The 57,083-nt window shown below is 67.8% G+C and carries 48 protein-coding genes (2 of these 48 cut by a window edge); 22 read left to right on the top strand and 26 right to left on the bottom strand.

All coding sequences use genetic code 11. The features are described from left to right. On the top strand, positions 1-2,764 hold the 3' portion of the coding sequence (locus AC1DJ5_RS04055) for a TonB-dependent receptor domain-containing protein (protein WP_441455893.1). 281 nt of this gene lie to the left of the window's left edge; only the last 2,764 of its 3,045 coding nucleotides appear in the window; its start codon lies off the left edge, out of view; it ends in the stop codon at positions 2,762-2,764. A 145-nt stretch (positions 2,765-2,909) separates the two neighbouring features. Next, a complete protein-coding gene (locus AC1DJ5_RS04050) occupies positions 2,910-3,491 on the top strand; it encodes a hypothetical protein (protein WP_441455891.1) in 582 nt (193 codons plus the stop codon). A gap of 4 nt (positions 3,492-3,495) precedes the next feature. Here AC1DJ5_RS04050 and metH read toward each other — a convergent pair whose 3' ends face one another. The 9 genes from metH to AC1DJ5_RS04005 form a co-directional block, all read right to left on the bottom strand. Beyond that, on the bottom strand, positions 3,496-6,162 hold the full coding sequence (gene metH, locus AC1DJ5_RS04045; RefSeq protein ID WP_477019770.1) for a methionine synthase: 2,667 nt from the start codon (positions 6,160-6,162) through the stop codon (positions 3,496-3,498). A 127-nt stretch (positions 6,163-6,289) separates the two neighbouring features. Then, positions 6,290-7,384: a homocysteine S-methyltransferase family protein gene (locus AC1DJ5_RS04040; RefSeq protein WP_477019769.1), complete on the bottom strand. Its 1,095-nt coding sequence runs from the start codon at positions 7,382-7,384 to the stop codon at positions 6,290-6,292. After that, the gene (metF, locus tag AC1DJ5_RS04035) at positions 7,384-8,340 is read right to left on the bottom strand and encodes a methylenetetrahydrofolate reductase [NAD(P)H] (RefSeq protein ID WP_477019768.1); all 957 of its coding nucleotides are present in this window, start codon (positions 8,338-8,340) and stop codon (positions 7,384-7,386) included. The genes AC1DJ5_RS04040 and metF overlap by 1 nt, the downstream gene beginning before the upstream one ends. Then, positions 8,340-9,299 (bottom strand): ArsR/SmtB family transcription factor, encoded by a 960-nt coding sequence (locus AC1DJ5_RS04030; protein ID WP_477019767.1) that lies wholly within the window; start codon positions 9,297-9,299, stop codon positions 8,340-8,342. The genes metF and AC1DJ5_RS04030 overlap by 1 nt, the downstream gene beginning before the upstream one ends. Positions 9,300-9,554: 255 nt before the next feature. After that, the gene (locus AC1DJ5_RS04025; protein ID WP_477019766.1) at positions 9,555-10,484 is read right to left on the bottom strand and encodes a 2-hydroxyacid dehydrogenase; all 930 of its coding nucleotides are present in this window, start codon (positions 10,482-10,484) and stop codon (positions 9,555-9,557) included. A gap of 234 nt (positions 10,485-10,718) precedes the next feature. Continuing rightward, positions 10,719-12,386, bottom strand: a complete 1,668-nt coding sequence (gene ettA / locus AC1DJ5_RS04020; RefSeq protein WP_441455882.1) for an energy-dependent translational throttle protein EttA — start codon at positions 12,384-12,386, stop codon at positions 10,719-10,721. 157 nt (positions 12,387-12,543) lie between these two features. After that, positions 12,544-13,449 carry an alpha/beta hydrolase gene (locus AC1DJ5_RS04015; RefSeq protein WP_441455880.1) on the bottom strand — a complete coding sequence of 302 codons (906 nt, stop codon included), beginning with the start codon at positions 13,447-13,449 and terminating at the stop codon, positions 12,544-12,546. Between the two features lie 71 nt (positions 13,450-13,520). Further along, complete coding sequence (locus AC1DJ5_RS04010; protein WP_477019765.1) at positions 13,521-14,132, bottom strand: TIGR02466 family protein; 612 nt, start codon at positions 14,130-14,132, stop codon at positions 13,521-13,523. A 146-nt stretch (positions 14,133-14,278) separates the two neighbouring features. Continuing rightward, complete coding sequence (locus AC1DJ5_RS04005) at positions 14,279-15,049, bottom strand: tRNA1(Val) (adenine(37)-N6)-methyltransferase (RefSeq protein ID WP_441456064.1); 771 nt, start codon at positions 15,047-15,049, stop codon at positions 14,279-14,281. A 142-nt stretch (positions 15,050-15,191) separates the two neighbouring features. Here AC1DJ5_RS04005 and AC1DJ5_RS04000 point away from each other — a divergent pair, with 142 nt between their 5' ends. Both AC1DJ5_RS04000 and AC1DJ5_RS03995 read left to right on the top strand, forming a co-directional pair. Beyond that, a complete protein-coding gene (locus AC1DJ5_RS04000) occupies positions 15,192-16,166 on the top strand; it encodes a polyprenyl synthetase family protein (protein ID WP_441456063.1) in 975 nt (324 codons plus the stop codon). Further along, positions 16,166-16,573, top strand: a complete 408-nt coding sequence (locus AC1DJ5_RS03995) for a hypothetical protein (RefSeq protein WP_441455877.1) — start codon at positions 16,166-16,168, stop codon at positions 16,571-16,573. Before AC1DJ5_RS04000 ends, AC1DJ5_RS03995 begins: the two co-directional genes overlap by 1 nt. 7 nt (positions 16,574-16,580) lie before the next feature. On the opposite strand, the gene AC1DJ5_RS03990 is transcribed toward AC1DJ5_RS03995, so the two are convergent. Continuing rightward, positions 16,581-17,786, bottom strand: a complete 1,206-nt coding sequence (locus AC1DJ5_RS03990; protein WP_441455875.1) for a pyridoxal phosphate-dependent aminotransferase — start codon at positions 17,784-17,786, stop codon at positions 16,581-16,583. 122 nt (positions 17,787-17,908) lie between these two features. Here AC1DJ5_RS03990 and AC1DJ5_RS03985 point away from each other — a divergent pair, with 122 nt between their 5' ends. From AC1DJ5_RS03985 to AC1DJ5_RS03950, 8 genes are all read left to right on the top strand, one after another. Further along, entirely contained in the window at positions 17,909-18,622 is a 714-nt protein-coding gene (locus tag AC1DJ5_RS03985) for a TVP38/TMEM64 family protein (RefSeq protein WP_441455873.1), read from the top strand. A gap of 22 nt (positions 18,623-18,644) precedes the next feature. After that, positions 18,645-19,262 (top strand): glutathione S-transferase family protein, encoded by a 618-nt coding sequence (locus AC1DJ5_RS03980; protein ID WP_477019764.1) that lies wholly within the window; start codon positions 18,645-18,647, stop codon positions 19,260-19,262. A gap of 252 nt (positions 19,263-19,514) precedes the next feature. Further along, the gene (locus AC1DJ5_RS03975; RefSeq protein ID WP_441455871.1) at positions 19,515-20,555 is read left to right on the top strand and encodes a rod shape-determining protein; all 1,041 of its coding nucleotides are present in this window, start codon (positions 19,515-19,517) and stop codon (positions 20,553-20,555) included. 115 nt (positions 20,556-20,670) lie between these two features. Beyond that, on the top strand, positions 20,671-21,849 hold the full coding sequence (gene mreC / locus AC1DJ5_RS03970) for a rod shape-determining protein MreC (protein ID WP_477019763.1): 1,179 nt from the start codon (positions 20,671-20,673) through the stop codon (positions 21,847-21,849). After that, positions 21,846-22,364, top strand: a complete 519-nt coding sequence (locus tag AC1DJ5_RS03965; protein WP_477019762.1) for a hypothetical protein — start codon at positions 21,846-21,848, stop codon at positions 22,362-22,364. Before mreC ends, AC1DJ5_RS03965 begins: the two co-directional genes overlap by 4 nt. Beyond that, on the top strand, positions 22,361-24,409 hold the full coding sequence (gene mrdA, locus AC1DJ5_RS03960; RefSeq protein WP_441452927.1) for a penicillin-binding protein 2: 2,049 nt from the start codon (positions 22,361-22,363) through the stop codon (positions 24,407-24,409). The genes AC1DJ5_RS03965 and mrdA overlap by 4 nt, the downstream gene beginning before the upstream one ends. After that, positions 24,406-25,557 (top strand): rod shape-determining protein RodA, encoded by a 1,152-nt coding sequence (rodA, locus tag AC1DJ5_RS03955; RefSeq protein WP_441452929.1) that lies wholly within the window; start codon positions 24,406-24,408, stop codon positions 25,555-25,557. Before mrdA ends, rodA begins: the two co-directional genes overlap by 4 nt. A gap of 28 nt (positions 25,558-25,585) precedes the next feature. Continuing rightward, positions 25,586-26,074, top strand: coding sequence for a DUF6173 family protein (locus AC1DJ5_RS03950; RefSeq protein ID WP_441452931.1), 489 nt, complete (start codon positions 25,586-25,588; stop codon positions 26,072-26,074). A 429-nt stretch (positions 26,075-26,503) separates the two neighbouring features. On the opposite strand, the gene pip is transcribed toward AC1DJ5_RS03950, so the two are convergent. Both pip and AC1DJ5_RS03940 read right to left on the bottom strand, forming a co-directional pair. After that, positions 26,504-27,478 carry a prolyl aminopeptidase gene (gene pip, locus AC1DJ5_RS03945; RefSeq protein WP_441452933.1) on the bottom strand — a complete coding sequence of 325 codons (975 nt, stop codon included), beginning with the start codon at positions 27,476-27,478 and terminating at the stop codon, positions 26,504-26,506. A gap of 31 nt (positions 27,479-27,509) precedes the next feature. Then, positions 27,510-27,881: a DUF423 domain-containing protein gene (locus AC1DJ5_RS03940; RefSeq protein WP_441452935.1), complete on the bottom strand. Its 372-nt coding sequence runs from the start codon at positions 27,879-27,881 to the stop codon at positions 27,510-27,512. Positions 27,882-27,930: 49 nt separating this feature from the next. Here AC1DJ5_RS03940 and AC1DJ5_RS03935 point away from each other — a divergent pair, with 49 nt between their 5' ends. Continuing rightward, a complete protein-coding gene (locus AC1DJ5_RS03935) occupies positions 27,931-29,091 on the top strand; it encodes an MFS transporter (RefSeq protein WP_477019761.1) in 1,161 nt (386 codons plus the stop codon). Between the two features lie 22 nt (positions 29,092-29,113). Here the strand turns inward: AC1DJ5_RS03935 and AC1DJ5_RS03930 are convergent, their stop codons facing one another. The 3 genes from AC1DJ5_RS03930 to AC1DJ5_RS03920 all read right to left on the bottom strand — a co-directional run bounded on the left by AC1DJ5_RS03930 (position 29,114) and on the right by AC1DJ5_RS03920 (position 32,736). Then, positions 29,114-29,707: a hypothetical protein gene (locus AC1DJ5_RS03930; RefSeq protein ID WP_441452939.1), complete on the bottom strand. Its 594-nt coding sequence runs from the start codon at positions 29,705-29,707 to the stop codon at positions 29,114-29,116. A gap of 117 nt (positions 29,708-29,824) precedes the next feature. Next, entirely contained in the window at positions 29,825-32,410 is a 2,586-nt protein-coding gene (locus AC1DJ5_RS03925; protein ID WP_477019760.1) for a tipN, read from the bottom strand. A 146-nt stretch (positions 32,411-32,556) separates the two neighbouring features. Continuing rightward, on the bottom strand, positions 32,557-32,736 hold the full coding sequence (locus AC1DJ5_RS03920) for a hypothetical protein (RefSeq protein ID WP_441452942.1): 180 nt from the start codon (positions 32,734-32,736) through the stop codon (positions 32,557-32,559). 151 nt (positions 32,737-32,887) lie between these two features. Between AC1DJ5_RS03920 and AC1DJ5_RS03915 the strand changes: the two genes are divergently transcribed. Further along, positions 32,888-34,372 (top strand): phospholipase D-like domain-containing protein, encoded by a 1,485-nt coding sequence (locus AC1DJ5_RS03915; protein ID WP_441452943.1) that lies wholly within the window; start codon positions 32,888-32,890, stop codon positions 34,370-34,372. Here the strand turns inward: AC1DJ5_RS03915 and AC1DJ5_RS03910 are convergent. From AC1DJ5_RS03910 to folD, 5 genes are all read right to left on the bottom strand, one after another. Then, complete coding sequence (locus AC1DJ5_RS03910; protein ID WP_477019759.1) at positions 34,357-35,097, bottom strand: endonuclease/exonuclease/phosphatase family protein; 741 nt, start codon at positions 35,095-35,097, stop codon at positions 34,357-34,359. The two genes, AC1DJ5_RS03915 and AC1DJ5_RS03910, sit on opposite strands and share 16 nt — an antisense overlap. Before the next feature lie 74 nt (positions 35,098-35,171). Then, positions 35,172-35,858: a TPM domain-containing protein gene (locus AC1DJ5_RS03905; protein ID WP_441452947.1), complete on the bottom strand. Its 687-nt coding sequence runs from the start codon at positions 35,856-35,858 to the stop codon at positions 35,172-35,174. Continuing rightward, positions 35,858-36,700 (bottom strand): TPM domain-containing protein, encoded by an 843-nt coding sequence (locus AC1DJ5_RS03900; protein ID WP_441452949.1) that lies wholly within the window; start codon positions 36,698-36,700, stop codon positions 35,858-35,860. Before AC1DJ5_RS03900 ends, AC1DJ5_RS03905 begins: the two co-directional genes overlap by 1 nt. A gap of 6 nt (positions 36,701-36,706) precedes the next feature. Beyond that, positions 36,707-37,405, bottom strand: a complete 699-nt coding sequence (locus AC1DJ5_RS03895) for a LemA family protein (protein WP_441452951.1) — start codon at positions 37,403-37,405, stop codon at positions 36,707-36,709. 140 nt (positions 37,406-37,545) lie between these two features. Next, a complete protein-coding gene (folD, locus tag AC1DJ5_RS03890; RefSeq protein ID WP_477019758.1) occupies positions 37,546-38,469 on the bottom strand; it encodes a bifunctional methylenetetrahydrofolate dehydrogenase/methenyltetrahydrofolate cyclohydrolase FolD in 924 nt (307 codons plus the stop codon). Positions 38,470-38,572: 103 nt separating this feature from the next. Between folD and AC1DJ5_RS03885 the strand changes: the two genes are divergently transcribed. The 3 genes from AC1DJ5_RS03885 to AC1DJ5_RS03875 are packed head-to-tail and all read left to right on the top strand — an operon-like array spanning position 38,573 to position 42,280. Then, positions 38,573-40,420 (top strand): PPC domain-containing protein, encoded by a 1,848-nt coding sequence (locus AC1DJ5_RS03885; protein ID WP_477019757.1) that lies wholly within the window; start codon positions 38,573-38,575, stop codon positions 40,418-40,420. Positions 40,421-40,428: 8 nt separating this feature from the next. Continuing rightward, on the top strand, positions 40,429-41,460 hold the full coding sequence (gene fni, locus AC1DJ5_RS03880; protein WP_441452956.1) for a type 2 isopentenyl-diphosphate Delta-isomerase: 1,032 nt from the start codon (positions 40,429-40,431) through the stop codon (positions 41,458-41,460). Between the two features lie 58 nt (positions 41,461-41,518). After that, entirely contained in the window at positions 41,519-42,280 is a 762-nt protein-coding gene (locus tag AC1DJ5_RS03875) for a peptidase (protein ID WP_441452958.1), read from the top strand. Between the two features lie 22 nt (positions 42,281-42,302). On the opposite strand, the gene AC1DJ5_RS03870 is transcribed toward AC1DJ5_RS03875, so the two are convergent. The 3 genes from AC1DJ5_RS03870 to hutU form a co-directional block, all read right to left on the bottom strand. After that, a complete protein-coding gene (locus tag AC1DJ5_RS03870) occupies positions 42,303-42,809 on the bottom strand; it encodes a hypothetical protein (protein ID WP_477019756.1) in 507 nt (168 codons plus the stop codon). 67 nt (positions 42,810-42,876) lie between these two features. Further along, positions 42,877-44,406 (bottom strand): histidine ammonia-lyase, encoded by a 1,530-nt coding sequence (hutH, locus tag AC1DJ5_RS03865; RefSeq protein ID WP_477019755.1) that lies wholly within the window; start codon positions 44,404-44,406, stop codon positions 42,877-42,879. Positions 44,407-44,584: 178 nt separating this feature from the next. Next, a complete protein-coding gene (hutU, locus tag AC1DJ5_RS03860; RefSeq protein ID WP_477019754.1) occupies positions 44,585-46,249 on the bottom strand; it encodes a urocanate hydratase in 1,665 nt (554 codons plus the stop codon). A gap of 96 nt (positions 46,250-46,345) precedes the next feature. On the opposite strand from hutU, the gene AC1DJ5_RS03855 reads away from it, so the two are divergent. The 5 genes from AC1DJ5_RS03855 to AC1DJ5_RS03835 are packed head-to-tail and all read left to right on the top strand — an operon-like array spanning position 46,346 to position 54,314. Continuing rightward, complete coding sequence (locus tag AC1DJ5_RS03855; RefSeq protein WP_477019753.1) at positions 46,346-47,044, top strand: UTRA domain-containing protein; 699 nt, start codon at positions 46,346-46,348, stop codon at positions 47,042-47,044. A gap of 5 nt (positions 47,045-47,049) precedes the next feature. After that, on the top strand, positions 47,050-47,940 hold the full coding sequence (locus AC1DJ5_RS03850; protein WP_477019752.1) for an agmatinase family protein: 891 nt from the start codon (positions 47,050-47,052) through the stop codon (positions 47,938-47,940). Beyond that, positions 47,940-49,151, top strand: coding sequence for an imidazolonepropionase (hutI, locus tag AC1DJ5_RS03845; protein ID WP_477019854.1), 1,212 nt, complete (start codon positions 47,940-47,942; stop codon positions 49,149-49,151). The genes AC1DJ5_RS03850 and hutI overlap by 1 nt, the downstream gene beginning before the upstream one ends. Positions 49,152-49,208: 57 nt before the next feature. Continuing rightward, positions 49,209-52,679, top strand: coding sequence for a class I SAM-dependent DNA methyltransferase (locus tag AC1DJ5_RS03840; RefSeq protein ID WP_477019751.1), 3,471 nt, complete (start codon positions 49,209-49,211; stop codon positions 52,677-52,679). Between the two features lie 36 nt (positions 52,680-52,715). Next, positions 52,716-54,314, top strand: a complete 1,599-nt coding sequence (locus tag AC1DJ5_RS03835) for a phytoene desaturase family protein (RefSeq protein WP_477019750.1) — start codon at positions 52,716-52,718, stop codon at positions 54,312-54,314. On the opposite strand, the gene AC1DJ5_RS03830 is transcribed toward AC1DJ5_RS03835, so the two are convergent. The 3 genes from AC1DJ5_RS03830 to AC1DJ5_RS03820 all read right to left on the bottom strand — a co-directional run. Further along, positions 54,301-54,678, bottom strand: coding sequence for a response regulator (locus AC1DJ5_RS03830; protein WP_441452970.1), 378 nt, complete (start codon positions 54,676-54,678; stop codon positions 54,301-54,303). The genes AC1DJ5_RS03835 and AC1DJ5_RS03830 overlap by 14 nt on opposite strands. Next, on the bottom strand, positions 54,675-56,186 hold the full coding sequence (locus AC1DJ5_RS03825) for an HWE histidine kinase domain-containing protein (protein WP_477019749.1): 1,512 nt from the start codon (positions 56,184-56,186) through the stop codon (positions 54,675-54,677). Before AC1DJ5_RS03825 ends, AC1DJ5_RS03830 begins: the two co-directional genes overlap by 4 nt. A gap of 123 nt (positions 56,187-56,309) precedes the next feature. After that, positions 56,310-57,083, bottom strand: partial view of an endo-1,4-beta-xylanase gene (locus AC1DJ5_RS03820; protein WP_477019748.1) — the 3' portion only. The gene runs 339 nt beyond the window's last position; the window shows 774 of its 1,113 coding nt (coding positions 340-1,113); the start codon falls outside the window, past its right edge; it ends in the stop codon at positions 56,310-56,312.

The following is a 57,083-nucleotide window of genomic DNA, read 5'->3' as shown; positions in this document are numbered from 1 at the left end:
CTTCGCCGCGCAGAACTCGACCGTCTCCAACGGGGCTTCGGGCACCGCGACCGTGTCGTTGCGCAACCTGGGTTCGTCGCGCACCCTGGTGCTGATCGACGGCAAGCGCATGGGCTACGGCTCGCCGCAGGACGACGCCGCCGACCTGAACCAGATCCCCGGCCAACTGGTCGAGCGGGTTGAAGTTCTGACGGGCGGCGCCTCGGCCGTCTATGGTTCGGACGCCATCGCCGGCGTCGTGAACTTCATCATGCGCAAGGATTTCGAAGGCATCGAAATCGACGCCCAGTACGGCTTCAACCAGCACAACAACGACTATGACGGCGTCGGCAACCTGCGCAACGTCATCGCTGGCCGCGCCGCGACCAACCCGTCGCAGTTCAAGCTGCCGGACGACAACGTCACCACTGGCTTCAGCCGCGAACTCAACATCCTGATGGGTGTCGGCTCGCCGGACGGCAAGGGCAACATCACGGCCTACGCCGGCTACCGCAAGAACAACAAGGTTCTCGGTCGCGACTACGACTATGCGTCCTGCTCGCTCGGCCCGGCATCTGGAGCCAACTTCACCTGCGGTGGTTCGGGTACTTCATTCCCGGGTCTGTTTACGGACTTCGATACCTACCAATTTACGGTCGATGCCGGCGGGAATTTCATTCCCTATGTCGCTTCTCGCGACCAATACAACTTCGGTCCTCTGAACTACTACCAGCGGCCGGACGAGCGCTACACCCTGGGCGCCTTCGGCCACTACAATGTCAACGACAAGGTCGAGCTCTACACCCAGCTGATGTTCAGCGACTACTCGACCATCGCGCAGATCGCGCCGTCGGGTAACTTCTTCGGCGAGTTCTCCGATGGTTTCCGCACCACGGACGGCAGCGCGACCATTCGATGCAACAACCCCCTGCTGTCGGCGCAGCAGCGCGCCGCGATCCTCTGTTCCGCGGGGGATATCTCCTCGGGTGCCGCCAAGGACATGTTCATTGGTCGTCGTAACGTCGAAGGCGGTGGTCGTCAGTCGGACATCCGCTTCCAGTCGTATCGCGGCGTTGTCGGCGCGCGTGGCGATCTGAACGACGCCTGGAGCTATGACCTGACGGCCCAGTACTCGCGGGCGCAGTTCACCAACATCTACCGCAACGAGTTCTCGAACACCCGCCTGGCTCGGGCGCTGGACGTCGTGACGGACCCGGTCTCCGGTCAACCCGTCTGCTCGGCCGTTCTGGCCGGCATCGATGCGGACTGCGTGCCCTATAATATCTTCAAGTCGGGCGGCGTGACCCAGGCGGCTCTGGATTACCTGCAGGTGCCGCTGGTCGCCACCGGCTGGACCACCCAGCAGGTAGTTTCGGGTTCGCTGACGGCGGACCTGGGAACCTACGGCGTCAAGTCGCCGTGGGCCACGCGCGGGGTCCAGACGGCGTTCGGCGTTGAATATCGCCGCGACGCGCTGGATCTGACCCCGGATGTGTCCTTCACCACTGGCGACGGCGCCGGTCAAGGCGGCGCGACCCTGGGCCTGAACGGCGCGAACCAGGTCTATGACGTGTTCGGCGAAGCCCAGATTCCGATCGCCGAAGGCATGGCCTTCGCCGACCAACTGTCGGTCGATCTCGCCTATCGTCACTCGGAGTATGAGCTGGGCGGCGCCACGGACTCGTGGAAGGTCGGCGGCGATTGGGCTCCGATCTCGTCGGTTCGTTTCCGCGCCAGCGCTCAGCGCGCCGTTCGTGCGCCCAACGTGATCGAACTGTTCACCGCGCAGGGCTTCAATCTGTTCGATATGGACGCCGACCCCTGCGACAAGAACAAGGCGGCCACCTATGCGGGCGATGCAGCCTGTATCGGAAGCAACCCGTGGCAGGTGACGCTCGCCCAGGCGAACAGCGTGGGCCTCTCCAGCCCCGCCGATCAGTACAACTTCCTTCAGGGCGGCAACACCGCGCTGACGCCGGAAAGCTCCGACACCCTGACTCTGGGCGTCGTCTTCACGCCAGAGTTCCTGCCGGGCTTTAACCTGACAATCGACTATTTCGATATCAAGATCGACAATCTGATCTCGTCGATCGGTCCGCAGAACTCTCTGGACGCCTGCTACTCCTCCGGTCTGGCTGCCGCTTGCGCTAACATCAAGCGGAACGCCAACGGCCAACTGTGGGTCGGCACCGGCAACGTCGTTGACCTGAACACCAACATCGGCGGTCTTCGGACGTCCGGTGTGGACGTCGCCGCCAACTACCGGATGGACCTGGCCAATTACGGCTGGGATCGTGCGGGCACGCTGGCCTTCACCATGGTCGGCACCTGGCTGAACTCTCTGGAAACCGACACCGGTTTGGGCTTCGCCAACTCGAAGTATGACTGCGCCGGCTTCTTCGGCAATCAGTGCGGCGTTCCTAATCCGGAATGGCGCCACCGTCTGCGGATCGACTGGGGCACCCCGATCGAAGGGCTGAATCTGGCCGGCACCTGGCGCTACTATGGCGGCTCGGAATTCGCCGTTCTCGGAAATGACGGCAGCCTGAACCACTCGCCGGCCGCCCGTATCGACCGCGAGTTCGACGCCATCAACTACTTCGATCTGGCGGGGACCTGGCAGGCGAGGGACAACGTGCAGGTGCGCGTGGGCGTGAACAACGTCTTCGATACCGATCCGCCGCTGAATTCCAGCGTCGGCACGACCGGCAACAACAACACCTATCCGCAGCTGTACAATGCGATGGGACGTTACGTCTTCTTCGGCGTCACGGCGAACTTCTAAGCCCTTTCAAAGGCTTGGGGGGGCGGCGGATCTTCGGATCCGCCGCCTTTTCTTTTGAAACCGTTGCCGCAGAAAAACCATCTGGGGCGGCAAGCGTGGCGGGTCGCCGCGTGGCTATCGCCCGTCACAGAGAAAGACACCGCCCATGGCCCTTCGTTCCGTTCTGATGCTCGCCGCCGCGACGCTCGTTCTGTCGTCCGGAGCGGCTCTGGCCCAGGATGCGGACAGGCCTGTGGTCACGGCGACCCGCGCGACCGAAACGGCCGAAGCGTTGAAGATTCGCGAAGCGATGGCCTATGCGGCCGAGTTGCCGCGCGGGGCGCCGCAGGCGGACTATCCGCTGGTCGCCTGGTGCGAGGCCCTGATCAAGGGGCACATCGCCCTGGGCGAAAGCCTGAAGACGAGCGACGCCCTGGACCTCGACATCATCCGCTTGGGCAAGCTGGAGGCGGTCGACTTCGGTTCGGCGCTGGCGGTCGCGGGGACGCGCCAGTCCCCGGCGGTCAAGGCCACGGCCCAGCAGGCGGCGGCCGCCGCCGCCCGCCAGTGGGCGCCGCTTCTGGCGCAGCAGGACGTCAAGGCGCGCAGCGAAGCCTTCGGCCTGTTCTTCGGACTGCCGGGCCGGTGCGAACACGCGGCGCGACGCATCCGCGAGAACATCACCGCCGCGCCGGCCACGCTCAAGGACGTGGGGTTGGACAGCGGAGCGGCCGCCCCCGCCGCCTGACGGATCAGGCGGCGCTGTCGCGCGCGATGGCGCCGGGGTCGTAGTTGAGGATCGGGGACAGCCAGCGTTCGGCGGTCTCGACGTCCCAGCCCTTGCGGCGGGCGTAGTCCTCGATCTGATCGCGGTCGATCTTTCCGACGCCGAAATAGTGGCTGCCCGGATGGCCGAAATAGAGGCCCGAGACCGAGGCCGGGGGCGTCATCGCATAGCTTTCGGTCAGGGCCATCCCCGCGTTCTGCTCGGCCTGCAGCAGGCGGAACAGGGTGGCCTTTTCCGTATGATCGGGCTGGGCCGGATAGCCGGGGGCAGGGCGGATGCCCTGATATTTCTCTTCGATCAGGTCCTGCGTGGTCGTGGCTTCGCCCGAGGCATAGCCCCAGAGCTCGGTCCGCACCTTCTTGTGCAGGGCCTCGGCGAAGGCTTCGGCCAGGCGGTCGGCCAGGGCCGTGGCCATGATCGAGGAATAGTCGTCGCCGGCGTCCTTGAACGTCTTGGCGATTTCCAGCTCGCCATGACCCGCCGTGACGGCGAAGGCGCCGACGTAGTCCTCGCCTTCCTCAGCGATGAAGTCCGACAGGGCGAGGTTGGGCTTGCCGTTCGACTTCTTGATCTGCTGACGCAGGGTGTGGAAGCGGGCGATCTCTTCGTTGCGGGTCTCGTCGGCATAGACGGCGATGTCGTCGCCCACGGCCTGAGCGGGCCAGAAGCCGACCACGCCTTTGGCCGTGAACCACTTCTCGTCGATGATCCGCTTCAGCATGGCTTGGGCGTCTTTGAACAGGTCCTGCGCGGCCTCGCCGACGATCTCGTCTTCGAGGATCAGCGGGTAGCGCCCGATCAGCTCCCAGCTGGCGAAGAAGGGCGTCCAGTCGATGTGGTCGGCCAGATCGGCCAGGTCCCAGGCGTCGAACGCCCGCACGCCGAGGAACGACGGCTTGCCCGGCATGGTCGCGGCCGGATCGGCGTTGAAGCGGTTGTCGCGCGCCTGCTGGAGCGTGGCGCGGGCCTTGACCTCCTGGCCGCGCGCGTACTGCTCGCGGATGCGGACGTATTCGTCGCGGGTGGCGGCCTCGTTCTTCGCCTTGTCGATCGGGGACAGCAGGCCCGCGACCACGCCGACGGCGCGGCTGGCGTCGATGACATAGGTGGTCGACCCCTGGCGATAGCCCGGCTCGATCTTGACCGCCGTATGGGTGCGGCTGGTCGTGGCCCCGCCGATCAGCAGGGGGATGTCAAAGCCGCGCCGCTCCATCTCGCGGGCGACATAGACCATTTCGTCCAGCGACGGGGTGATCAGGCCGGACAGGCCGACGATGTCGACCTTGTGCTCGATGGCGGCGTCCAGGATGCGGTCGGCGGGGACCATGACGCCCAGGTCGATGACCTCGTAGTTGTTACATTGCAGCACGACGCCGACGATGTTCTTGCCGATGTCGTGGACGTCGCCCTTGACGGTGGCCATCAGGATGCGGCCCGCCTGTTCGCGCGGTTTGCCGGCCTTTTCGGCCTCCATGAAGGGGTTGAGCCAGGCGACGGCCTGCTTCATCACGCGGGCGGATTTCACCACCTGCGGCAGGAACATCTTGCCCGAACCGAACAGGTCGCCGACCACGTTCATCCCGTCCATCAGCGGACCTTCGATGACGTGCAAGGGACGCTCGGAGGCCAGGCGGGCCTCCTCGGTGTCGGCCTCGATGAACTCGGTGATGCCGTGGACCAGGGCGTGGGCGATGCGGGCCGCGACGGGCTGCTCGCGCCAGCTCAGGTCGACGACGCGCGCCGCGCCCCTCTCGCCCTTGTAGTTGGGCGCCATGTCCACCAGCCGCTCGGTGTTGGACACATTGGTGCGTTGCGGGCGGTTGAGGATCACATCCTCGACCGCTTCGCGCAGCACCGGGTCGATGTCGTCATAGACGGGCAGGTCGCCCGCATTGACGATGCCCATGTCCATGCCCGCCGCGATGGCGTGGTACAGGAAGACCGAGTGAATGGCCCGGCGCACCGGCTCGTTGCCCCGGAACGAGAACGAGACGTTCGACACCCCGCCCGAGATGCGGGCATAGGGCAGGGTGGCCTTGATCACCTTGACCGCCTCGATGAAGTCGACGGCGTAGTTGTCGTGCTCCTCGATCCCCGTCGCCACGGCGAAGATATTGGGGTCGAAGATGATGTCCTCGGCCGGGAAACCGACCTCGTTGACCAGGATGTTATAGGCGCGGGTGCAGATCTCGATCTTGCGCGCGGCGGTGTCGGCCTGGCCCACCTCGTCAAAGGCCATGACCACGACGGCTGCGCCGTAGCGCAGGCATTTGACGGCGTGCTCGCGGAAGGCCTGCTCGCCCTCCTTCATGCTGATCGAGTTGACGATCGGCTTGCCCTGAACGCACTTCAGCCCCGCCTCGATGACCTCCCACTTGGAGCTGTCGATCATCACCGGCACGCGGGCGATGTCGGGCTCGGCGGCGATCAGGTTGAGGAAGGTGCGCATGGCGACGGCGCCGTCCAGCAGGCCCTCGTCCATGTTGATGTCGATGACCTGAGCGCCCGCCTCGACCTGCTGGCGGGCGACGTCGAGCGCGGCGGCGTAGTCGCCGTCCACGACCAGTTTACGGAATTTAGCCGAGCCGGTGACGTTGGTCCGCTCGCCGACGTTGATGAAGATAGGTCTCAACGCAACTCTCCGCTCATCCCCGCGGAGGCGGGGACCCAGGTTTGAGCCGCGCACAGGCGATCAACGATCTGGATGTAGCCAAAGTACTGGGTCCCCGCCTCCGCGGGGATGAGCGGGTGGGGACGCATCACGCCACCAACTCGAACGGCTCGAGCCCCGACAGGCGCATGGCCACCGGGCGTTCGGGGATTTCGCGCGGCTTCAGCGTGGCGACCTCTTCGGCGACGTGTTTGATGTGGTCGGGGGTGGTGCCGCAGCAGCCGCCGACGATGTTGACCAGGCCCGAGGCAGCCCATTCCTCGATGAAGTGGGCGGTTTCGTGCGGCTGTTCGTCGTACTGGCCCATGGCGTTGGGCAGGCCGGCGTTGGGATAGGCGGCGACCAGGGTGTCGGCGACGCGGCTCAGTTCGGCGATGAAGGGCCGCATCAGGTCGGCGCCGAGGGCGCAGTTGAAGCCGACTGCAAAAGGCTTGGCGTGGCGCACGCTGTTCCAGAAGGCCTCTGCGGTCTGGCCCGACAGGGTCCGGCCCGAACGGTCGGTGATAGTGCCGGAAATCCAGATGGGCAGGGCGGGCAGGCCCTCGTCCTCAAGGTCCTTGATGGCCTTGATACAGGCCTTGCAGTTCAACGTGTCGGTGATGGTTTCGATCAGATAGAGGTCGACGCCGCCTTCGTTCAGCGCCTTCACCTGATGGCGATAGGCCTCATAGACCTGATCGAAGGTCACTGACCGCGCGCCGGGATCGTTCACGTCCGACGACATGGACAGCATCTTGGTCAGCGGGCCGATGGAGCCGGCGGCGAAGCGCGGCTTGTGCGGCTCCTTGGCCGTCCAGCGGTCGGCGGCGGCGCGGGCCAGCTTGGCGCCTTCCAGATTGATGTCCCAGACGGCCTGGGCGTCCAGGTGATAGTCGTCCTGGGCCAGCACCGTGCCGGAGAAGGTGTTGGTCTCGCTGATGTCCGCGCCCGCGCCGTAATACTGGTCGTGCAGGTCGGAAATGATGTCGGGGCGAGTGATGCAGAGGATGTCGTTGTTCCCCTTCATCTGATGCCTCTCGTCATAGCCGTTGGCCGCGACGAAACGGTCGCCGCGGAAGTCGGCTTCCTCCAGCCCGCGTCGCTGGATCATGACGCCCCAGGAGCCGTCGAGGACCAGGATGCGTTCCTTGGCCGCCGCGTGCAGGGCGGCGATCCGTTCAGGACGTGAAAGCGGGGAAGTCATTACGCAACAGCCTTGGTTTCACGCACGCCCAGCACCCGGCAGATGGCATAGACCAGTTCGGCGCGGTTCAGGGTGTAGAAGTGGAAGTCCGAGAAGCCCTCTTCCTGCAGTCGCGCGCAGGTCTCGGCGGCGATGGAGGCGGCCAGCAGCTTGCGGGTCTCGGGGTCGTCGTCCAGCCCGTCGAAGTGGGCCGCCAGCCAGTCGGGGATGGAGGCACCGCAGGCCGCGCTCATCCGGCTCAGGCCCTTGAAGTTGGACACTGGCATGATCCCGGGGATCAGGGGGATGGTCACGCCCGCCGCGCGCACCCGGTCGCGGAAACGCAGGAAAGCCTCGATGTCGAAGAAGAACTGCGACACGGCGCGCGTCGCGCCGGCGTCTACCTTGGCCTTCAGCACGTCGATGTCGTGGTCGATCGACGGGCTTTCCGGATGCTTCTCGGGATAGGCGCCGACCGTGATGTCGAAGCCGCCGACGCGGCTGATGGCCTGGGACAGTTCGGTGGCGTTGGCGTAGCCGTCGGCGCGGGGCGCGTAGGCGCCGCCGATGCCGTCTCCGCCCGGTGGATCGCCGCGCAGGGCGACGATGTGATCGACGCCGATGGCCTTGTAGCCCTCGATGACCTCATCGACCTCGGCGCGGCTGGCCTCGACGCAGGTCAGGTGGGCGGCGGGGCGCAGGGCCGTCTCGCTGATGATCCGCTGCACCGTGCGATGGGTGCGCTCGCGCGTCGAGCCGCCCGCGCCATAGGTGACCGAGACGAAGGCCGGGTTCAGCGGCTCCAGCCGGCGGATGGCGCACCACAGATTGGCCTCGGCCTCGTCCGACTTGGGTGGGAAGAACTCGAACGAGACGTTGACGGCGTTGCGGTTGGAACCGGCGCGGGCGACGGGGCCGAGCGGCGACAGCAGTAGGGCGCGGGCTTCGGCCAGATTGAGCGAGGCGGGGGAGGCCATCAGGCGGTCTTTCGAACAGAGGCGGCGCGTTCGGCGGCCCAGATGTGAACGGTCAGGCCTTCGGTGTCGGGCGGAAGGGCGATCGGGGCGTCGGCGGTCAGGCCCGCCTTTTCCAGCCATTCCTGGATTTCCTCGTCGGCGAAGCCCAAGCGGCGGTGCTGGTGCGCCTCGCGCAGGTGCTCCAACTGATGCGGCGCGAAATCGACGATCAGCAGCTTGCCGCCCGGCATGACCAGACGCGCGGCCTCGGCCACGGCGGCGGCGGGGTCGGCCAGATAGTGCAGGACCTGATGCACGATCACCAGATCGGCGCTGCCGTGCGGCAGGCGGGTCGAGAAGATGTCGCCGTGGCGCAACTCGACCTTGTCCAACCCGGCCTTGGAGACATTGGCGCGAGCGATGTTCAGCATGTTCTGGCTGAGGTCCAGCCCGACCGACATCTTCGCCTTCTTGCCGAACAGGGTCAGCATCCGCCCCGAGCCGGTGCCCAGGTCGACGACCCGTTCGAACGGTCCAGGACCGGCCGCCTGTTCGACGGCGGTTTCGACGGCGCTCTCGCAGACATAGAGGCTGCGCATCTGGTCCCACTGCGGCGCGACCTGTTCGAAATAGCGGGCGGCGTCGATGGCGCGCTCCTTGCGCACCTCGTCCAGGCGGCGATGGTCGGCCTCGCCCTCGGCGTCGCCCAGCAGGTCCAGCACCGTGTCGACCAGGCGACGCGACAGGGCGTCGTGCGACAGGCGATAGAAGACTCGCGCCCCGTCGGGGAATCGTTCGATCAGGCCCGCATCGGCCATCAGCTTGAGGTGGCGCGACACACGGGGCTGGCTCTGGTCCAGAACCCGCGACAACTCCATCACCGACAGCTCCTCGGCGGCGAGCAACGACAGCACCCGCAAACGGGTGGGTTCGCCAGCAGCGCGCAGAGCCTCGACAGTCTGGTCAGCAGTCAGCGTCATGGGTGCATATAAAGATATCCTTATATGATTATGCAAGCGAAATCTGATCGTAAGCGGAGACTATTGCCCGTCACGCGGCATGGATCGTTCTCGATGCGAGGCGAGCGGCGCTCTGCTTTTCTCCCCATTCCATGGGGAGGTGGATCGGCGGCGAAGCCGACGAGACGGAGGGGGCGACTCCACGGCCGATGTTTGCGCCGCCCCCTCCACCACTGCGTGGTCCCCCTCCCATGGAATGGGGAGGAAAGGGGGGCTTTAGCCCCCGACCGGCGTCTTCAGCGGTTCGCCCGCGAAATGGGCCGACAGATTCTGCAACAGCAGCATCAGCATCCCCTGAACCGCCTCGGTCGTGGCGCCGGCGGTGTGGGGCGTCAGCACGGTGTTGGGCACGGTCGCCCAGCGCGCCGGGTCGGTCGGCTCGGTCTCGAACACGTCCAGGGCGGCGGCGCCCAACCGCCCGTCGCGCAGGGCGGCGATGACGGCGTCCTCGTCCACCAGCTGGCCGCGCGCGACATTGACCAGCAGGCCGGACGCGCCCAGCGCCTCGATCACCTTGGCCGAGATCAGGCCGCGATTGGTCTCGTCCGCGCGGCAGGCTACGACCAGAACGTCCGAGGCGCGGGCCAGGTCGATCAGGCTGTCGGCGCGGGGCCAGGCCGCCGCCTTGGCGCGCGGCGCCCACCACTGGACGGTCATTCGCATGATCTCGGCGCGGCGGGCCACGGCCTCGCCGATGGCGCCCAGGCCTACGATGCCCAGGGTCTGGCCGCCCATCGACGGGGTGATGGTCTTGGACGCCGGGGTCCAGCCGCCGGCGCGGACTTGCCGGTCGCCCGCGGCGATCTGACGGCGGGCGGCGAGGATCAGGCCGACGGCATGGTCGGCCACGTCTTCGTGGTTGATGGCGGGGGCGTGGGTGACGGGCAGGCCGCGCGCGCGGCACCATTCCAGGTCGATGCCGTCATAGCCCGAGGTGAAGCAGGCGATCAGCGACAGGTTGGGCAGACGCTCGATCAGCGCCTTGTCCAGTTCGAACTCGCCCGCCACGACCAGAACGCGGACGTCGGCGGCGGCCTCGACCGGCGGCCCTTCCCAGAAGCGATAGACGTCGTAAGCGCCTTCGAGAAAGACGCTGAGCGGCGCGAGGTGCCGCTGCATGATCAGGATGGCGGGGCGCTGGGTCATGGCCGCCAGACTAACCCGGTCTCACGACGGCACCACCCTTCTCATTCACCCCGTACCGCTCATCCCGGCGGACGCCGGGATCCAGTAAGAGCCCTAGCCACTACAGGTTGACTGTCGAGCTTGTCGCCAAAGCACTGGATCCCGGCGTCCGCCGGGATGAGCGGGAGAGGGGAGGGTGCAAGAAAAACGGCCCCCCGATTGCCCGGAGGGCCGCTCGTCATTCTGGCAGTTCGATCAGCGACCGAACTTCTGGTGCTGGATCCGCTTGGGAATGATGCTGTCCGCACCCAGGCGGCGCATCTTGTCCTGTTCGTAGGCTTCGAAGTTGCCCTCGAACCATTCCACGTGGCCGTCGCCTTCGAAGGCGAGGATGTGAGTGGCCAGACGGTCCAGGAACCAGCGGTCGTGGGAGATGACCACGGCGCAGCCGGCGAACTCCTCCAGAGCCTCTTCGAGGTTCTGCAAGGTTTCGATGTCCAGGTCGTTGGTCGGTTCATCGAGCAGGATCAGGTTGCCGCCCGAGGCCAGGGTCTTGGCCAGGTGCACGCGATTTCGTTCACCCCCAGAGAGCTGCCCCACCTTCTTCTGCTGGTCGCCGCCCTTGAAGTTGAAGCTGCCGACATAGGCGCGGGTGTTGATCTCGCGCTTGCCGACCATCATCACGTCGGTGCCGCCCGAGATGGCCTGCCAGATGGTTTCGTCCGGCTTCAGGTCGTCGCGCGACTGGTCGACATAGGCCAGCTTGACCGTCTCGCCGACTTTGATGGAGCCGCCGTCGGGCGTTTCCTGGCCGGTGATCAGCTTGAACATGGTCGACTTGCCGGCGCCGTTGGGGCCGATGACGCCGACGATGCCGTTGGGCGGCAGCTTGAAGGTCAGGTTGTCGAACAGGGTCTTGTCGCCATAGGACTTCTTCAGGCCCTCGACTTCCAGAACCACGTTGCCCAGACGCGGGCCAGGCGGGATCTGGATGTGGGCGTGCGTCTGCGCGCCGCGCATCGATTCCTGCTCGTCGACCATCCGCTCATAGGCGGCCAGACGGGCCTTGGACTTGGCCTGACGGGCCTTGGCGCCCGAACGGACCCATTCCAGTTCGCGGGTGAGGGCGCGCTGGCGGGCTTCGGATTCCGAGTTCTCCTGAACGACGCGCTTCTGCTTGGCTTCCAGCCACGAGGAGTAGTTGCCCTCGTGCGGGTGGCCCTTGCCGCGGTCCAGTTCCAGCGTCCACTTGGTGACGAGGTCCAGGAAGTAGCGGTCGTGGGTCACCAGGATGACGCAGCCCGGGAAGTTCTCCAGGTGATGCTGCAGCCAGGCGACGGATTCGGCGTCCAGGTGGTTGGTCGGTTCGTCGAGCAGCAGCATGTCGGGCTTGGACAGCAGCAGGCGAGCCAGGGCCACGCGGCGCTTTTCACCCCCCGACAGGTTGGTGACTTCCCAGTCGTCGTCGGGGCAGCGCAGGGCGCCCATGGCCATCTCGATGCGGCTGTCGATATCCCAGACGTCGCCGGCGTCGATCTTCTCCTGAAGGGCGGTCATCTCCTCCATCAGTTCGTCGGAGTAGTTCTCCGCCATCTCCATGGCGATGGCGTTGAAGCGGTTGACCCACTGCTTCTCTTCGCACCATGACTCGACGTTCTGACGAACGTTCAGGCTGTCGTCGAGCTTGGGCTCCTGCTCTAGATAGCCGCGCTTGATGCCGTCGGCGGCGCGCGCCTCGCCGGTGAACTCGGTGTCCAGGCCGGCCATGATCTTCAGCAGGGTGGATTTACCCGAGCCGTTGACCCCGACAACGCCGATCTTGGCGTCGTTGTAGAAGCTCAGCCAGATGTTCTCGAAGATCTTTTTGCCGCCGGGGAAGGTCTTGGTCAGACCCTGCATCTGGAAAATATATTGCTGCGCCATGAGGTGCGGTTACGCCCTTCGGGTTCGGATAGATTGGGAGATTGAAGCGGGATGTAGCGACCGCAACTCGTTTCGGCAAATCATGGCGTATGGCGACGGCGGATTGATGACCGCCGTTTGAGGGGCAGATGCACCCTTCCGAGGCGAGGCGCTGCCTCTAGCCGACGGGCGCCGGCAGGACCGCCATCAGCGCCCGGGTGAAGCCGACGGGGGCGACCGTCAGGTGGTCCTCGTCCGCCAGCACCGTCGATTGCACGCTCAGCCCCGGATAGCGGCGCGACTTCAGCACCCGTTCCATGGTGCGCATGTCGCCGACCATGTCCGCCTCGCTATTGTGCCGGGCGGTGGGACCCGGCCCTTCGAAGCCGCCGACGTACATGAAGACCTCGGCGGGCAGGTCGCGGTGGCGGCGTGCGTAATCCGCCTCCATCGTCATGATGTGGCGCGTGTCGTACCAGAAGGACGGGCTGCCCAGGACGTAGCTTTGGAACAGCGTCGGATCGGTGAATAGGATCTGCGCGCCCAGCAGGCCGCCGTAGGAATGGCCGAGCAGAGTCCGGCGCGTCGGATCCGTGCGGAAACGGGCGTCGATGAAGGGCAGGGCCTGGGTCTTCAGGTAGGTCTGATAGGCTGGGCCGCCGCCGTGTATGGCCGGGGCCGAGTGGCGCGGCCCGTTGGGCGTGGGCGTGTAGTCGCGGCGGCGGCTGTCGGCGCCGCTGTCGCCCTTGGCGTAGGACAGGCCGACCAGGATGAATTCCTCGATCACCGGCTCTTCCAGATTCACCCGTCGCGCGATCTGGCGGATGATGGGGAAGGCGTAGTCGGCATCGGTGACATAGAGGGCCGGATAGCGGCGGTTCGGCTGGGTCTCATAGCTGGCGGGCAGGCTGACGAAGACCTCATAGTCGCGGCCAGAAACCGGATCGGGCACGCTCCAGACCTGGGTGCCCGTCAGCACATAGGGCGCGCCCTCGGCGGCGGTGGTTTGAGCGTCCGCCCGCTCGCCGCAGCCCGCGGCGAGGCTCGCCGCCACTAGAATCGTCGCCAGTCCCAGTGCCCGCATGGACGCCCCCTCAAGCTTCACCTTGAAGGCAGGTTTCAGGGCAAATGCGGCGCTCGGAAGGCGCAGCCGCCTCAGGCGTAGTTGAAGCTGATCGAGATGCGCTGTTCCTCGGCGCGGCTGGCGGGGACTTCATGGCGCAGCCAGCTTTCCCACATCAGGATCGTGCCCGAGGCGGGCTTCAAATAGACGAAAGGCCGCTCGGCCTCGCTCGCCTCGGCGGTCAGGCCGGGGCGGGCCATCATCATGACCAGGCGCGGGTCCTCGATCTTCAGCGACGAAGCGCCGTCGGGGATGTGGATGTAGATGGTGCCCGAAATGATGGCGTGCGGGTGGATATGGCCGGTGTGGCCGCCGCCGGGCATCAGGACGTTGACCCACAGATTGTCCAGCCGGGGCTTTTTGGCCAGATCGAAGTGCAGCGCCTTGGCGTAGGCGGCGGCGTGCTTGTCCAGCAGCTTCTTCAGTTCGGCGAACTCGGGGAAACGGTGCGGCAGGTCGTTGATCGAGCCGTACGACGTGTAGCCGGGATAGTGGTTGGTCTTGCACCAGTCGATCCCGGCCTCGTCCTCCTCGGCCATGACCAGGCAGAGGTCGAGAATCTCCTCGTGCAGTTCGGGCCAGCCGGGGGCGGCGGCCAGCGAGGCTTCGTAAACCTGGGTCGGGAAGAGGGGGCGCAGGGACATGGCGTTGCCATAGCCCTTCTCCCCTTGCGGGAGAAGGTGGGCGAGCGCAGCGAGGTCGGATGAGGGGTCTCTCGACCGACAGCAAAACCCCTCATCCGTCAGCCTCCAACTGCTACCTTCTCCCGCAAGGGAGAGGAAGGGAAGGGTCAAAAGGGCAGCCCCTCCTCGCCGCGCAGGATCGCCTCGGCCTCGGGGCTATGCTTGGCGTCGGAGCGGTCGTGAAGGATCAGGGGCGGGAGCAGGCGCAGCGGCGCCTTGCCGGTCTTGATGGCCTGCACCAGCACCCGTTTGGCGGGCTGGTCGGCGTAGGGATGGATGGGGCGGATGGCGAAGGAGCCGGCCTTTTCGCCCAGCAGGGCCAGCAGGTCGGCCAGACGGTCGGCGCGGTGGATGACGACGATGCGCCCGGCCTCGCGCACGGATTTCAGCAGAAAGCCGGTCCAGGCCTTTAAGCCGTCGTCGGCCATCCAGGCCCCCATCTTGCCGGGGCCGGGCGCGCGCAGCGCGCCGGGGTCGTCGAAGAAGGGCGGATTGCTGACGGCCCAGTCGAAGGGCGCAAGGTCCAGCGCCCGAAACCGCTGCGCCACATCGCCGCTGAGGATGGTGGTGCGATCATCGACGCCGTTCAGGGCGGCGTTCTCGCGCGCCAGCCCGGCGGCGGTCGGGTCGCGCTCCAACCCGGTCAGCGACACGCCCGGGCGTCGCGCGGCCACCTGCATCAGCACCGCCCCTGCGCCGCAGCCCGCCTCGATCAGCCGTTCGCCCGGCTTGGCCTCGACGGCGGCGGCCAGCAGGGCGGCGTCCATGCCGGCGCGATAGCCCTTGATCGGTTGGCGCAGCCGGACGCGGCCGCCCAGCAGGGCGGATTCCGCAACATCGGCTGCGACAGTAAGGGTTGACCCGGCTTGACCCATCATGACGCCGCCACCATTGTGCGCCGCATCGCGTTCGGGCAAGCGGACGCGTGTGATTTTCGGGCGAATCTCTTCCTTCGCCCCTGTGCTGAAAGAGAATTTCGTGGACGTAGCTCTCGTCGCCGCTCCCCGCCCCAAGGGCGATGTGGACGCCCTTGTTCGTCTGGCGAAGGACGACATGGCGGCGGTCGACGCCATGATCATCGCCCGAATGCAGTCCGACGTGCCGGTGATTCCGCTTCTGGCCGAACATCTGGTGTCGGCGGGCGGCAAGCGTCTGCGTCCGCTGCTGACCGTCGCGGCCGCGCGCGCCGTCGGCGCCTTGGGCGATATCGAAGGGCCCAAGAAGCTGGCCGCCTCGGTCGAGTTTATCCACACCGCGACCCTGCTGCACGACGACATCGTCGACGGCTCGGAAATGCGGCGCGGCAAGGTGGCGGCACATCTGATCTGGGGCGCGGCCTCGTCGGTGCTGGTCGGCGACTTCCTGTTCGCGCGTGCCTTTGAACTGATGGTCGAGACGGATTCCCTGCGCGCCCTGGGCATTCTGGCCACCGCGTCCAGCGTCATCGCCGAGGGCGAGGTGCTGCAACTGACGCGCGCCCATGACCTGAACCTGGATCAGGACACCTATCTGCAGATCATCCGCGCCAAGACCGCAGAACTGTTCGCCGCCGCCGCCGAGTCGGGCGCGGTGGGCGCGGGCGCTTCGGAAGAACAGGTCACGGCCTTGCGCGACTACGGCATGGCCCTGGGGATCGCCTTCCAGTTGGCGGACGACGCCCTGGATTACGGCAGCGACACGGCGACCCTGGGCAAGAACGCGGGCGACGACTTCAACGAGGGCAAGGCGACCCTGCCGCTGCTGCTGGCCGTCCAGCGCACCAAGGGCAAGGAAGACATGTTCTGGGATCGCGTCATCACCAAGGGCGACCGCACGCCCGAGGACTTCAACCGGGCGCGCGAATTGATCCTGGGCGTCGGCGCGGTCGAAGCGACGCTGGATGCTGCGGGGGACTATGCCGACCGGGCCAAGGCGGCGCTGTCGGTCCTGCCGGCCAGCGACTGGCGTTCGGCGCTGGAAGACCTGGCTGACTTCGCGGTCAGCCGCGCGGCCTGATGCTGCTGGCGGTCGTCATCGCGGGGCTGCTGGCGACGGCCCCCCAGGACGCGCCGCGCTTCACCATGACGCCCCAGCCCAGCGACGCGCTCAAGGCCGAGCTGTTCCGGTTGGCGCCGGGCGATCCCGACGCGCAGGCGCGCGCCCTTCTGGGCGAAGGCGAGGCGGAAGCGGTCAGCCTCAACGTCTCTGGCCCCTTGATGTTGGCTTATCGCCGGGAAAGCGGACCGGCCGCCGGCGTGGTGCTCTACGCCGGTCCCGACGGCGGCCACAGGCCTGACGCCGCCTGCGTGCTGACGCGCAATCCGGAGGGCGACCACGACAACTCGCGCCGCGCCACGGAATGGTGCCTGTCCTTCATCCTGAAGACGGCGCCGACGTTGAACATTCCGCCGGCGCCGCTCTAGGCGGGTATTACTTCAGGCTGGCGCAGAACTTCTGGATGCGCGCACAGGCGGCTTCCAGCACGTCTTCCGACGTGGCGTAGCTGACGCGGAAATAGGGGCTCAGGCCGAAGGCGGTGCCCTGGACCACGGCCACGCCTTCCTGGTTCAGCAGTTCGGTGGTGAAAATCTCGTCGTCAGCGATGACCACGCCCGATTCCGTCGTCTTGCCGATCAGGCCCTCGATCGACGGATAGACGTAGAAGGCGCCTTCCGGCGTGGGGCAGCGAACGCCCGTGGCCTGGTTCAGCATGGACACGACCAGATCGCGACGGCGCTCGAAGGCCCCCGCGCGTTCGGCCAGGAAGTCCTGCGGGCCGTTCAGGGCCTCGACGGCGGCCCACTGGCTAATCGACGAGGGGTTCGACGTCGTCTGGCTGGCAACCTTGCGCATTAGGTCGATCAGCGGCTTGGGGCCGCCTGCATAGCCGATGCGCCAGCCGGTCATGGCATAGGCCTTGGACACGCCGTTGACCGTCAGGGTGCGGCCGTAGAGGTCGGGCGCGACCTGGGCGATGGTCAGGTATTCGAACCCGCCATAGACGAGGTGCTCGTACATGTCGTCGGTCAGGATCCAGACCTGCGGATGCTTGCGCAGCACCACGGCCAGGGCTTCCAACTCGGCGCGGGTATAGGCGGCGCCGGTCGGGTTCGACGGCGAGTTCAGGATGATCCACTTGGTCTTGGGCGTAATGGCCGCGTCCAGAACCTCGGGGCGCAGTTTGAAGCCGTCGGCTTCCTGACCGATCACGGTGACGGGCTCGCCGCCGGCCAGCAGCACCATGTCGGGATACGAAACCCAGTAGGGCGCGGGCACGATGACTTCGTCGCCGGGATTCAGCGTGGCCAGGAAGGCGTTGTAGATCACCGGCTTGCCGCCCGAGGCCACGTGGATCTGGTTGGCGGCATAGGTCAGGCCGTTCTCGCGCGCGAACTTGGCGACGATGGCGGCCTTCAGCTCGGGCATGCCGTCGGCGTCGGTGTACTTGGTCTCGCCGCGATTGATGGCGTCGATGGCGGCGGCCTTAATATTGTCCGGGGTGTCGAAGTCCGGCTCGCCGGCGCCCAGGCCGATGACGTCGCGGCCCTCTCGTTTCAGTTCGCGCGCCCGGGCGGTCACCGCCAGGGTGGCCGAAGGCTTGACGCGAGAGAGGGCGGTGGACTGAAGGCTGGACATGTCTATCCCGTCTGGACGATGTGGAGGGAACCGGGGGAGGCGAAGCTTGATACGCAACCCCGCGAGGACGCACAACGTTTGTGCGTCCTGCGGACGATCAAAAGGCGATTTGGACGAAATTTATGCGGCGGGTCGTCGATTTTCTGCTGAACATGGAGGCCCAGCGTTGGCGGACGTTGGCGGTCAGCCTGCTGCTGCTCGCGGGAATCATCGCCATGTTCGCCTTCGGCAAAGCCCATTTCACCCTGGGCGCCGAGGAAAAGCTCGAGGCCTGGCTGGCCGGCTATCGCGTTGGGCCGTGGGGGCTGGTGGCCGCCATCGTGGTCTTCACCCTGTCAGCCTTCGTCGGCGTGCCTCAGTTCATCCTGATCGCCGCCTGCGTGGTGGCGTTCGGGCCGTGGTTCGGCTTCCTCTACAGCTGGATCGCGACGGTGGTGTCGGCGGCCGTCACCTATTGGCTGGGACGCGGCCCCACGGCGCGAGCGCTGGAACGGTTCGGGGGCGGGGCGGCGGAACGCCTGCAGCGGTTCGTGGGCCGCAACGCCTTTTCCGCCAGCTTCATCATCCGCAACGTGCCCTCGGCGCCCTTCATCGTCGTCAACATGGCGTTCGGCGCGGTGCGGGCGTCCTTTCCCGGCTATCTGGCGGGCTGCGCCCTGGGCGTCCTGCCCAAGACCGCGCTGGTCGCCTTCTTTGGCGGGTCCTTCATGGCGGCGGTTTCAGGCGACGGCGTATGGACCTCTTTGATCCTCGCCGGCGTTGCAGTCGTCTGGCTGGCGTTGATGCTGGCCGTGCGCGAGATCGTGAAGCGGCGCGAGGCTGCGCGCACGGACTGATCCGATCCAGAGGAGAAGACCGATGCTCAAGCTCTACTATTCGCCCGGCGCCTGCGGGATGGGCTCGCATATCGCGCTGGAGGAGGCCGGGGCCGACTATGTCCTGGAAAAGATCGACCTGGCGAAGCGCGAGCAGAAGACGCCCGCCTATCTGGCTATCAATCCGGCCGGTGTGACGCCCGCACTGGCGACGCCGCAGGGCGTGATCACCCAGAACGTCGCCATCATGGCCTATGTCGCCCAGACCCATCCCCAGGCCGGGTTGGCCGATGTGGACGATCCGTTCAAGTTTGCGCAGGTTCAGGCCTTCAACGCCTGGCTGACCTCGGCCCTGCATCCCGCCATCGGCAAGGTGGTGTTCGCGCATCCGCGGCTGGAAGGCGAGGCGAGGGACATGGCGGTCGAGGCCGCTCTGGCGAAATATGATCTAGCCGAACATCATCTGCTGGTTGGGCCTTGGGCCCTGGGCGACGATCACACGCTCACGGACGGTTATCTGATGGTCTTCACGCGCTGGGCGCGTCAGGCGGATTTGCTGGACAAGGCGCGCTTTCCCCGTCTGAACGCCCATCTGGACCGGGTGCAATCGCGTCCCGCCGTTCAGCGAGTGCTCGCCGCCGAGGGTCTGACCGCAATCTGACGCTGCAAAGCGCCGAGCGGGGTCGGAAAGCTTGAGCGGACGGGCGTCCAAGCCTTGCCGTGACAAGGCTGTGATCGACGTGTCATCGGCGCTTGCAATCGACGCGGCATGCGGGCAAACGGGCCTATAGTCGGCCAGGCGAGGACGATCAGGATGGTTCTGCGCACCTCGACGCGCGGGGCGGGGGCGTCGCCACAGCGGACTAGCACGAATCACGCCCTTGCAGGCTCGAACAAGCGGTACCCGACGCCCATGCTTTCACCCCTTTTCGGCATGATCTCCAACGACATCGCGATGGACCTGGGGACCGCCAACACCCTGATCTACATGCGCGGCAAGGGCATCGTCCTGAACGAGCCTTCGGTCGTCGCCCTGCGTAATGTCGGCGGTCGCAAGATCGTCCACGCTGTCGGCCTGGAAGCCAAGCAGATGCTGGGCCGCACGCCCGGCCACATGGAAGCCATCCGTCCGATGCGCGACGGGGTCATCGCCGACTTCGAAGTCGCCGAAGAGATGATCAAGCACTTCATCCGCAAGGTTCATAACCGCAAGGGCTTCGTGAACCCCAAGATGATCGTCTGCGTGCCGTCGGGCGCCACGGCCGTCGAGCGCCGCGCCATCAACGACAGCTGCCTGAACGCCTCGGCCCGTCGCGTAGGCCTGATCGACGAGCCGATGGCCGCTGCGATCGGCGCCGGCCTGCCGATCCACGAGCCGACCGGCTCGATGGTCGTCGACATCGGCGGCGGCACGACCGAGGTCGCCGTCCTGTCGCTGTCGGGCATCGTCTACTCGCGTTCGGTCCGCGTCGGCGGCGACATGATGGACGACGCCATCATCAGCTACATGCGCCGCAACCATAATCTACTGATCGGCGAAACAACCGCCGAGCGCATCAAGAAGGACATCGGCACCGCCCGGACCCCGGCCGACGGCGAAGGCCTGTCGATCGAGGTCAAGGGCCGCGACCTGATGCAGGGCGTGCCGCGCGAAGTGAAGATGAGCGAGCGCCAGGCTGCTGAAGCCTTGGCTGAGCCCGTCAGCCAGATCGTCGAGGCCGTGAAGGTCGCGCTGGAAGCCACGCCGCCGGAACTGGCCGCCGACATCGCCGACAAGGGCATCATGCTGACGGGCGGCGGCGCCCTGTTGCGCGGTCTGGATGTCGAGATCCGCGACCACACGGGCCTACCGGTTCAGGTCGCCGACGATCCGCTGTCCTGCGTCGCCATCGGCTGCGGCAAGGTGCTGGAGCACCCGTCGTGGATGAAGGGCGTCCTCGAGTCCTCGCTCTGAGGCTGATCAGCCTGTCGTGACGGCCGCCTTCTTCGGGAATCGGTTTTTGCGATAGGCTCTCACCGCCGGCGGGGAAGACCTCGCCGGTCCCGAACCTCTAGCAGGAAGGCTGGCCGTGGCGTTTCGCGACGGACCGTTCGAGAATCTGAAGGTCCCGCTGGCCTGGACGGCCGCGGTGATGGTCGTCGTGGGCATCGTCGGCGCCGTCATGCTGCTGCTTGGCGATCGCCGCGAGACCCAGAACGCCGACGGCTATGCGCCCGTGCGCGCCGGTTTTGAAGCCGGCGCCGCGCCGGTGGGCGGAGCCTTGTCCGCGCCCGTGCGCTGGACCGGCAACGCCGTCGATTACGTCAAAGGCTATTTCTTCGCCGTGTCGGAGAACCGGCGGCTGCGTCAGCAGGTCGTCGAATTGAACGCCTGGCGCGACGACGCCCTGGCGCTGAAGAACGTCAATTCCCGCTTCGAACAGATGCTAGGGGTCAAGACCGAGCCGCCGGTGCCCATGGTCACGGGCCTGGCCATCACCGATTCGCGCGGCCCGTTCGCCCGGGCGCGGCTGCTGAACGTCGGCGCCGCCAAGGGCGTGCGCACCGGCAACCCTGTGTTGAGCGAGCATGGACTGGTCGGCCGCATCATGGGCGTGTCGTCAGGCTATAGCCGGATGCTGCTGCTGACCGACGTGGCGTCGCGCACGCCGGTGTTGGTCGAGCGCACCGACGCGCGCGCCATGCTGACCGGCGACGGCAGCGGCAGCCCGCGTCTGGACTATGTACGTGGGGCCGGATCGGTGCAGGAAGGCGACCGCGTCCTGACGTCAGGCGACGGCGGCGGCTTCCCGCGCGGCCTGCCCATCGGCGTCGCCGCCAAGGGCGTCGACGGGACTTGGCGGGTCAAGCTGTTCAGCGACCGGACGGCGATCGACTATGTCCGCATCCTGCTGTTCCAGGACTTCAGCCAGTTGGCCGACCAGAACGCGCTGAACGCGCCGCCGCTGGCCAGTCTGAACACGGCCCCGCCGCCGACCCCGGCCCAGGCCGCCGCCATTCAGGACGTGGCCACGCGCCGCGCCGCCGCCGCCGCCGCGACCGCCGAGCGCGTGCGCGCCGCCAACGCCGCCCCGCCGCCGCTTCCTGCGTCTGGCCCCGTTCCCGCCGCGACGGCGGCGGCCGCCCTCTCCACGTCGCGCCCCGCTGCGCAGCGTCCGGCAGCGCCCCGACCGTCCTCGCCTGCGCCGGCCGAGCCCGCCGCGTCGGCTCCCGATGCGGCGCCGACCCCCGCGGGGGCGGCAGAGTGAGACGGGCGATCACGGTCCGCGTCGTCGGCCCGCTGCAATGGATCGTCTATCCGGCCCTGACGGCCATTGCGGTCACGGTGCTGCTGGCGGTACCGCTGCGGCTGTTCGACCTGACCTTGCCTGAGCCGGTCCTGCCGATCGTCCTGGCCTTCGCCTGGCCGCTGATCCGGCCGTCGATGCTGGCCCCGGTGGTTCTGTTCGGGCTTGGGCTGTTTCTGGACCTGTTCTGGGGCGGGCCGCTGGGCCTGTGGCCGATCAGCCTGCTGGCGATCTATGGCGCGATCCTGCTGGCCGCCAACTTCCTGGCTGGGCAGGCGACCATCGTCCTGTTCGCCCTTTACGCCGCCTCGACCGGGCTGGCCTTCTTCCTGGCCTATACGATCGTTACGCTGGACGCAGGCAATTCGCCGAACATCCTGGCCCTCCTGGGCCAGGTCGTGCCGACGCTGTTGCTCTTCCCCCTGGCGGACTGGCTGATCCAGCGGTTTAACGACGCCGACGTGCGATTCCGATGAGCAGCGAACCCCATATCTTCTTTTCGGATGTGAATGAGCGACAGGGCTCGTTCCTGCGGCGCACTTTTCTGCTTGGCGGAGCCACGGCGCTGGGGATCACGGCGCTGACGGGGCGGCTGGCCCAACTGCAGATCGTCAAGGCCGCGGAATATGCGACCCTCGCCACCAACAACCAGTTCAATTTTCGTCTGGTCCCGCCGCCGCGCGGCCTGATCAAGGACCGGAACGGCGTGGTCGTGGCCGGCAATCGGCCCAGTTTTCGCGTTCTGGTCGTGCGTGACGAGACCAAGGATCTGGATCAGACGCTGGACCTTCTGGGGCGGCTTCTGCCCGACACGCTGGAGCGTCGCCGCACCATCATCCGCGAGGTCAATGCCGCGCCGCGCTTCTCGCCCGTGCCGGTCAAGAGCGACCTGAGCTGGGACGAGTTCTCGCGCGTCAATCTCCACGCCGCCGAACTGCCGGGCGTCATGGCCGACATGAACGAGGCGCGCTACTACCCCTTCGCCGGGTCGTTCGCCCACGTCATCGGCTATGTCGCCAAGGTCTCTGACCGCGACGTCAAGGCGATCCGCGACAAGGGCGAGGAGCCGCCTCAGATCCTGTTCAACCCCGGCTTCCGCATCGGTCGGTCGGGCGTGGAGAAGGCGCTGGACCCCGAACTGCGCGGCGTCGCCGGCGGCAACCGGGTCGAGGTCGATGCGCGCGGCCGCGTGGTGGCCGAGGACATCGCCGGCTCGCGCCCCGCCGTGCCGGGCGACGAGGTGGTGCTGACGCTCGACGCCGACATTCAAAATCGGGCGCTGGAGGTGTTCGGTGACGAGAGCGGCGCGGCTGTGGTGATGGACTGCCGCAACGGCGACATCCTGTGTATGACCTCGGCACCGTCGTTCGACCCGAACATGTTCGTCGGCGGCGTGCCCAGCAAGGTTTACAAGGCGCTGAGCGAGTATGAGCGCAAGCCGTTGCTGGACAAGGCGATCGGCGGGGTCTTCCACCCGGGCTCGACCTTCAAACTGACCACGGCCCTGGCCTTGCTGGAGGCAGGGGTCAATCCTGCCGAGCGCGTCGTCTGCACCGGCGGCTATCACTACGGCGGTCGGACGTTCCGCTGCTGGAACCATCGGGGCCATGGCCCCCAGACTATGCACGACGCCATCAAGAACTCGTGCGACGTCTATTTCTATCACATGTGCAATCGCGCGGGCGTCGACAAAATCCAGGAAGTCGCCAAGAAGATCGGCTTCATGCAGACCTATGACATCGGGGTCGGCAATCAGAAGACGGGCAGCATTCCCAGCCGAGCCTGGAAGGCGAATTACAACAAGCGCAACCCCAATCCCGAGTCGCGGGTCTGGTTCCCCGGCGAGACCCTGTCGGTGGCCATCGGGCAGGGGGACGTCAATGTCACCGCCCTGCAACTGGCGGTCATGGTGTCGCGCTTCGCCAACGCGCGTAAAGCCTTGCAGCCGCGCCTGATCAAGTCGGTCGGCGGGGTCGAGCGGCCCAGCGGCGCCGAGACGCCCGATCTGCCGTTCTCGCGCGAGCACCTCGAGATCGTCCGTCAGGGCATGATCGCCGTGGCCAACGACCGGTCCGGCGGCGCCTATCGGCAGAGCCAACTGGGGCTGGGCGACATCCAGATGGCGGGCAAGACTGGCACGGCTCAGGTCCGCAACTACGGCACCGGGTCACGCAAATCGAACGTCTGGGCGCTGAAGGACCACAACCTGTTCGTGGCCTTCGCTCCTGTAGACGAGCCGCGTTACGGCATCGCTATCATCGTCGAACACGGCGGCATGGGCGGGGCGACCGCCGCGGCCCCGCGCGCCCGCGAGATCATGCGCACGACCCTGCTCAAGGACCCGGAGATGCGCGCGCGGATCGAACGGCCCCTGCCGCCCGAACCCACCGGTCCCGTGACGGCGGACGAGGCCGACTTCGGCGCTGCCCCGGCCGAGCCCGAGATCGAAACCGCCGCGCCGCGTCCCGCCGCGCCCGTCGCCTCCACCGGGCCTCGCCCCTATCTTGCGGAGCCGCGATGACCGCTTCGGCCCTGTCCCGTCCCGGCGAGCGCGAGCGACTGTCGGTCAAACTGAGCCAGATCGACTGGCGCTTCGTGTTCCTGATCTCCCTGGTGTCGGGCGTCGGCGGCCTGATGCTCTATTCCGTCGGCAAACAGTCGTGGGAGCCGTGGGCCGCCAAACACCTGATCCGCTACGGCGTGTGCCTGTTGCTGATGCTGGTGCTGGCCATGGTCAGCCTGCGCTGGTGGTTCAGGCTGGCCTGGCCGGTCTATTTCATCGCCCTGTTCCTGCTCGTCTGCGTCGAACTGTTCGGCTACACGGCCATGGGGGCGACGCGCTGGCTGGACATCGGCGTGACCCGGATTCAACCCTCTGAAATCATGAAGATCGGCGTCGTTCTGGCGCTGGCCCGCTGGTATCACGGCGCCTCGGCTCAGGACGCCAAATTCAGCTGGAAGCTGATCTACCCGGTCGCCATCATCGGCGCGCCCTTCCTTCTGGTGGCGCACCAGCCCGATCTGGGCTCGGCCATGCTGATCGGCCTGACCGGTGCGGCCATGATGTTCGTCGCGGGCCTCAGCTGGAAGATCATCGGGGCCGTGGGCGGCGCTGCGCTGGCCCTGGTGCCGCCCTACATCATGTTCGGGATGCACGAGTATCAGCGCCACCGGGTGCTGACCTTCCTGAACCCCGAGGCTGACCCTTCGGGCACGGGCTATCATATCCTGCAGTCCAAGATCGCCCTCGGGTCGGGGGGGCTGCTCGGCAAGGGCTTCGGCCTGGGCAGCCAGAGCCAGCTGGAATTCCTGCCCGAGAAGCAGACCGACTTCATCTTCGCGGCGGTGTCGGAGGAGTTCGGCTTCATCGGCTCGTTCAGTCTGCTGCTCTGCTATGCGGCCATCATCCTGATCGCCCTGCGCATCGCTTCGCTGTCGCACAGTCATTTCGGGCGGTTGGCGGCGGCCGGCGTGACGGCGACCTTCGCCCTCTATGTCCTGATCAACGGGGCCATGGTCATGGGTCTGGCGCCGGTCGTGGGCGTGCCGATGCCGCTGCTGTCCTATGGAGGCACGGTGATGCTGACGGTGATGATCGGTTTCGGCCTGGTCATGGCGGTGCGGGTCAACCGCTACGACGAACTGCCCAAGGGCCACGGGCTGTTCTAATCGCAGTTTCAGGCGTTAGGCTGGTCTCATGACCGACGAGACGCCCGACGCTGAAGCCGCCGCCATTCCTAAGGCCGATCCCTCCATGTTCTCGGATTGCGGCGACACGCCCTGTCCACAGCCGGTGATGGGCGATCCCAAGAATGAGGCAGCGGCTCTGGCCGAGGGTGTCCGCATGCGGAACAATCCCGCCGAATGGGCCTTCGTTCGCCTGTCCAAACTGATCGAGGAGTTCGAGGCCAACCTCGACAAGGACGAAGAGATCGGCGCCCGCGTCGTCGGCCTGCCGGGCGAGGGCACGATGCAGATCATGGACGTCGGCTTCTGGGGGCCGGACCTGATCATCTTCTTTGGCCGCAACGCCGACGGAAAGCCGGTGCGGTTGATCCAGCACTACACCCAGATCAACGTGGTGCTCGCCGCGATCCGGAAGCCGGAGGAGCGCGAGGCGCGCCGCATCGGCTTCCAACTCAGCGAAATGGTGCAGAAGACCAATCCGAAGGCGGCGACCTTATAAACGCGTCATCCCGGCCCAGCGGCGAAGCCGCGCCCAGCCGGGACCGCCACGGACGCCGGGCTTTGCTATGGGGCGAGGAAGGGCGCGCTCATTGCACCGTGCGGCGAAAAAAACAGTGCAATTGGTGCAATAAGCCGCAGCCGGAGGGGCGGTGAAGAGGGGAGCGGCCTGCCTGGGGCGGCGAGGCGGCGGATGGGGCTGTCAAAGACCGGTCATCACTGTGCACGGGTTTGAGATCAGGGCGCGCATATGGGCGGTCGAGGAGGGTTGATCCCTTGTGGGGCAAGGGATTGGTGGTCGCGGATGCGTTGGCTGATGCTCAACGTCATCCCGGAAACGGCGCAGCCGTTAACCGGGACCGCAGGAAGCGTCGGCGTTTGGGCGGGTCCCGGCTCGGCGCGGCTTCGCCGCTGGGCCGGGATGATGGGATTATAAGGTAGCCGCCCAGTCGGTGCCGCGCACCAGGCTGTCGATGATGCCCGGCTCGGTCGAAGCGTGGCCGGCGTCGCCGACGATGTCCAGCTTCGCTTCCGGCCAGGCGCGATGCAGGGTCCAGGCGCCCGAGATCGGCGTCACCACGTCGAACCGGCCCTGCGCGATCCAGCAGGGGATGTGGCGGATGGTTTCGATGTTCTCGAGAATCCAGTTCTCGCTGTCGAAGAAGCCGCCGTTGGTGAAGTACCAGTTCTCGATCCGGGCGAAGGCCACGGCGAACTCCGGCTCGGCGAACTTGTCCGGCTTGCCCGACGGTCCCTGGACGCTGACGGTCTCGCCTTCCCAGCTGGACCAGGCCACGGCGCAGCGTTCGCGCTCGGCGACGTCATCGCCGAGGAGGCGTTTGGAATAGGCGGCCATCAGGTCGCCGCGCTCGGCTTCGGGGATGGGGGCCACGAAGCGTTCCCAGGCGTCGGGGAAGATCATCGAGGCGCCGTCTTGATAGAACCAGTGCAACTCCTTCTTGGTCAGCAGGAAGATGCCGCGCAGAACCAGCGCCAGGCAGCGATCCGGGTGCTTGATGGCGTAGGTCATCGACAGGGTCGAACCCCAGGAGCCGCCGAAGACGACCCATTTGTCGATGCCCAGTTTCTCGCGCAGGCGCTCGATGTCGGCGACCAGATCCCAGGTGGTGTTGTTGTCCAGCGAGGCGTTGGGCCGCGACAGGCCGCAGCCGCGCTGGTCGAACATGACGATCCGGTATTTGGCCGGATCAAAATAGCGCCGCATCCCCGGATTGACCGCTCCGCCGGGGCCGCCGTGCAGGACGATGACCGGGACGCCGTGCGGGTTGCCGCTTTCCTCGTAATAGATCTCGTGGATGCTGTCGGTCGGCATCCAGCCCGACGCATAGGCTTCCAGTTCGGGATAGAGGTCGCGGCGAAGGGTGTTGGTCACGAGGATTGCCATGTCAGGAAATGGGGGTTTTCAGATTGGCCGGTCAGGCGTTGACGATGTGTGAGCGGAACGCGGCGACGGCCAGCGCGATCCAGCCGGCGATCATCAGCACGCCGCCCACGGGGGCGACTGCGCCCATGACGGGCAGGCTGAGCAGGCCGATCAGGGCCAGGGCCAGACAGAAGATCAACCCGCCACTCGCCGCCAGCCAACCGGCGATCCGCGCGGTTCGACCGCCGGTCGCCCAGGCGGCGCAGGCCACGGCCAGGACGGCGTGGACAATCTGATACTGGGCGCCCGTGGTCAGCAGGCTCTTGATCGCCGGGCCGGCGCCGTGCGCCGCGAAGGCGCCCAGAGCGACGGCCATGGCCCCGTTGAAGGCGGCGAAGACGAGCAGGTTGCGGTCATGGCTCATGGCTAATGTCTAGACCACAACTGTGACGGAGTCTGCTATCGCAGCGCCCATGAAGTCCGCCCCGCGCATGGCGCTGCAATACATCCTGTTGTTCGCCGCCAGCGGCGTGACCCTGCCGTTCGCCGGCCTGTGGTTTCGCGAGCAGGGCCTGAGCGGGGCCGAGATCGGCGCCTTGTTGGCCATCCCCATGCTGGGGCGGCTGGTCACGGGACCGGCCATCGCCGTCTGGGCCGACGGATTCCAATACAGGCGCACGCCGATCGCCCTGCTGGGGCTGGCTATGACGGCGGGATACGGCGGGGCGGGACTGGTTCAGGGTTTCGCCGCCTGGGCCGTCTGCTGGTTTGTCGGGGCCACGGCGGCGGCGGCTCTGATCCCGCTGAGCGACGTGATGACGCTGCGGGTCGCCCGGCGCGAGGGTTTCCACTTCTCCCTGCCGCGCGGCTGCGGCTCGGCGGCTTTCGTGGTCGCCAACGTCGGCATGGGGGCCTTGCTGACCCGGACCTCGCCGTGCGCGATCATCATCTGGATCGCCGTCGCCGCAGTGCTGATCGCCGTGACAGCGTGGCGGGTCCTGCCCGCCGAGCGGGTGACCGAGAGCACGCGGGTTCCGGGGCTGGAGCGGTTCAAGGGACTAGGGCGGCTGGTCGCCGATCCGGTCTTCATGACCGCCATCTTCGCGGTGGGCGCGGTGCAGGCGGCGCACGCCTTCTACTACGGCTTCTCGGCCATCGCCTGGAAGGCGCAGGGCATTCCCGAGAGCGTGACCGGCCTGCTGTGGGCCTTTTCCGTCCTGGTCGAGATCGGCTTCATGTGGGTGGTCGAGCCTTGGCGACGACGCGTCGGGATCGGGCCGCGGGCCGTGCTCAGCATCGGCGCGACGGCGGCGGTCGTGCGCTGGACGCTGATGGCCTTTTCGCCGCCGCTGTTAGCGTTGTGGCCGCTGCAGACCCTGCACGCGCTCAGCTTCGCCGCGACCTATCTGGCGGGGGTGCAGATCGTCGAACGGTTGTCGCCACCCGACAGCCATACGGCGGCGCAGACCCTCAGTTCCGTGGTGTCGGCCGGCGTTCTGATCGGGTTGGCGACGGCGGCGTCGGGGCCGCTGTATGACGCGTTCGGCCTGAAGGGCTACCTGGCGATGGCGGCTCTGGCGCTGGTCGGGGGCTTGGCCGGGCTGACCCTGAGGTCAGGGCGGCACGCCGGCTGAGGCTCAGGCGGCGCGCGCTTCTTCAGGCCGCGCTGGGGCGGGGCAGGGGAGCCAGGTGGCGGGCGATCGCAGACGCCGCCGTCTTGACCGCCGACTGGACCTTGGCGTTCGAAGCGTCCGAAGGCGCGCGGATGAGGCCGATGGCGGGCGAGGCCGGGCCGTCGGGCAGGTCCGCCAGGATGCGATAAAGGATATAGCTGCCAGCGTCCTCCTCGGCGTCCGAGGCCGCGAGGGCGTTCAGCCCCGCAGCGGTCAGGTCGCGCACGATCTCGGCGGCGGCGGCGGTGGCGCGGACGACGCCCGGGCCTGTGCGATCCAGGCGGTCGCTGCGGTCGAGGCAGCGGTTTTCGGCCCGCATCTGCAAGCGGAAGGCCCCTGGATTCGCCGTGCGCCCGACCAGCAGCAGGGCGCTGCATTCGCCGCGGGCGAGCAGAGTGCTGAGATGGGCCGCCAGGGTGTCAGCCGAGGCGTTTCCGGCAACAGGCAAGGTGCGCGCGCCGACGGGGTTCCAAGGCTCGCCTGAAAGGTCCTCGACCGGGTCCCAGGCGTCGAAGGCCGGGTCCCACGCACAGATGGCGATGGCGGGGCGTCGGTCGGTGCGAAGCCCGAAATCCATATCCAGCAAGGAGTCCACCCTGTGTGACACTAATGCGACAGCGCCCGGACGGTGCGGTCAAACCCGGGCGGAGGTCAAGCCCGCCGGAACAAAATGCGACAGCGTTGCGCCCAACGCCTAGCCGAGGTCGCCGATGGCGGCGTCCAGCAGCATGAAGGCGCGGCCCTCGTCGGTCGCCAGCCGGCTCTGGACGCCGTGGGCGTCGCCCTGACGCGCCTGTTCCTTCACCGACTGGGCGAAGGCGCGGACGTAGGCGTCGGCGTCGGCGCGCAGTTCGGCGTCGGCCAGGATGCGGCGGGACACGCTGCGCACTGCTGCGGGGGCGACGCGGCGCACGATCTGGCGGGCGCGATCCGGTTCATGCGCGGCCAGGGCGCGGGCGGCTTCCTCGATCCGGGCGCGGGGCAGCAGGGCGTTGGGATCGACCCCCATGCGCCGGATCGCCGATGTGATCCGGTCGCCCAGGGCGCCCGGGTCCAGGGCGCCAGGGTCCGCGGCGGGGACGGGCGTGTCCAGCTCAAGCGGGGCCTCGACGGCTTCGGCGTGCTGATCCACGCCATCGACCAGATCGTTCCAGTCCAGCATGTCGTCCTTCTCAGGGACCGGCGCGGGCGCTTCCGAGGCGGTCTCGGCCGGCTCCAGCCGCAGACGGCCGCGCAGGCCGAAACCGCGCTCCTCGGGCCGCTTGGCGGCGGGTTCGGGGAGGGGCTCCGGCTTGGGCTCGACCCGGCGCGGCTTGTAGCGGGCAGGCTCGCTTGGCGGGACCGACAGCAGGGGCTCGCGGCGGCGCGCAGCGGGGGCGTCGCCCGACACCACGCCCATGACGCGGACGGCCTCGGTCAGCATGTCGTAGTTGCGACGGACCCGGTCCTGGAAACCGGCGTCCAGGGTCTCCGTGTCCTCGGCGGCCTTTTTCGAGGCGGCGGTCAGGGCGGCCAGACCCTCCTCGACCGAGGCGCGCACGGCGTCGACGCGGGCGGCGGCTTCTTCCGGGAGGCGGCTGGCGCGGGCGTCCATCTCGGCCACGGCCGTCTCGACCTGGGCCAGAGCGGCGGTCATCCGTTCCAGCGTGCTTTCCAGACGTTCGGCGACCTTCTCGCCGGTCAGGTCGACCATGTCGGCGGTCTGGTTGACGATCTTGCGGGCGCCGTCGATGCGGGCCTCGGCGGCTTCGTCGGCCTTCTGCGCGGCGTCGAACAGGGATTCGCCGAGGCGGTCGGCGCGGATCTGGGCCTGTTCGATGGCGGCAGCGGCCGCAGCGCGCTGTTCCTCGGCGGTGGCCTGCAGCGCCGTCAGGGCGCGGCGGGTTTCCTCGACCAGCAGGTCGCGGGCTTCGGCGGCCAGGGCCTCGAAGCGGTCGAGCGCCAGCTTGGTGGCGTGGTCGAAGCCGTCGGCCTCGCGCTGGGACAGGTCCACCAGGGCGCGGAACTGGTCGGCGGCGGCTTCGATCTGGGCCTTGATGGCGTCGCCGACGTCGCCGGTCGTCTGGTTCAGTTCGCCGGCGGCGCTGCGGGTCAGGGACAATTGTTCGGTGAACTGGGCGCGCTGGCTTTCGATCTGGGCCGAGAAGTCTTCCTGATCGGTGCGCAGGGCGTAGGCGGCGGTGACCAGGGCGGCGCGCTGCTGGCTCAAGCCTTCCTCAACCGACTGGATCTGCTCGGCGACGCCGCTGCCGGCCGTTTCCAGACGCAGGGTCTGGCGGGCCAGGTCGTCGGCGGCGGCGCGGGCGGCGTCCTGGGCCTCGCCGGCGGCGGCGGCCAGGTCGGCGGCGCGGGCGGCCAGCGCCGCTTCGGCCTCGCGAAGCTGGGTCTGGGCCAGATCCGAGGCGTCCACGACCATGCGCGACTGACGCTCGACAGCATCGACGACGCCGGTGGCCTGGCCATCCAACTGTAGGCCAAGGGCGCCCAACTGCTCGCGTTCGCGACCCAACTGGTCGGCCAGGCGACGGGCGGTGCGGCCGGCGGATTCGGCGGCCTCGTTCAAGCGGACGGTTTCCTCGACCAGCGCTTCGCGCAGCAGGGCCATGTCGTTGCGGGCGCGCTCGGCGGCGAGGGCGGCCTGATCGATGTCGCCGCGCAAGGACGTCAGCACCTGTCCGGTCTGATGCGCGGCCAGCGCCGTCGGGCCGATCAGGGCGTCGGCCATGTCACGGGCTCGGCGGGTTTCCAGCGCCAGGCCGGCGCCTTGCCGCACGGCGTGAGCCAGCATGATGGCGAGGCCGGCGGGGGCCAGGGCGATCAGGGCATAGACGGCCAGCCTGAGCGGCTCCAACTGGACCGCGCCCGATCCGAATTCATAGGCGAACCAGGACGCGACGCCGCCGATCCACAGGGCCGAGGCGACGCCGGCGATCAGATAGGCGTTGCCGCTAGGCGCAAGCGCGGCCTTGCGCACAGAGATGGAGGCCGGGGCGGGCGTGTCCAGCGGCGCCGGCGGCGCGTCGGCCGATACGGCGAGCGGCGCCAGATCGGGCGCGGCGGCGTGCAGGGCGGCAGCGCGCTGCTCGGCCAGCCGCTGCTCCTCCATCAGACGCCGCCGACGGCGCTCGGACATCGGGCGTTCAGACTGCGGCTGAGGCTCGGGCTTCAGCTCGGGCGCAAGTTCCAGCGCCTCCTCGGTGATCGAGGGGGTGGTTTCATCCTGATCTTCGCCCGGTTCGGGGTCGGAAAGGTTGAGCGGCGGCCGATGGCTGAACTTCATGGGGCGTCGTTCTCGATCACTATTCGCCGGAAACGCGGCGAGGGCGCGCGGAGGGATGAGACCCTAGCGGCTCGATCCGGCCGCGCAAAGGCTCACGGGCAGGGATTCGAAAGGAGATCGGCGATGAGGTCCGTCAGGCCAGCGGGTCAGCAGCCGCGCGGGGCGGCGACGGCGATGCTGGCGGCGGGCGCGTCCTTGCAGTCCTGCACGCGCTGGATTTCCCGTTCCGACTGGCGGGGGGCATGCAAATCGACGCCGAATTGCGACAGCGCCGCCGCAGCGAGCAGCGCGATCAGGCCAGCCAGCATTTCGAGCAGCATTTGCATGGCGCATACAATGACAGAACACGGCTCTGTTTACAATGCGGCGGCATTGTGAAGCTGCACGGCGGGGCGAATGGAACGAACCGGGGCGTCGAACGTCAAGCTTGCGGGCCCGGCGCATAGGCTCGTCATGCGAATCAGTCAGTCTGGCCAGATGAGAGAATGGGGCGACAGCTACGAAGGCAGTCTGCTGGATCCGGGGCGGGACTGCTGGCGCGTGGCGACGGCGCATCGCTTTACGCCGCTGATGGAGAACAACGCCTATTTCGACGCCCTGGCCTCAGCGCTGGCGAAGGCGAAGAAGTCGATCGTCGTGCTGGGCTGGCAGTTCGACCCGCGCACCCGGCTGGACCCCAGTTCGCACCTGACCGACCGGCGCGGCGAGATCGGCCATCAGCTGCGGATGCTGGTGCGCGAGAAGCCCGAACTGGACGTCCGGCTGCTGATCTGGAAATCGCCGCTGCTGATCGCCGCCTCGCAGGGCTTCTATCCGCACCGGGCGCAGCGATGGTTCCGGAAGCGAACGGTCGAGTTCAGGCTCGACAAGCCCGGCATCCTGGGCGCCTGCCATCACCAGAAGGTGGTGATCATCGACGACAAGGTCGCCTTCTGCGGCGGCGGCGACATCGCCACCGACCGTTGGGACACGGACGAACATCTGGATAACGATCCGCGCCGCTGCCAGCCGTCAGGCCTGTTCAGCTCGCCCCGGCATGAGGTGATGTGTGTTCTGGACGGTCCCGCGGCGATGGCCCTGGGCGACCTGGCGCGCGAGCGCTGGTTCCGCGCCACCTGGGAACGGACCTTGCCGGACGAGACGGACGAGGATCCCTGGCCGGACGGCGTCGAGGCGGTCCTGAGCGACGTGACCGTCGGCGTGGCCCGCACCGAGCCGCGCGTGCGGGGGCGGCCCGAGGTGCGCGAGAACGAGGCGCTGCATCTGGAATCGATCCGCCGGGCCCAGCGGCTGATCTATCTGGAGAACCAGTATTTCACCTCACCGACCATTGCCGCCGCCCTGGCCGAGCGGCTGGCCGAGCCGGACGGGCCGGAAGTGGTGCTGGTTTCGACCGGGCGCAGCCCCAGCTGGTTCGACAGCCTGACCATGGACACGGCCCGCGCCGAGGTCCTGTATCGGCTGGAGCAGGCCGACCAATACAACCGCTTCTTCGCCTTCAGTCCCCGAACCGTCGAGGGCGAACGGATCATCGTTCACGCCAAGATGTCGATCATCGACGACCGGCTGCTGCGGATCGGCTCGACCAATCTGAACAACCGTTCGCTGGGTCTGGACACCGAATGCGACGTGGCGGCCGAGCCGACGACGGAGGAGGGGGGCGAGGCTGTTCGCCGCTTTCGTCAACGCTCCATCGGCCATTTCCTTGGCGTATCGGGCGAGGACTTCGCCCAGGTCGAGGGCGTGATGGGCTCGGTCGGTCAGGCGGTTCAGACCTTCGGCGCGGATCGGATGACGGCTCTGGGCTCGGACCCGCCCAACGCCGCGCAGCGGATGATCGCTGAATGGCAACTGGGCGATCCCGGCTCGTCCTCCGACGCCTGGCAGCCGTGGAAGCGCCAGAACCGCTCGCACCGGCCACGGATCACGGGCGCTCAGACAGGGCCTCAGACGGGGGGCTGAAACTCGAAGTCGATCACCAGCGGCAGGTGGTCGGAAGCGGCGCGCGCCAGCGGATGCAAGGGCGTCATCACGCCCGTCACCCTGATTTCGGGGCTGACGAAGCAGTGGTCGATGCGGATGGCGGGGAAGCTGGAGGGGAAGGTCTTCACCGAGGGCTTCAGCCCCAGTTCGCGCTGGGCGTCGGCCAGCCGCCGCGTCAGGGCGTAATAGGGGCGGGTGATCGAGGTGGCGTTGAAGTCGCCGGTCAGGATGGTCGGCCCCGTGCAGGCCGGATCGCCCAGCCATTCCGGCCCGACCAGGGCCGCCGTCTGCAGGCGCTGCTCGCGCGGCACCAGACCCAGGTGGGTGTTGACGACGTTTAGCGTCACCCCGTTGAACTCGATCGCCGACCACAGGGCGCCGCGCGGCTCCAGTCCGCGCAGATTGGGCAGGGTCGGCAGGGCGGCGGCGCGGATCAGCCGTTCGGGGTGCGGGGTCAGGATGGCGTCGCCGTACAGTTCCGCCTCGACCTTCATCGCCGGATGGAAGCTGAAGCTCATCGACAGACGTTGGGCGATGGCGCTCGCCTGATCGACGCCGCCGGTACGGGCGCGACCGACGTCCAACTCCTGCAGGCAGACGATGTCCGGCTCCAGTCCCGCGATCACGGCGGCGATGCGCGCCACGTCCAGCTTGCGATCGACGCCGACGCAACGATGGACATTATAGGTCAGAAGTCTGGGCATGGGTCCTTGCCGGGCGGCGACGGGGAGACGAGGGCGGCGCTGGACGCGCCGCCGCCGGATTCCCGATATCAGGCCTAGATGACAACCAGCCGGTCGGGAACCTCGTTGATATCAGCGGACCGGGGTGGAAACTGTTCCGCCAGCACGTCGCCGCACAAGGCGATGGCGCGCTCCAGCCCCTCGACCGGATCGCCGGCGCGCATGGAGGCGCTCAGGGCGGCGACCGCGTCTCCCCACAGTTCGGGGTCGACGCGGGAATGGATGCCCTCGTCGGCGACCAGCTCGACCTGATGGTCAGACAGGGCGGCGAAGATCAGGACGCCCGTCCGCGCGTCGGTGGTGTGCAGGCCATGGGCCAGGAACTGCTGCACCGCCACGCGTCGCACGCGCGCCCGGCGCACGCTGCGCGGCGTCACCCAGCGACGAACCAGAGGGATGCAAGTGATCAGGAACACAGTCACGAAGACCGCCGCCTGCACCACGGCATAGGCCGACAGGGCGCGGCCGATGGCAATGTCGAGCGCCGCCAGATGGGAGGTCTCCCAGGCGTCGCCCAGACCAGGGAACCAGGACGGATCGAATTTCAGCGGAATGAGCGCCAGGGGCAGCAGCAAGGCCGCCGCCGCCGCCCAGCCCAGGCTGACGTCGCGATAGGACGAGACCTGTCGAGCGACGACGCAGAAGATTTCGCCAGAGGTGCGGGCCTCGGCCGCCGCGATGGCGCGGGCCACGCGTTCGTGGTCGTCGTCCGTGAACTGCATCACCATCCCCCCGAAGCGCCGCCGCCGCCGAAGCTGCCGCCGCCTCCGCCGAAGCCTCCGCCGCCGAAGCCGCCGCCGCCGCCCCAGCCGCCGCGCCCGCCGCGATTACGCAGGGCCTCGCTGGCGGCCCAGATCAGAATGGGGGTGACCCCGTCGCCGCGACCGCTTCCGCGCCGCCGTCCGCCCGACGCCGCCGCGCGGATCAGGCCGATGAACAGGAACAGGAAGACCAGACCCACCAGGATGGCCGGACCGACCGGCGCCTTCGGGCGCGGCGCCTTGGCCGCCTGGGCGCGAGCCTGGGCCTCAGCCGGATCGAGGCGCAACTGGCCGATGACGGCGTCGACGCCCGCATCGATCCCCTGGGCGAAATCACCGGTGCGGAAGGCCGGCAGAATCTGGTTCTGGATGATCTGCGCCGACAGGGCGTCGGTCAGCACGCCCTCCAGGCCGTAACCGACCTCGATCCGCACCTTGCGCTCGACCGGAGCGACGATCAGCAGGGCGCCGTTATCCTTCTCCTTGGAGCCGATGCCCCAGGCGCGGCCCAGCCGATAGCCGTAGTCCTCGATCGGCTGGTCCTGCAATGACGGCAAGGTGACCACCACCAACTGATCGCCGGTCTGCTGTTCCAGCGTCGCCAGCTTGCCGGTCAGGGCCTGTTCCTGTTCCGGCGTCAGAAGATTGGCGTCGTCCACCACGCGGCCCGTCAGGGCTGGGAACTGGATGTCCGCGGCCCGCGCGAGGCCGGGCAGAACCGCCAGCAGCGCGAGCGAAAGCAGCAGCGCCCGGATCAGACCGGGCGCTGGCCTTTCCCCCAAGGCGAGGGCGGGGCGGTTCATGTCGTTCTAACGCGCCGCCGGAGCGGGAGCGGGAACGGCGGTTGGGGCGGCGCCCGGCGTGACGGCGGGAGCGCTCCCTCCAGGCTGGGCGCCCGGAACGCCGAGGTTGAAGTTCACAGTCGGCGCGCTCTGGGCCTCGGCCGTGGCGGTGAACAACTGCATCGGCTTGGAGCCGCTCTGCAGGGTCTTGGCCCAGATCACGGTCGGGAAGGTGCGCAGGCTGGTGTTGTAGTCGCGCACAGCCTCATTGTAGTCGCGGCGCGCCACGGCGATGCGGTTCTCGGTGCCTTCCAGCTGTGATTGCAGCGTGAGGAAGTTCTGATTGGCCTGAAGCTGGGGATAGGCCTCGACCGTCACCAGCAGTCGCGACAGGGCGCCGGACAGTTCGCCCTGGGCCTGCTGGTATTTCTGGAAGGCGGCGGGGTCGCTGAGGCTGGAGGCGTCGACGTTGACGCTGGTGGCCTTGGCTCGGGCCTCGATCACCTGGGTCAGGGTGGTGCGTTCCTGAATGGCCGCGGCCTGAACCGTCGCCACCAGGTTCGGCACCAGGTCGGAGCGGCGCTGATACTGGCTCTGGACATCGGCCCAGGCGGCCTGGGCGCGCTCTTGCTTGGTCGGAATGGTGTTGTAGCCGCAAGCCCCAACGGCGGGGGTCAGGACGACGACGGCGGCGACGGCCGCGAGACGGGGCGAAAATCCAGCCATAAAGATCCTCCGGCGATCAAGGGATCGCTGATCCGCTAAAGACTATCGGAGCGGAAAGGCTCCGCTTCAAGGGCTGGATTTTTCGCAACCTGAACCGCTCATCCCGGCGTCCGCCGGGATGAGCGGGAGTGGGGGAAGTCTCAGCCGTTCAGGTCTTCCGGCGTCACGCCTGCCGAACGGCAGGCCGCCGTATAGGTGTTGGCCAGCAGGCAGGCGATGGTCATGGGGCCGACGCCGCCGGGGACAGGGGTGATGCGCCCAGCGACCTCGACCGCCTCATTGAAGTCCACGTCGCCGACGACGCGGGTCTTGCCCTCGGCCGCCTTGACCGGATCGCGCGAGGGGACGCGGTTGATGCCGACGTCGATGACGGTCGCGCCCGGCTTGATCCAGTCGCCCTTGATCATCTCGGGCCGGCCCACGGCGGCGACCAGAATGTCGGCGGTGCGGCACAGGGCCGGCAGGTCGCGGGTGCGCGAATGGGCCACGGTGACGGTGCAGCTTTCACCGATCAGCAGTTGCGCCATCGGCTTGCCGACGATGTTGGAGCGCCCGACGATGACGGCGTTCAGCCCCGACAGGTCGCCCAACTGATCCTTCAGCAGCATCAGACAGCCCAACGGCGTGCAGGGGACCAGACCGGGCAGGCCGACCGCCAGACGCCCGACGTTGACGACGTGGAAGCCGTCCACGTCCTTGTCCGGGTCGATGGCGCCGAGGACGGCGGCCGAATCGATATGTTTCGGCAGCGGCAGCTGAACCAGAATTCCGTGGATGCCCGCGTCGGCGTTCAGGTCGGCGATCAGGGCCAGAAGTTCGGCCTGGGTCGTCGTGTCAGGCAGGCGGTGGGTGTCGGACCGCATCCCGGCCTTCAGCGTCGTTTCGCCCTTGTTGCGGACGTAGATCTGGCTGGCGGGGTCTTCGCCGACGATGACCACGGCCAAGCCGGGCGTCACGCCGTGGGCGGCCTCCAGCCGGGCGGCGGCGGCGGCGACGCGCTCGACCAGGGTCTGCGAGAAGGCCTTGCCGTCGATCAGCGAGGCGCGGGCGAGTTCTTCAGCCATGATCGGCTCCATAGGGGGGGACTCGGCGGGAACTGGAAAGCGTGGCCGCGATTTACAGCCGCTGCGGTTCGGCGTCTATGATGGCGCCAGCAAAGAGGTTTTCATGCGTCATTCTCAGTTCGGGGCCCTGTTCGCCGCAGTCAGCGTCGTCGCCCTGCTGTCGACGGGCTCCGCCTTGGCCCAATCCTCTGAACGGACGCCCGTCGACGCCCGCATCGGTGCCGAGACCCGGGGCCGGCTGGAGGAGGGGGATGCGCGGACCCGTGGCAGCGACGCCTATCGTTACGACGACTACCGCGTGCAGTTGCACGCGGGTCAGCGGCTGCAGGCCGAACTGCGCAGCAGCGACTTCGACGCCTATCTGGCGATCTACGCCGAGGGCCGGACGTCGGGCGAGCCTCTGGCCACGGACGACGACGGGGCCGGCAGCGGCTCGAACGCCCGCCTGCGGTTCACGCCCGAGAGCGAAGGCGTCTACATCGTTCGCGCTCGGCCCTATTCGGGGCTGGAGACCGGTAATTACACGCTGGCGCTCAGCGAGCGGGCCGCGCCGCGCCAACCCCGGCCCGGTCGAATCTCCGTCGGCCGAGACGTCTCGGGCCGCCTGACGAGCGGAGACGCCGAGGACGATGACGGCAACATCTTCGATGCCTACGCCTTCCGCGCGGGGGCCGGAGAGCGGGTCGCCGTCCTGCTGGAATCGGACGATTTCGACCCGGTCCTGCGCATCGGCCGGATGATCGGCGGCTCCTTCGTGGAGTTGGCCCAGAACGACGACGGCGCGGGCAAGGGGCTGAACTCCTACCTGGTCTTCACCGTGCCGCAGGCGGGCGAGTACGTCATTCAGGCGACTTCGGCGGGCAGCGGCGGGGAGGGCGGCTATCGCCTGTCTCTGGAACAGGGCCCGCCGGCCCCAACGGCTCGCACGATCACGATCGGTGAAAACGTCGACGGCCGCCTGACCGCGGACAGCGCCCGGAGCGATTCCGGGGCGCGCGCCGACCTCTACCGCTTCACCGGCCGGGCCGGGCAGCGAGTGGCGATCAGCCTGAGTTCCGGCGATTTCGACAGCTACCTCGAACTGTTTGACGCCAACCACAACAGTCTGGCCACCGACGACGACAGCGGCGGCGCGTTGAACGCCCGCCTGACCTACACCCTGCCCGAGGACGGCGACTATCTGGTCGAAGCCCGGACCTTCTCCGACGGCATGGGCCGCTATGACCTGAAGCTGGAGGAGGCGACGCCGCCGCCGCCGCCGACCGCCATCGCCTTCGGTCAGACAGAGCAGAGCGAGTTGAAAGAGGGCGGGGCGATCGACGACGAAGGTCGGCTGTACGAGGACTATGTCTTCAACGGGGTGGAGGGGCGGCGCATCCAGGCGATCATGCGCTCCGGCGATTTCGACGCCCTGCTGCAGATCGGCGCGGCCGGCGACGAGTTCGAGGCCCTGGCTAGCGACGACGACGGTCTGGGCCAGGGAACCGACGCCCGCCTGACCTTCACCCTGCCCGAAACCGGCGACTACGTCCTGCGCGCCTCGCCCTATGGCAAGGACGGCAAGGGGCTTTATTCGCTGGAACTGGTCGACCGGGGTCCCGAACCGTCGCCTGGCAGCCTGCTGGTCGGCGCGACGGCGCGCGGTTCTTTGACCGAGAGCGATGCTGTGACCGACGACGGGATCAGTTTCGACGCCTACCGGTTCAAGGCCAAGGCCGATGAAAAGCTGCGCTTTACCCTGATCTCCGCCGCCTTTGACGCGGTGGTCGAGGTGGGCGAGGACAAGGACGGCGATTTCCGCAGTCTGGCCGAGGACGACGACAGCCTGTCGGACACCCACGCCCGGCTGAATTGGACCGCGCCGCGCGACGGAACCTACGTCGTCCGCGCCCGCAGCTATGGACCCAACTCGACCGGCGACTATGTCCTGATGCTCGAGCGTCAGCCCTGACGGTCCCGATGAGCGACGACCTGATCCTAGGCCGCAAGGACCAGCACCTCGACGTGGTGCTGTCGGGCGGCGGGCGGCACGCCCTGGCCAGTGGTTTCGACGACTGGCGCTTCGTGCACGAGGCCCTGCCGGATCTGGACCATGCGAAGATCGACCTGGGCGCCGACTTTCTGGGACGGCGTCTGCAGGCGCCCCTGCTGATCAGCGCCATGACCGGCGGGCCGGCGCGCGCCGAGGCGATCAACGCCCGGCTGGCCGAGGCGGCGCAGCACCTGGGCATCGCCCTGGCGGTCGGCTCGCAGCGCGCCGCCATCGAGGGCGGGGCGACAGGCGGGCTGGATCGCTCGCTACGCGACCGGGCGCCGGACACGGTGCTCCTGGCCAATATCGGCGCGGCCCAACTGACGCGCGGCTTTGGCCTGGACCAGGCCCGGCGGGCGCTGGACATGATCGGGGCTGACGCCCTGGTGGTGCATCTGAACCCCCTGCAGGAAGCCTGTCAGCCCGAGGGCGACCGCGACTGGTGGGGCGTCGGCGCCGCGCTTCAGGCCCTGATTCGGGGGCTGGACGCGCCGGTGATCGTCAAGGAGACCGGCGCGGGCATATCGGCCGTGACCGCCCAGCGCCTGATCGCCATGGGGGCGGCGGGCGTCGACGTGGCCGGGGCCGGCGGCGCCAACTGGGGTCTGATCGAAGGGGAGCGGGCGACCGATCCGGCGGACAAGGTCCACGCCGCCGCCTTTGCCGCCTGGGGCATCCCCACGGCTCGGGCCATCGCCGAGGCGCGCAACGCCTTGCCCGAGGCCTTGATCATCGGCTCGGGCGGCGTCCGCGACGGCGTTGATGTCGCCAAGGCCATCCGGCTGGGCGCCGACGTGGTCGGCATGGCCTCGGGCGTCATTCAGGCCGCGACCGTCTCGACCGAGGCGGTGGTCGAGCATTTCCAGACCGTGATCCGGCAACTGCGCACCGTCTGCTTCTGCACCAACGCCGCCAATCTGGGCGCGCTCAAGCGAGCGCCGCTGCTAGCGTCGAGATAAATCAATCGTTTAGGGCGTCACGCTACAGGCGACGTTCAACATTCGGAGACCTCCCCCCATGCGCGCCCTTCTGATGACGACCGTCCTGGCGTCGGCCCTGGCTGTGGCCGGCGGCGCCTCGGCCCAGAGCACCATCCGCCCCGGTCAGACGGTGCAGGGCAACTTCACCGCCAAGGACGCTCGCATGGGCGACGGTTCGCACTACCGTTGTTACGTCGTGCAGACCAACCCGGACGAAGCCTATACGGTCACGCTCAGCTCGTCGGACTTCGACACCTATCTGTCGGCCGGCGCCGGCGCGGACTGCGACGACACCTCGATCACCAACGACGACGGCCCGGACATGGGCACGAACTCGCAACTGCGTTTCGCCTCCGGCGGCGGCCTGTGGATCATCAAGGCCAACACCCTGAGCGAGGGCGAGACCGGCCGCTATGAACTGCGCGTCTCGTCGGGCGAGCGGATCCGCCCGACCACCCAGGTTCTGCCGATTTCGGTGGGCGAAAGCCGTTCGGGCCGACTGGAGTTCAGCGACCGCCGCGCCGACGACGGCTCCTTCTACGACTGCTATGCCCTGTCGATCGCGCGCGCGGGCAGCGTGGCTGTTCGCCTCGATTCCGCGGACTTCGACGCCTATCTGGCCCTCTACGAAGGCCCGCAGTGCGACGGCGATGCGCTGGCCTCGGACGATGACAGCGGCGGCGGAACTAGCGCCCAGATCATCCAGACCCTGAGCCCCGGCGTCTATTCGGTGCGCGCCAACACGCTCGGCGCCTCGGAAGAGGGCGACTACACCCTGACCGTTTCGACCCGGCGTTGATGACGAGGCGGCCTCGGCGGGTTCAGTCGAGGCCGCGTTCGTCCCACAGGGGCGAGGAATCGACCGTATCCGACAGGCTCACATGGGCTAATCGATCCGCTGGGTCTGGCACCTGTTCCGGCAGGGGCTGATCGAAGCCGAAGCTGTAGTCGTCGGGTTCCAGTCGGACAGGCGTCGCGGGGCGGGGCGACACCCACACCAGCCCGTTCCGGTAGTCCTGCGGGGGCGGCCCTGCCGGCGCCGGGGGCTCCAGCCAGGCGTCGTCCAGATAGGCTTCATACTCGGCGTCGAGGATGGCGGGCGGCTGCAGGCGCGCGGGGTCATGCACGTAGCCGTTCCGCAACTCGCCCACCGCCATGATGGAGCCCGGCGGAAGATCCGGTTCCGTCGGCGGCGCCACGACCTCCACGCTCATGACGCCGTGGCCCGCATCGCGATGAGCGATGGCGGTCGAGTTCCACGCCGCCCATCCGCCGGCCCCCGCGGCCGTGAGGCCCAGAGCCAGACCGGCCAAAGCCAGCGTCTTCATCTCTATCGCTCCGGTCATGCGCGGGAAGCGCCGCACATGACTTAAAGCGTTGAGAGCCTGATGCGGTTCACGCCGAGGGCAGCAGGTCGCCGGCGAAGCCGCGATAGCGACCGGCCCGCACCCCGTCCGTCGCCCGGGCGATGTCCGGCGCGAAGTAGTGGTCGGAGGTATAGGGGGCGGCGGCCTCGCGCACGATGGCGTAGGCCTGCTCCAGTTGCGGCGAGCTGGTCAGGGGGCGGTGGAACTCCAACCCCTGGGCTGCGGCCAGCAGTTCGATGCCGACCACGGTGGCGGCGTTCTCGGCCATGTCCAGCAGGCGACGGGCGCCGTGGGTGGCCATCGAGACGTGGTCTTCTTGGTTGGCGCTGGTCGGCACGGTGTCGACGCTGCACGGATGGGCGACCATGCGATTCTCGGCCACCAGGGCCGCCGCCGTCACCTGGGCGATCATGAAGCCAGAGTTCAGGCCGCTCTCCTTGACCAGGAAGGCGGGCAGTTCGCTCATCTTGGGATCGACCAAGATGGAGGTGCGGCGCTCGGAGATATTGCCAATCTCGCACAGGACCATGGCGATCTGATCCGCTGCAAAAGCAACCGGTTCAGCGTGGAAGTTGCCGCCTGAGATCACGTCGCCGTCGTCGATGAAGACCAGCGGATTGTCGGTCACGGCGTTGGCTTCGCGTTGCAGGGTCGCGGCGGCGTTCCTCATCACGTCGAGGATGGCGCCCATGACCTGCGGCTGGCAGCGCAGCGAGTAGGGGTCCTGCACCTTGGCGCAGTCTTCCCGGTGGCTCTCGCGGATGGCGCTGCCGGTGATCAGGCCGCGCAGGACGGCGGCGACCTCGATCTGACCCGGCTGGCCGCGCAGGGCGTGGATGCGGTGATCGAACGGCGCGTCCGATCCCTTCAGCGCATCGACCGACAGGGCTCCGGCGGCGAGGGCGGCGGCGAAGACGTCCTCGGTGGCGAACAAACCGGCCAGAGCCAGGGCCGTCGAACACTGGGTGCCGTTCAGCAGGGCCAGGCCTTCCTTGGGACCCAGGACGACGGGCTTCAGTCCGACCTTGGACAGCGCGGTCTCGGCGTCCAGGGTCTGGCCCTGATAGCGGGCCTCGCTGACGCCGATCAGGACGCAGCTCATGTGGGCCAGCGGGGCCAGATCGCCCGAGGCGCCGACCGAGCCCTTGGACGGGATGCAGGGCAGGATCTCGGCGTTGACCATGGCGATCAGCGCCTCCAGCGTCCCGCGCCGCACGCCCGAGGCGCCGCGCGACAGCGAAGCGATCTTCAGCACCATCAGCAGGCGGGTGACGTTGTCGCTGAGCAGCGGGCCGACGCCGCAGGCGTGGCTGAGGACCAGGTTCTTCTGAAGGGTTTCAAGGTCTTCCGGCGCAATGCTGGTGTTGGCCAGCAGGCCGAAGCCGGTGTTGATGCCATAAACCGTCCGGCCCTCGGCGAGGATGGCGGCGACGGTGGCCGCCCCCTTCTCGACATTGGTCCAGGCGGCGTCCGTCAGGCTGACGGCGACGGGGCCATTCATGACGGCGCGAAGCTGGGCGAGGGTGAGCGGGTCTTGGCCGATAATGATCTGGGTCATGCTATCTCTCTCTTCTCCCCTTGCGGGAGAAGGTGGCGGGCCGAAGGCCTGACGGATGAGGGGTGGCGCGGACCTGTGTGGTCGGCGTCGGTGGAAAGGGCGATGTGGCGGTCGTTGGCGCGACCCCTCATCCGACCCGCTGCGCGGGCCACCTTCTCCCGCAAGGGGAGAAGGAAGATCATTTCAAGCTCGGCAGGTTCAGGCCGTGCTCGCGCGCGGCGTCCTTGGCGATTTCGTATCCGGCGTCGGCATGGCGCATGACGCCCGTGGCCGGGTCGTTCCACAGGACGCGCTCCAGACGCTTGGCGGCTTCCGGCGTGCCGTCGGCGACGATGACGACGCCCGAGTGCTGGCTATAGCCCATCCCGACCCCGCCGCCGTGGTGCAGCGACACCCAGGACGCGCCCGATGCCGTGTTCAGCAGGGCGTTCAGCAGGGGCCAGTCGGACACGGCGTCCGAGCCGTCCATCATGGCCTCGGTCTCGCGGTTCGGACTGGCGACGGAGCCTGAGTCCAGATGGTCGCGGCCGATGACGATGGGGGCCTTCAGTTCGCCCGAGGCCACCATGTCGTTGAACATCAGGCCGGCGCGATGGCGGTCGCCCAGACCGATCCAGCAGATGCGCGCGGGCAGGCCCTGGAAGGCGATGCGCTCGCTGGCCATGTCCAGCCAGCGGTGCAGGCCGGCGTTGTCGGGGAAGAGCTTCTTCATCGCCGCATCCGTCTTGCGGATGTCCTCGGGATCACCCGACAGGGCGACCCAGCGGAACGGCCCGACGCCGCGGCAGAACAGCGGGCGGATATAGGCGGGGACGAAACCGGGGAAGTCGAAGGCGTTCTTCACGCCCTCGTCGAAGGCGACCTGACGGATGTTGTTGCCGTAGTCGGTGGTGGGGATGCCCATGGCATGGAAGTCGAGCATGGCCTGAACGTGGACAGCCATCGATTTGCGCGCGGCGGCCTCGACGGCGGCGGGGTCGCTGACGCGCTTTTCTTCCCACTCGGCGACGGTCCAGCCAGAGGGCAGGTAGCCGTTGACGGGGTCGTGGGCGCTGGTCTGGTCGGTCACCAGATCGGGGCGGACGCCGCGTTTGACCATCTCAGGCAGAAGATCAGCGGCGTTGCCCAACAGTCCGATAGACAAGGCTTTCTTGTCCTTGAACGACTGCTCCAGCAGGGCCAGGGCCTCGTCCAGGGTCTCGGCCATGACGTCGACGTAGCGGGTGCGCTGGCGGAACTCGATGCGGCTGCGCTGGCACTCGATGGTGATGCAGGACGCGCCGGCCATGGTCGCGGCCAGAGGCTGGGCGCCGCCCATGCCGCCGAGGCCCGCCGTCAGGATCCACTTGCCCGACCAGTCGCCGCGGTAGTGCTGGCGACCCGCCTCCATGAAGGTCTCATAGGTGCCCTGAACGATGCCCTGGGTGCCGATGTAGATCCACGACCCGGCCGTCATCTGGCCGTACATCATCAGGCCCTTGCGATCGAGTTCGTTGAAATGCTCCCAGGTCGCCCACTTGGGCACCAGGTTGGAGTTGGCGATCAGGACGCGCGGCGCGTCCTCGTGCGTACGGAAGACGCCGACCGGCTTGCCAGACTGGACCAGCAGGGTCTCGTCGGCTTCCAGCTTTTGCAGTTGCTCGACGATGGTGTCGAAGGCCTGCCAGTTGCGGGCAGCCTTGCCGATGCCGCCATAGACGACCAGGTCCTCGGGACGCTCGGCCACCTCGGGATCGAGGTTGTTCATCAGCATCCGCATGGCCGCTTCGGCGGCCCAGGTCTTGGCGGTCTTTTCAGCGCCGTGCGGGCTGCGGATGATGCGGGTGTTGGGCGTGGCGCTCATCGATTCCTCCATGCGGCCCAGAGTGCGGGTTGGGCCGTCGTGTTTGGAGGAGTGTTATGTCTAGACATTATCGCGTGCAAGAGGCAGTTTCGATTCATGGATCATGAGCCGCTTCATCGACGGATCGCCGGCGACATCGAGCGCCGCATCGCTTCGGGCGAGTGGCGGCCGGGTTTTCGCATCCCGACCGAGGCCGAGCTGATGGCCGAATACGGCTGTGCCCGGATGACGGTGTCGCGCGCTATGACGGACCTGTCGGCGCGGGCTCTGGTGGTGCGGCGCAGACGGGCCGGGACGGTGGTGGCCCATCCACCGGTTCACTCGTCCGCCTTGGTCGCCATCCCCGACATTCAGTCCGAGGTCGAGGGCAGGGGGCTGACCTATTCCCACCGCCTGCTGGGCCGGATCGTCCGCCCGGCGCGGCCCGACGAGGGGCTGGGCGAGCGGGTGGTCGAGCTGGAAACCCTGCATCTGGCCGACGACCTGCCCTTTGTCTTCGAGCGCCGTCTGATCTCCCTGACCGCCGCGCCCGAGGCCGAGGCCGCCGACTTCACCACCCAGCCGCCCGGCGGCTGGCTGCTGGCTCACATGCCCTGGACCGAGGCCGAGCACCGGATTTCCGCCGTCGGCGCCGACGTCGAGACAGCCAAGCATCTGGGTCTGGCCGACGGCGCGCCTTGCTTGCGGCTGGAGCGCCGCACCTGGCGCGACGGCCAGGGCGTGACCTGGGCGTGGCAGACCTTCCCCGGCGCGGCCTATGATCTGGTCGCACGCTTTTCCCCGACTAAAGGATGACCCCGATGAGCGAACCGTCTGAAGCCCTCGGTTGGCGCTCCGTCGGGGCTCTGGTCGGCGACCACCCCGACGCCCCCGTCGCCCTGATCGGCGCGCCGCTGAACGAGCGGTCGCTGACGCCGGGCCGCTGCGACCTCGGCCCGAAAGCCCTGCGCGCCGTCCTGCCGCGCCTGTCCACCTATGACGTCGAGACGGGGCTGGAACTGGAGGTTCTGGTGCAGGACGCCGGCGATGTGGCGCTAAAGGCCGTCTCGCCGTTCGACGCCTTCGAGCCCGTGCGCGACGCGGTGGCGGCTCAGGCCCACCGCGCCCTGACCATCCTGGTCGGCGGCAACAACGCCATCACCCGGCCGGGCGTCCACGCCCTCGGCTTGGACCGCGTCGGCGTCCTGACGCTGGACGCCCATTTCGACCTGCGCGACACGGATCAGGGCCTGACCAACGGCAACCCCATTCAGGCCCTGCTGGATGACGGCATGGATGGCCATCGTATCAGCCAGGTCGGCCTCGCTCCCTTCGCCAACACCCGCCGCGCCCATGAAAAGGCCAAGGCGGCGGGCATCAGCGTCCGCATGGCGCGCGAGTGCCGCGAGCGCGGTCTGGCCGTCGTCGTCGCCGAGGAACTGGAGCGGCTGTCGGCGCTGTGCGAGGTCATCTACGTCGACTTCGACATCGACGTCATCGACCGTAGCCAGTGGCCCGCCAGCCCCGGCGCCCGCCCCGGCGGGGTGTCTATCCACGACTTCTTCGACGCCACGCGCGTTATCGGCGCCCATCCCAAGGTCCGGGCCGTCGACCTGACCGAATACGACCCCTCGCTGGAAGTTGGCGACCTCGGCTCCCTGACCGCCGGACGCTGGTTCTGCGAAATCCTCAGCGGAGTGGCCGCGCGATGATCCTCGCCGACCGCCTCATCACCGACTGCCACGTCGCCGCCATGACCGAGGGCGGCGCCCCCTATGGCGCGATCGAGGACGCAGCCATCCTGATCAAGGACGGGCGCATCGCCTGGGTCGGGCCGCGCGCGGACCTGCCTGTGCACAAGGCTGTGGAAACCGACAGTCTGGGCGGGCGCTGGGTCACGCCCGGCCTGATCGACTGCCACACCCATCTGGTCTTCGGCGGCGACCGCTCTGGGGAGTTCGAGCAGCGGCTGGAGGGCGCGACCTATGAAGAGATCGCCCGCGCTGGCGGCGGCATCGTCTCCTCGGTCAAGGCCACGCGCGAGGCGTCCGAGGACGCCCTCTACGCCTCGGCCTGCAAGCGTCTGGAGGGGCTGAAGGCCACCGGCGTCACCACGGTCGAGATCAAGTCCGGCTATGGCCTGGACCACGACAGCGAGCTGAAGATGCTGCGCGTTGCTCGCCGCATCGGGCGCGAGGCCGGGGTGCGGGTCCGCACCTCCTACCTGGGCCTGCACGCCGTCCCGCCCGAGCACAAAGCCGACCGCGCGACCTATGTGGACAAGGCTGTGGATGAGATCCTGCCCGCCGCCCACGCCGAGGGTCTGGTCGACGCCGTCGACGCCTATTGCGAGCCGATCGCCTTCACCACGGACGAGGTCGCCCGCCTGTTCGACAAGGCCGAGGAACTGGGCCTGCCGGTCAAGCTGCACGCCGACCAGTTGTCGGACGGCGGCGGTGCGGCTCTGGCCGCCCGCTATCACGCCCTGTCCGCCGACCATATCGAGCACACGACCGAGCCGGGCGTTCAGGCCATGGCCGAGGCGGGCGTGACAGCGGTCCTGCTGCCCGGCGCCTTCCTCATGCTGCGCGAGACCCAGGCGCCGCCCGTCGCACTGCTGCGCCAGCACGGCGTTCGCATGGCGGTGGCCACCGACTGCAACCCCGGCACCTCGCCCGTCGCCTCGATGACGGCGGCGCTGAACCTGGTCTGCGTCCAGTTCCGCCTGACGCCTGAGGAAGCCCTGGCCGGGGCCACCCGCCACGCCGCCCGCGCCCTGGGATTGCAGGACGAGGTCGGGACCATCGAACCCGGCAAGGCCGCCGACCTCGCCGTCTGGGACATCAGCCGCCCGGCCGAGCTTTGCTACTGGCTGGGCGCGCCGCTGCTGCACCGGCGCTACCTCGGCGGCGCAATCTCCTAAGAGTTGCATTCCATCGTTATCCTAATCTAGGGTTGTTGGCGGGGAGGCCGACAATCCATGGATGCAGACGACTTCATTCGCCGCTGGTCCGAAGCGCCGATCAGCGAGCGGGCGCATTATCAGACCTTCATCGCCCAGTTGTGCCGAGTGATCGGCGTGGCCGCACCGGACGACGAACGGACCGGCGATCTCGACTATTGTTTCGAGCGGCCGGTGAAATTTCTGCACGAGGACGGCGGCAGCCACCCCGGCTATATCGACTGCTATCGACGCGGCGCCTTCGTGCTGGAGGCCAAGCAGTCGGGCAAGCGAGGGGCCGGCGGGGCGCTGGACCCGCAACCTCAGTTGGCCCTGTTCGGCGGTCGCGGGCGCAAGGCCGCGCCAGCTTCGCCCAGCGCGCTCGAAACCCTGATGCGCAACGCCAAGCGCCAGGCTGAGAACTACGCCAAGGCGCTGGACGAATGGCCGCCCTTCATCGTCGTCGTGGACGTGGGGCGGGCCATCGAACTGTGGTCGGACTTTGGGCGGCAGGGAAAGGCCTATGCCCCGTTTCCCGACCGCGCTCGTTACCGCATCGAGATGGCGCATTTGCGCGACGCGGCGGTGCGGGATCGGCTGAAGCGCGTCTGGGGCGATCCGATGAGTCTGGACCCCGCCGCCCGTGTGGCCGAGGTGACGACGGACATCGCCGCTCGTCTGGCCTGGCTGGTGCGCTCGATCGGCGCCCGCGTCCCGACCGGCCCCGACGGGCGGCCTGACCCAGTGGCCAAGGCGGCGCGGGCCAATCAGACGGCCCTGTTTGTCATGCAGTGCATTTTCGCCATGTTCGCCGACAGCGTCGGCCTGATCGAGGACAAGGGGTTCCGGCGCTTCCTGGAAAGCTATCGCGGCCATGCGGCTCAGTTTCATCTGGGGGCGGGCGACTTCTTTCGGCGCATGGACGAGGGCGGGCATTGCTCGGCCATTCGTCAGACGCTGAGGCGTTTCAACGGCGGCCTGTTCCGCCACGCCGCCGCTCTGCCGATCAACGAAGACGAGCTTGAGGCTCTGATCGCCGCCGCCCAGCGCGACTGGGCGTCGGTCGAACCGGCCATCTTCGGGACTTTGCTGGAACAGGCTCTGGTTCCGAGCGAGCGTGCGGAACTGGGCGCCCACTACACCCCGCGCGCCTATGTCGAACAGCTGGTCGAGCCGACGATCATGGAGCCGTTGCGCGCCGACTGGGAGGCGGCCGAGGCCAGCGCCATCGGCCTGTTCATGGCGGGCGACCACAAGGGGGCGCGGCGGATGGTGCGAGACTTCCACCGCGATCTCTGTCGCATCCGCGTGTTGGATCCGGCCTGCGGCACGGGTAATTTTCTCTATGTTGCCATGGGGTTGATGAAGGAACTTGAGGGAGAGGTTCTGGCTGTCTTGGCCGAAATGGGCGAGTCGCAAGGCCTGCTGGCGCTGGATGGGCACACGGTCAGTCCCGAACAGTTCTGGGGACTTGAGAAGAACCCCTACGCCGCCTGGATCGCCGAGATGGTGATGTGGATCGGCTATCTGCAATGGCATTTCCGAATCTATGGCGACGCCAAGCCGTCCGAGCCGATCCTGCGTAATTTCGAGAAAATCCGGCAGACCGACGCCCTGGTGACCTGGTCGCGCGAGGAACTGGTGCGGGATGCCGCGGGACGGCCCGTCACCCGCTCGCGGCCGCGGCGCAAGGACGGCGGCGCGCCGGTCCTGTTTCCTGTGGCCGAGGAACGCGAGGTGGTCTGCCTGATCGACCCGCGCCCGACGCCGTGGCCGGATGTCCATTTCATCATCGGCAATCCGCCCTTCCTCGGCGGCAAGGATTTGAGGCGGGAACTAGGCGACGGCTATGTCGACGCCCTGTGGCAGGTGCGGCAGGGCCGGTTCCGTTCAGCCGATCTGGTGACGGCCTGGTGGGGTCGGGCTGCGGACATCCTGACGGTCAAGGCGAGCAGCTTGCGACGCTTCGGCTTCATCACCACCAACTCGATCACCCAGACCTTTTCCCGACGGGTGCTGGAGCATCATCTGAAGGGCGCGCCGCCGATGCGGCTGGTCATGGCCGTGCCGGATCACCCGTGGATCAAGGGTGGCGACCGGGCCGCCGTCCGCATCGCCATGACGGTGGCGGAGCGCGGCGAGCCGGACGGCCAGGGGCGGTTGCTGACGGTGATGTCGGAGGCGGGGCTGCACACCGACGCGCCGGAGATCGTCTTCCGAGAGGAACGTGGCGTGATTTCCGCCGGCCTGACCCTGGGCCTCGATGTGACCGGAGCCGCCGAACTGAAAGCCAACGCCCTTCTGTCGTCCCCGGGGGTCAAGCTGCACGGCGCCGGCTTCATCGTTGCGCCGGATCGGGCGATGGCCCTGCTGTCCGCGTCGGATGTAGAGGCGATCTCGCCGATCCGGGCCTATCGCAACGGACGGGATCTGGCGGACCGGCCTCGCGGGGTGAACGTCATCGACCTGTTCGGCTGGGAGGAGGCCGAAGTGCGGCGGCGGCATCCGGCGATCTTCCAGCACCTGCTGGAGACGGTGAAGCCGGCACGGGACCGCAACAACCGGGCCGCCTATCGCGACAACTGGTGGATATTCGGCGAACCGCGCCGGGAATTGCGTCCGGCGCTGGAAGGCTTGCGACGCTACATCGCCACCGTCGAAACCGCCAAGCATCGCTGGTTCCGGTTCCTGGACGCGGACATCCTGCCGGACAATCGGCTGGTCTGCGTCGCATCCGATCGGCCGGAAGTGCTGGGTGTTTTGTCGTCGCGCCTGCACGTCGACTGGTCATTGGCGCAGGGCGGAACGCTGGAGGATCGTCCCATCTACACGAAGGGCGCCTGTTTCGACGCCTTTCCCTTTCCCGACCTGTCGGGGAGGGCGGGGGCCGAGATTGCGGCCCTGGCCGAGGAAATCGATGAACTACGGACGCAAGTTCTGGCTCGCCATTCCTTCCTGACCATGACCGGCCTTTACAACGCTCGGACGCGCAGGACGAGGAACGCGCCCCTGAGTGAGGCGGAGCGCGGGGTGCATGAGGCGGGGTGCGTCGGTCTGCTGGATCATCTGCATCAACGGCTGGATGCGGCGGTGCTGGGCGCCTATGGCTGGGCGGCGGACCTGTCCGCGCAGGAGGCGATGGCGCGACTGGTGGCGCTGAACCGGGAGCGCGCGGTCGAGGAGGCGCGCGGCGAGGTGCGTTTCCTGCGCCCCGAGTTCCAGGTGGGCAGGGTAAAGACGCCCCGGCGATCGGTCCAGATCGAGGCGACCCTGGACGCGGCGGTCAGCCTGCCGCCCCTGCCCGAGGCGCCGGGGGCCATGGCCTCGGCCTTGCTGCACGCCCTAAGGCAGGAAGGCGTCCCTGTCGGCCCGCGTGCCCTGGCGGCCCGGTTCGGCGGCCGTCGGGGGCGACGGATGGAGGATCGCATCGAACAGACGCTGGCGGTTCTGGCCGTGGCGGGGTCGGTGCAGCGCACCCAGGAGGGATGGTTCACGCCGCGCCGAGTCTGATGCTAGCGTTCGCGTCTGGAATCGGGGGCGAACGGCATGACGCAATCACAGACGGACGTCGTCATTCTGGGCGGCGGCCACAACGGGCTGGTCTGCGCCTTCTATCTGGCGCGGGCCGGGCTGAAGGTCACGGTGCTGGAACGGCGGGGCGTCGTCGGCGGGGCGGCGGTGACCGAGGAATTCCATCCCGGGTTCCGCAACTCGACCGCCAGCTACACCGTCAGCCTGCTGAACCCGCGCGTCATCGCCGACATGGCGTTGGCGCGTCACGGTCTGAGCGTGGTCGAGCGGCGGGCGGCGAACTTCCTGCCTTTCGACGACGGCCGCTACCTGCTGACGGGCGAGGGGCGGACCCAGGCCGAGGTGGCCAAGTTCTCGACCCGCGACGCCGAACGTCTGCCCGACTATGAGGCGCGGCTGGAAACCGTCGCCGCCATCCTGCGCGACCTGATCCTGACCACGCCGCCCAATGTGCCAGATCCTGAACTTGGGGGCGGCTGGCTGGCGGCCTTGCCGGAAATGCTGAAGGCGGCGTCGCTGGGGCGGCGGGTCTCGGGGCTGGACATGACGGCGCGGCGCGACCTGCTGGACCTTTTCGCCAAGTCGGCGGGCGACTGGCTGGACGGCTGGTTCGAGAGCGATCCGATCAAGGCCCTGTTCGGCTTCGACAGCATCGTCGGCAATTATGCCAGCCCCTATACGCCCGGCTCGGCCTATGTCCTGCTGCACCATGTCTTCGGCGAGGTAAACGGCAAGAAGGGTGTCTGGGGCCACGCGGTGGGCGGCATGGGGGCCATCACCCAGGCCATGGCCGCCGCCTGCGCCGAACACGGCGTCGACATCCGGCTGGATACAGCCGTCGCCGAGGTGGTGACCGAAAAGGGCAGGGCGGTCGGGGCCGTGACCGAGGCGGGCGACGTGGTCCGCGCCCGCGCCGTCGTGTCCAACCTGCACCCGCGTCTGTTGTTCGACCGGCTGGTCGATCCGGCCGTGGTCCCCGCCGACTTCACCGAGCGGATGAGCCGTTACGCCTCGGGGTCGGGCACCTTCCGCATGAATGTCGCCCTGTCCGAGTTGCCTCGGTTCACGGCCTTGCCGGGGGCGGGCGATCACCTGACGGCGGGCATCATCATCGCGCCGACGCTCGCCTATATGGACCGCGCCCACGCCGAGGCGCGCCTGACCGGCTGGTCGTCAAAGCCCATCGTCGAGATGCTGATCCCGTCGACCCTGGACGACAGTCTGGCGCCGGCGGGCCAGCACGTCGCCAGCCTGTTCTGCCAGCACGTCTCGCCGGATCTGGCGGACGAACATCGCGACACGGTAGCCGACCTGATGATCGAGACAGTCGAGGCCCATGCGCCGGGCTTCAAGGCCTCGGTGGTCGGGCGGCTGGCCTTGGGGCCGCGTGATCTGGAGCGGCGCTTCGGCCTGATCGGCGGCGACATCTTCCACGGCCGGCTGACGCTGGATCAGTTGTTCAGCGCCCGGCCCGTGCTGGGCCACGCCGATCACCGGATGCCGGTGCCCGGGCTTTATCTGTGCGGTTCCGGCGCCCATCCTGGCGGCGGGGTGACGGGCGCGCCGGGCCACAACGCGGCCCGCGCCATCCTGAAAGACATCAGGCCAGGCTGATGTTCAGCACCGTCATCAGGGCGTCGCGGATGGCGCTCTCGGTGAAGGGCTTCTGAATCGTCGGGTGGCCGCGCCAGTGCTCGGGCAGGCCGCTTTCGCCATAACCGGTCGAAAAGACGAAGGGCACGCCCCGGGCCCTCAGCGCCTCCGCGATGGGGAAGACCTCGCGGCCCGCGACGTTGACGTCCAACAGGGCGGCGTCCAGAGACGCCTCGCCGGTGGCGGCTCTCAAGCCGTCGTCGACATTGGATTCGGGGCCGACGACCGAACAGCCCATGTCGTCGAGAATGGTTTCCAGCAGCATGGCGACCAGGGACTCGTCTTCGACGACCAGCACCCGCCGGCCCTGCAGGGCGTTCGTCATTCTGTTTCCTTCGTCAGCGGAATGGAGATTTCCGCCGTAAAGCCGTCGCTTGAATAGTGACGTTCGACTGTTCCCGCCAGATCATGCCGCACGTTGCGCTCGATCAGTCGGCTGCCGAAGCCGCGCCGTTCCGGCGTCGAGATCGCCGGGCCGCCGGTCTCGCGCCAATGGATGTCCAGGCGCGGGGCGTTGAGGTCGGCGACCGACCAGTCCACCAGCACGCGCCCTTCGCCCGTCGACAGCGCGCCGTACTTGGCGGCGTTGGTCGCCAGTTCGTGGAAGATCATGCCCAGCGAAACGGCGGTCGAGGGGTCCAGAGCGACATTGGGACCGTTCAGCGACAGGCGGTTGGGGCCGTGCGCCGCCGTCTCATGTTCCAGAACGGCCCGCAGGTCCGCGCCCTCCCAATGGCTTCGCGTCAGCAGGTCGTGGGTGTGGGAGAGGGCCAGGATCCGCGACTGGAAGGTCTCGGCGAACGACGTCGGGTCTTCGTGAGAGCGCGCGGTCTGCATCGCTATCGACTGGACGGTGGCTAGAGTGTTCTTCACGCGGTGGTTCAGTTCGTCGATCATCAGCTTCTGACGTTCGGCGGCGACGACCGTGTCCGTGACGTCGTGGCCCTGGACGAAGATGCCGACGATCTCGCCGGCCTGATCGCGGATCGGTTGATACATGAAGTCGAGATACCGGGTCTCGAGCAGCCCGTTGGGCGTGTGTTGCAACTGAACCGCGCTTTGCCGCCCGTGGAAGGGTTCGCCGGTGGCGTAAACGTCGTCGAGGAAGTCGTAATAGCCCTGACCCGAGAGTTCCGGCAGCGCTTCGCGCACGGGCTTTCCGATGACGTCCCGATGACCGATCATCTGGCTGAACGCCCCGTTGACCAGCTGGAAGACATGGTTCGGCCCGTTCAGGATGGCGACGAAGCCGGGCGCCTGCATGAACATGTCCAGCAGTTGCTTGCGTTCGTTCGCCAGCCGCCTGTTGTGGGCCTGAACCGTCATGGCGCGACGAAACACGCCGCCGCCGATCATGGAGTCCAGGGCTGACGTAGTTTCGCTGGGCCGCTGCCGCGCGACCTGCCGACGCAGTTTCTCGAGTTCGGTGATGTCGTTGGTGTGCTGGAGGATGTGGGTGACGCGCCCTGTGTCATCCTTGATCGGCGTGTGGCTGCAACTCCAGTAGCGGTCCTCATAAACGACCTCGCCGTCGGGGCCGGGGACGGGAATGGCGTAGTGGAGCACCGCCAGATGGTCGGTTTCGCCGGTCTCCAGAACTTTTTGAAAGGACGCCAGAAGTTGGCGCGCGTTTTCCGTGGCTTCCTCGCCCGGCCCCGCGTCGAACATCTCCATGGCCGGGCGACCGATCAGGTCGCTTCGGCGCCTGTGGGTGACATCCAGATAGGCCTGATTCATGCCTGCGTAGCGGAGTTGGTCGTCCAGCAGCATGTAGGGATTAGGCGACGCGTCGAACGCTGCGACCAGGTCGATTGTCTTGGCGAGTATCCGCACTCTATCCCCCGATTCCGCTCCCCTAACGCGAGCCGCAGCGAAAGGGTGCGTGTTCCTGACGCAAAAACCGTGGTTTTGTCCAGCGGTGGCGCCGTTTGAGGGCCGCCGAACGGCCCAGGCGCCTCACGCGCGGGCGCGCAGCGTGTCGGCCAGAGCCCAGTACATCGGCTTGGGGCTGTAGGTCTCGTCGTAGGGCAGGCCGCGGTTGACGCCATGCGCGGCGCGGACGCGATCATCGCCGTGTTCGGTCAGCCAGGAGAACTTGTCCGTCAGGCCCCAGGTCACGACGCCGCGCACCTCGGGAAAGGCCAGCATGACGTCGAGGTAGCGTCGCGTCTCGTCTGCGACCCTCTGATCGCGAGCGGAAGTGGAGGCGCCGGCTTCCGATTCCTTGACGTCCAGTTCGGTCACGGTGACATCGAGGCCGAGGTCGATCAGCGCCCGGGTCATGTCCTGGAGGCCGGCCTTGTCGATGGGGCCCTTGGACAGGTCCAGGTGGGCCTGGACCCCTACGCCGTCCAGCGGGACGTTCGCCGCCCGCAGACGTCGTGCGAGGGCGACAAAGGCCTGACGTCGGGCCTTGTCGATGGGATTGCCGTATTCGAAGCCGTAGTCGTTGATGACCAGGTGGGCCTTGGGCGCGTGCGCCCGCGCCTCTTCCAGCGCGCGCTCGATATAGGTCGGGCCAAAGGCGCTGAAGAAGGTGTTCCGGCGCAGATCGTGGGCGCCCGCCTCCGTGTCGATAGGCTCGTTGATTACGTCCCATTCGTCGATGCGCGACCCATAGCGGCCCAGGACGCGCGAGAAATGGTCCGACATCAGCCGCCAGTCGCGCTGCTCCAGCATTTCGCGCTTGGCCCAATCCGGGGTGCTCTGATCCCACAGCAGGGTATGGCC

The organism is Brevundimonas sp. 01N35 (assembly GCF_056399785.1).
The sequence above is the reverse complement of the archived record's forward strand: the minus strand, read 5'-3'. Positions and strand labels throughout refer to the sequence as shown.

Bases quoted from the DNA above. Each gene is read 5' to 3' on its own strand.
- AC1DJ5_RS04050 (WP_441455891.1), top strand. From the start codon at position 2,910: ATGGCCCTTCGTTCCGTTCTGATGCTCGCCGCCGCGACGCTCGTTCTG.
- AC1DJ5_RS04040 (WP_477019769.1), bottom strand. From the start codon at position 7,384: ATGACTTCCCCGCTTTCACGTCCTGAACGGATCGCCGCCCTGCACGCG.
- metF (WP_477019768.1), bottom strand. From the start codon at position 8,340: ATGGCCTCCCCCGCCTCGCTCAATCTGGCCGAAGCCCGCGCCCTACTG.
- AC1DJ5_RS04030 (WP_477019767.1), bottom strand. From the start codon at position 9,299: ATGACGCTGACTGCTGACCAGACTGTCGAGGCTCTGCGCGCTGCTGGC.
- AC1DJ5_RS04025 (WP_477019766.1), bottom strand. From the start codon at position 10,484: ATGACCCAGCGCCCCGCCATCCTGATCATGCAGCGGCACCTCGCGCCG.
- ettA (WP_441455882.1), bottom strand. From the start codon at position 12,386: ATGGCGCAGCAATATATTTTCCAGATGCAGGGTCTGACCAAGACCTTC.
- AC1DJ5_RS04015 (WP_441455880.1), bottom strand. From the start codon at position 13,449: ATGCGGGCACTGGGACTGGCGACGATTCTAGTGGCGGCGAGCCTCGCC.
- AC1DJ5_RS04010 (WP_477019765.1), bottom strand. From the start codon at position 14,132: ATGTCCCTGCGCCCCCTCTTCCCGACCCAGGTTTACGAAGCCTCGCTG.
- AC1DJ5_RS04005 (WP_441456064.1), bottom strand. From the start codon at position 15,049: ATGATGGGTCAAGCCGGGTCAACCCTTACTGTCGCAGCCGATGTTGCG.
- AC1DJ5_RS03995 (WP_441455877.1), top strand. From the start codon at position 16,166: ATGCTGCTGGCGGTCGTCATCGCGGGGCTGCTGGCGACGGCCCCCCAG.
- AC1DJ5_RS03990 (WP_441455875.1), bottom strand. From the start codon at position 17,786: ATGTCCAGCCTTCAGTCCACCGCCCTCTCTCGCGTCAAGCCTTCGGCC.
- AC1DJ5_RS03985 (WP_441455873.1), top strand. From the start codon at position 17,909: ATGCGGCGGGTCGTCGATTTTCTGCTGAACATGGAGGCCCAGCGTTGG.
- AC1DJ5_RS03980 (WP_477019764.1), top strand. From the start codon at position 18,645: ATGCTCAAGCTCTACTATTCGCCCGGCGCCTGCGGGATGGGCTCGCAT.
- AC1DJ5_RS03975 (WP_441455871.1), top strand. From the start codon at position 19,515: ATGCTTTCACCCCTTTTCGGCATGATCTCCAACGACATCGCGATGGAC.
- mrdA (WP_441452927.1), top strand. From the start codon at position 22,361: ATGAGCAGCGAACCCCATATCTTCTTTTCGGATGTGAATGAGCGACAG.
- rodA (WP_441452929.1), top strand. From the start codon at position 24,406: ATGACCGCTTCGGCCCTGTCCCGTCCCGGCGAGCGCGAGCGACTGTCG.
- AC1DJ5_RS03950 (WP_441452931.1), top strand. From the start codon at position 25,586: ATGACCGACGAGACGCCCGACGCTGAAGCCGCCGCCATTCCTAAGGCC.
- pip (WP_441452933.1), bottom strand. From the start codon at position 27,478: ATGGCAATCCTCGTGACCAACACCCTTCGCCGCGACCTCTATCCCGAA.
- AC1DJ5_RS03940 (WP_441452935.1), bottom strand. From the start codon at position 27,881: ATGAGCCATGACCGCAACCTGCTCGTCTTCGCCGCCTTCAACGGGGCC.
- AC1DJ5_RS03935 (WP_477019761.1), top strand. From the start codon at position 27,931: ATGAAGTCCGCCCCGCGCATGGCGCTGCAATACATCCTGTTGTTCGCC.
- AC1DJ5_RS03930 (WP_441452939.1), bottom strand. From the start codon at position 29,707: ATGGATTTCGGGCTTCGCACCGACCGACGCCCCGCCATCGCCATCTGT.
- AC1DJ5_RS03925 (WP_477019760.1), bottom strand. From the start codon at position 32,410: ATGAAGTTCAGCCATCGGCCGCCGCTCAACCTTTCCGACCCCGAACCG.
- AC1DJ5_RS03920 (WP_441452942.1), bottom strand. From the start codon at position 32,736: ATGCAAATGCTGCTCGAAATGCTGGCTGGCCTGATCGCGCTGCTCGCT.
- AC1DJ5_RS03915 (WP_441452943.1), top strand. From the start codon at position 32,888: ATGAGAGAATGGGGCGACAGCTACGAAGGCAGTCTGCTGGATCCGGGG.
- AC1DJ5_RS03910 (WP_477019759.1), bottom strand. From the start codon at position 35,097: ATGCCCAGACTTCTGACCTATAATGTCCATCGTTGCGTCGGCGTCGAT.
- AC1DJ5_RS03905 (WP_441452947.1), bottom strand. From the start codon at position 35,858: ATGCAGTTCACGGACGACGACCACGAACGCGTGGCCCGCGCCATCGCG.
- AC1DJ5_RS03900 (WP_441452949.1), bottom strand. From the start codon at position 36,700: ATGAACCGCCCCGCCCTCGCCTTGGGGGAAAGGCCAGCGCCCGGTCTG.
- AC1DJ5_RS03895 (WP_441452951.1), bottom strand. From the start codon at position 37,405: ATGGCTGGATTTTCGCCCCGTCTCGCGGCCGTCGCCGCCGTCGTCGTC.
- folD (WP_477019758.1), bottom strand. From the start codon at position 38,469: ATGGCTGAAGAACTCGCCCGCGCCTCGCTGATCGACGGCAAGGCCTTC.
- AC1DJ5_RS03885 (WP_477019757.1), top strand. From the start codon at position 38,573: ATGCGTCATTCTCAGTTCGGGGCCCTGTTCGCCGCAGTCAGCGTCGTC.
- fni (WP_441452956.1), top strand. From the start codon at position 40,429: ATGAGCGACGACCTGATCCTAGGCCGCAAGGACCAGCACCTCGACGTG.
- AC1DJ5_RS03875 (WP_441452958.1), top strand. From the start codon at position 41,519: ATGCGCGCCCTTCTGATGACGACCGTCCTGGCGTCGGCCCTGGCTGTG.
- AC1DJ5_RS03870 (WP_477019756.1), bottom strand. From the start codon at position 42,809: ATGAAGACGCTGGCTTTGGCCGGTCTGGCTCTGGGCCTCACGGCCGCG.
- hutH (WP_477019755.1), bottom strand. From the start codon at position 44,406: ATGACCCAGATCATTATCGGCCAAGACCCGCTCACCCTCGCCCAGCTT.
- hutU (WP_477019754.1), bottom strand. From the start codon at position 46,249: ATGAGCGCCACGCCCAACACCCGCATCATCCGCAGCCCGCACGGCGCT.
- AC1DJ5_RS03855 (WP_477019753.1), top strand. From the start codon at position 46,346: ATGGATCATGAGCCGCTTCATCGACGGATCGCCGGCGACATCGAGCGC.
- AC1DJ5_RS03850 (WP_477019752.1), top strand. From the start codon at position 47,050: ATGAGCGAACCGTCTGAAGCCCTCGGTTGGCGCTCCGTCGGGGCTCTG.
- AC1DJ5_RS03840 (WP_477019751.1), top strand. From the start codon at position 49,209: ATGGATGCAGACGACTTCATTCGCCGCTGGTCCGAAGCGCCGATCAGC.
- AC1DJ5_RS03835 (WP_477019750.1), top strand. From the start codon at position 52,716: ATGACGCAATCACAGACGGACGTCGTCATTCTGGGCGGCGGCCACAAC.
- AC1DJ5_RS03830 (WP_441452970.1), bottom strand. From the start codon at position 54,678: ATGACGAACGCCCTGCAGGGCCGGCGGGTGCTGGTCGTCGAAGACGAG.